Raw genomic sequence first — 57,671 nt, 5'->3', positions numbered from 1 at the left:
ATAGCTACTGCCCGGGCGGCATCTATCACCCGTTCCAGGTCGTGTTCCATGACTTCGCCTTCACGTACAGCGACGATGCCGTGAGAGTTCATACTGTTGATATGGCTGCCGGCAACACCCACAGTGACCGAATGAATTTTACAGCCAGCCATCAACTCAGCCTCTTCCACAGCCCGCTGGATCGAGTGCACTGTAGATTCTATATTAACCACTACACCCCGCTTTAATCCTCGCGATTCATGAGAGCCAATACCAACGATATCGATCGTACCGTCCAGACCTACTTCACCCACCAGACAAACCACTTTAGAAGTGCCTATATCCAGTGCTACGATCATATTATTTCCAGGCTTCATCGCCATATTCACAGTATCAACCTTTCTGTTGTTCTTCGGTGGTCACCTGAGGGCGCCACTTCACGGCAATGCCGTTGTTATAACGAATATCAATCTGTTCAATCCGACCCGCATCTGCTTCAGGCTGTAAACGCTGCTGATAGATTTTCAAAAAGCGCTCGAGCCTCGCAACGACCTGATCCCTGCCTACAACAACACGAATATCGTTATCCAGAATCAGCGTCCACGCCCCCCTGGCCTCGAGCTTTAATTCCATTAATTGCAGCCCCGCGTTTCTCAGCATCTGGTTGAGATCGTGATACTCCGACATCATCATCGCAGTATTTCCCGAAGGGCCTGTCAGCAATGGAAGAGAGCTATATCTCGATAATTGCTCCGGCCAAAAGATATCACCTTCATGATTCAATAAGCCATCTCGTCCCCAGCGAGCCACGGGGACCTCCTCTGCTACCTGCAGATAAAGAGCCGCCGGCCAACGTCGGGTTACACCTATCTGATAAACCCATGGGTTAGCCTGAATCCCCTCCTTTACTGCTTCAAGGTCCGCACTCAGCAATCCGCCATTCATCAAAGCGACTGAGCTGACCGCCAGCTGTTGACGGTCTAAATGCCGCGTCTGACCTTCAAACACAACTTTTTCCACTGGCCTATCCAGCCAGTTGTACATTACGCTGTAGCTGTAATCCGCTAACGCAATAAACACCGCCAGCGAGGTAAGGATTGTCGCCGGCTTAAGCCACCAGTCACCATCAATCCCTTTCCATTTTTGAAGCCAGACGAACGTATCACTCTCTGAATCAGTTTTTTGTTCCGCTGCGGTGCCTTTTTCTGCTCGCTTATATACCGTCGCCGAAGCTCCCCGCTGGGGTTGTTCCGGTTCAGATCGTTCAGACGCAAGCAGTTTTTTCAGCATAGGTCAGAGACTCCCCCGTAAAATTGTCACAACCAATTCCTCAAAGCTTTTCCCTGCCTGCTTTGCCGCCATCGGCACCAGGCTATGATCGGTCATACCAGGAAGGGTATTCACTTCCAGCAACTGAAATCCACGCTGCTCATCCAGCATTACATCGACCCGTCCCCAACCACGGCAACCGATCATTTCAAAAGCCTGTTCAGCCAAACGTTTAAGCTCAGCGTCCTGCTCAGAAGTCAAACCGTGATCAAAATGGTACTGGGTATCGTTCGCCTGATACTTAGCGTCAAAATCGTAAAACTCATGGGGTGTTTCCAAGCGGATAACAGGTAAAGCCACGCCGTCCAGGACAGCAATAGTAAACTCAGGTCCATTAATCCAGCTTTCGACTAACACCGCCCGGTCAAACTGTTGCGCCTCAGTAATCGCCTGAGCTAATTCGGCAGCATCATCAACTTTGCTCATCCCGATACTGGAGCCTTCGTGTGCCGGCTTAACAATCATCGGAAAACCAAGCGTAGCGGCCAACTGATCAAGATCTGCTGCTTCATTCGGAACAGCGTAAACCGGTGTAGGAAAACCAGCGGCAGCCCAAATCTGTTTACACTTCACTTTATCCATTCCCAGCGCTGAGGCCATCACGCCACTACCGGTATAAGGCTTACCCATAATTTCCAGAACACCCTGGATTGTGCCATCTTCTCCGCCACGGCCATGAAGAATCAAAAAAGCCCGGTCAAAATCTGCTTGCTGTAACTGCTGAAGCGGATCTGCTCCATCACCACAAAGATCGAGACCAAAGGCCTCTACATTGGCAGCCTGCAATCCTCTCAGGACTTCGGCCCCACTTTTCAGGGAAATACTGCGCTCAGCTGAGGAACCACCAAACAGGACTGCTACCCGGCCAAACCGGCTGCGCTCCTGATCCGTTATTTTATAAACATTCATCATTCGGCCTCAGATTCCGCAGTCAGATCAAGCTTAGACAGCTCATGTGCCAGGGCTGTAATATTGCCAGCCCCCTGTGTCAGCACTAAATCACCTGGCTTCAGCAAGTTTTTCAGTACCCCAGGAACCTCATCAACTGATTCAACAAACACCGGGTCCACACTACCGCGCTGACGAATACTGCGACACAGACTACGACTATCAGCACCCGCTATCGGCGATTCTCCTGCGGCATAAACCTCCATCAACAGCAAGACATCCGCCTCAGAGAGTACCTGAACAAAATCTTCATACAGATCACGGGTACGGGTATAACGATGCGGTTGATTAATCATGACCAAACGTTTATCCGGCCAGCCTTCTTTTACCGCACGAATAGTTGCCTGAACTTCTGTTGGATGATGACCATAATCGTCCACCAGCATCGCAACCCCACCCTCTACAGGAATGTCACCTAATACCTGGAAGCGTCGACCCACACCCTCAAACTTCTTCAGAGCGGCGCAAATAGCCAGGTCATCAATGCCTTCATCAGTCGCTACCGCAATTGTCGCAAGGGCATTCAGCACGTTATGTCTGCCAGGCATATTCACCGTCACCAACAGGTCTGCTCGACCATCAGGACGTTTAACAGTAAAACTGGTTTCCATGCCTTTCTGAACAATATTCACTGCGCGATAGTCAGCATCCTCATTTACACCATAGGTCACCATCGGGCGGCCAACCTGTGGAATAATCTCCTTAATAACAGGGTCATCGGTACAAAGCACAGCCAGGCCATAGAACGGTAAATTATGCAGAAAATCAACGAAAGTCTGCTTCAATTTGCCAAAGTCACCGCCGTAGGTATCCATATGATCGGCATCAATATTGGTAACGATTGCGACCATAGGCTGTAGATGAAGGAACGATGCATCGCTCTCATCCGCTTCGGCAACCAGATAACGACTACTACCCAGCTTGGCATTAGTTCCAGCGCTGTTTAGTCGGCCGCCAATTACATAAGTAGGGTCAAATTTTGCTTCAGCCATAACCGAAGCCAATAAACTAGTGGTCGTCGTCTTACCATGCGTTCCGGCAACTGCGATACCATGACGATATCGCATTAATTCAGCCAGCATCTCAGCCCGGCGTACGATCGGTATACGCCGTTCCCGGGCAGCACTCACCTCAGGATTCTCATTATTAACCGCTGTAGAAGTCACCACTACATTAGCGGCCGTCACATTATCAGAAGAGTGACCGATAAAAATTTCCGCGCCCATCTTCTGTAGACGATCAGTGGTTGCAGAGGTTCTGATATCTGAACCTGAAATTTGATACCCCTGGTTCAGCAGTACTTCAGCAATACCGCACATTCCAACACCACCAATCCCGACAAAGTGTATTCGGCGGATTCGGCGCATCTCTGGCACGTCATAAATTGCAGTCGTATTTTCAGTCACTATTTCATTACCTCCAGACAGATATCAGCAACACGTCGGCTTGCCTCTGGCTGTCCTAACTGACGGGCTTTTATCGCCATATCAAGAAGTACCTGCCGGTTATTCAACTGCTCTGTCAAAATATTTGTCAGACGATCCTGATCAAGCTCTTTTTGTTGAATCAGGATCGCGGCACCGGCTTCAGCCAGATAGCGAGCGTTGCCTGTCTGATGATCATCTACCGCAAAGGGGAAAGGCACTAACACAGAAGCCACCCCGGCTATGCTTAATTCACTTACCGTCAAAGCACCTGACCGGCATAGCACAAGGTCAGCCCAACCATAAGCCTCATCCATTCTTTCTATAAATGGTACAACACGAAGATTGGCATTCCCCTCAAGCCCTGCATTCCGATAGCAGGTCTGGGTTTCAGCCAAGTTTCGTTTACCTACCTGATGCAGCACTTCCAACTGGGTACCCTCAGGCAGTCCTGCTAACACAACGGGCAACAACTCATTGATCGCTTTTGCCCCAAGACTACCTCCGACAACCAACAGTCGAAGCGCACCCTGACGATCAGTAAACCGTTGCTCTGGCGCGGGCAAATCAAGAATATCCCCGCGTACAGGATTACCGACAACTGTCGTTTCAACTTTACCCTTGAATGCGCCACCAAAAGCTTCAAGTACACGCCGCGCCATACGCGACAGGATTCTATTGGTCATCCCTGCATACGCATTCTGTTCATGAACCACAACAGGCACACCGGTTAACCAAGCAGCCAGCCCGCCAGGCCCCGAAGCAAAGCCTCCCATTCCCAATACCGCATCAGGCTTAATCCGACGCAGCACTTGAAACGCCTGGTACAAAGCATGTACCAGCTTAAAGGGTGCCAGTAGCAGGCTTAACTTGCCCTTACCACGCAGGCCCTTCACATCAATGCAGTGCAATTTAATATCCGCTGCTGGAACCACATCAGCTTCAATACCTGAAGCAGTACCTAACCACTCCACGTTGACACCCTGCTGGCGTAAACAATCCGCTGTCGCCAAGGCTGGAAATACATGGCCACCCGTACCACCAGCCATAACCAGAACGGTAGTTCCAGACATCAAAGAGGCACTACTCATCTGAGTCTCCCGTACGACGCTTTCTTTTTTTATTCGGTTTGACCGGCGTATTCACCGCCTCACTTTGCATTCGCTTTAACTCGTAATCCACGCGCATCACAATCGCCAGCATGACACAGCTGACCACCAAACTACTGCCACCATAACTCACCAGAGGCAGGGTTAGCCCCTTCGTTGGCAGTGCACCTACATTTACACCAATATTAATCAACGCCTGGCCCGCTAGCATGATGGCAAAACCGTAAGAGATATAAGCCATGAAAAACTGTTGTAGCTTCTCCGCTCTTCGGCCGATTCTGAACATACGCACAGCCAACAGACCAAACAAACCAACAACGAACAGCGCAAACACTAACCCCATCTCTTCAGCCAACACTGAGAAAACAAAATCCGTATGCGCTTCAGGCAGGTAGAACAGCTTCTGCACACTATTTCCCAAGCCGGTGCCAAACCAGTCTCCACGACCAAAAGCAATCTGCGCTTGCGCCAACTGATAACCTGAACCAAAAGGATCAGCCCAGGGGTCCAGGAAAGTCTTCAACCGCACCACCCGGTAAGGCTGGAGTATCGCCAGAGAAGGAATAACTACTGCACAGCCGACGACAATCATAGCGAACTGACTAAACTTCATACCGCCCAGAAAAATCATGCCCATAATACTGCCAAGCAGTACAACAGCAGCACCAAAATCTGGCTCTAATATCAACAAAAATAGAAAAAAGGCCAAAGGCAATGCAGGCTTAGCAATACCTTTCCAACTACTCCGTACCTCGGTCAGACGACGAACCAAATAACCCGCCAGATAAATAACCATGGCAAACTTTGCTACCTCGGACGCTTGCAGGTTGATTGGGCCCAAAGAGATCCAACGGACTGAACCATTAATCTCCCGCCCGACTATCAACACCAATATCAGTAACAAAAAACCAATCAGCAACAACCAGGGGCCGCTACGCTGCCAGAAGCTAATGGGAATTTTCAACACAACAATAGCGGCGGCCAATCCAATCAAAATAAAAATACCGTGGCGAATCATGTAAAAAAATGGATTACTGTTACGCACAGCGGCCACCTCAATTGAGGCAGAACTAATCATCACAAAGCCGATTAAAATCAGGCAAATGGTTGCCGCCAGAAACCAGGGATCAAACGGTAAAAGTCGTTTATTCTCCATCACTGGAACAGCGACAACGGTGCTCATAGCTCCGCCACAGATTCAATAAATGCATCACCCCGGGCCGGAAAGCCACTGAACATATCAAAGCTGGCACAAGCCGGTGACAACAGTACGATATCGCCGGGTTTCGCCAAGCTCATTGCACGCTTAACTGCCGACTGCATCGAATCGGCATAAAGCCCATCCAGGCAGTTCACTGCCTGATCAATCTGTATACCGTCCTCGCCTATTAAGACCAGCGCCCTGCCACTGTTTTGCATCGGCTGATTCAGATCGCTGAAATCTGCGCCTTTACCCACACCGCCAGCAATCAATACGATCCGACTGTCTGCAGACAAAGTGGAAGCCAGACCATTTATGGCGGCCACCGTAGCACCGACATTGGTCCCCTTACTGTCATTAAAAAATGCTACGTCATACTTATCAGCTACCCACTGACAGCGATGCTTTAAACCAGCAAACCCTTTCAAGGTTTCCAGCATCGAGTCCAATGGAATATTTACCGCTTCACCCAGCGCCAGGGCAGAAAGCGCATTAACGAGGTTATGCTGTCCCCTAACCTTAAGTTCATTAACTGGTAGTAGTAGCTCATTTCCTTTGGCCAGATAGGTTATCCCCTGCTTTTCCAACAAACCAAACTGGTTCAAATCGGGGCGAGCCTGCCCAAAGCTAGTAACTTTCACGCCGGTACTGACCAGTGGTGACGTCAGCGGGTCATCCCGGTTAATCACAACCCGGCCAGCACCTTTGAAAATTCGGTGCTTGGCCTGATAATAAAGCTGCAGACTGTTGTTATATCTATCAAGGTGATCAGGGCTGACATTCAATACCGTGGCAACCGTCGCTCGCAAGTCATTTACTGTCTCAAGCTGAAAACTCGACAGTTCCAGCACATAAAGCTGCTGCTCACCGGCACTCAACATATCCAGTACGGGCGTCCCCAGGTTGCCGCCAATACCGGTATCAATACCGGCATCCAACGCCATTTGCCCCACCAGTGTCGTGACGGTACTTTTAGCATTAGAACCTGAGATAGCGACAATCGGCGCAGACACTGCCTGACAAAACAGATCAATATCACCACTCAGCTTAACGCCCGCAGTAACGGCTGCTTGTATCGCGGGTTGATCTTTCGCCACGCCGGGACTCAATAAAATCTCAGTAGCCTGACATAACAATGTTTCGTTTAACTCGCCACAATGTAGCTCAGCATTCGGGAATTCTGTTTGAATCTGTTCCAGATTAGGCGGCACTTTACGCGTATCGACCAATATAAACGGCAGATTCCTGCTCGCCAGGTAGCGGGCACAGGAAAGCCCCGTCTGACCCAGACCGATAATGATACGCAGTTGATCTGTCGCTATCAGGCTCACAAAAGCTCCATTAACGTATTTTAAGTGTCGCTAATCCGATCAGAACCAGCACTACAGTAATAATCCAGAACCGAACAATAACGCGGGGCTCTGGCCAGCCCTTCAATTCAAAATGGTGATGCAACGGCGCCATTCTGAAAATTCGACGGCCGGTCAACTTGAATGATGCTACTTGCAGAATCACCGAAACGGTTTCAATCACAAACACGCCACCCATAATCATCAGCACAAATTCCTGACGAACAATCACAGCAATAACGCCCAGCGCAGCGCCTAGCGCCAGCGCGCCAACATCCCCCATAAAGACTTGCGCGGGATACGCGTTAAACCAAAGAAAGCCAAGGCCGGCTCCAACAATCGAACCACAGATGATAATTAACTCACCTGAACCCGCTATATAAGGAATATGCAGATATTCAGCAAAGTTGACGTTACCCCCTAGATAAGCAAAAACACCCAGCGCACCCGCTACCAGTACCGTTGGCAAAATAGCCAGACCGTCCAGACCGTCCGTCAGGTTAACCGCATTGGAGGTTCCAACAATGACAAAGTAAGTAAAGACAATGAAGAAAAGCCCCATTTCCAGGGCTACGTCTTTAAAAATGGGGAGAATCAATTGAGTCTCAGCCGGTGATTGAGCTGTAACATAGAGAACTATCGCAGCTCCCAGCCCTCCCACTGATTGCCAGAAATACTTCCAGCGCGCAGGAAGACCCCGGCTACTCTTTTCAATCACCATTCGGTAATCATCAACCCAGCCAACAGCACCAAAAATAAAGGTCACTCCAAGGACTATCCAGGTATAACGATTTGTCAGGTCGGCCCAAAGCAGACTACTGATCATGATAGCCAGAATAATTAACGCGCCGCCCATGGTTGGCGTGCCCGCTTTACTGAAGTGAGACTCTGGTCCGTCGTTACGAACAGTCTGTTTAATCTGCTTACTTTTCAGCTTACGAATCAGCGCAGGCCCCAACATCAGGGAGATTGCCAATGCTGTTAGCACACCCAGAATTCCGCGCAGAGTCAGATAACTGAATACAGCGAAAAAACTGCTATATTCAGTCAACCATTCGGCCAAAAGCAATAACATCAGTGATCACTCCCATCATTAGAATCGGCAACTACAACTTTCGTTTTCATAAGCTCTGTCACAATTTGATCCATTCCTGCACTTCGAGACCCTTTCACCAACAGATTTCGTTTATGTTTAGGCAACTGACTAAGCATACTCATCACTGCACTTTTATTCGTACAATGCTCAGACTGCTTTCCACCAGCAGCACTATAGCCTTTCACCGTTTCGGCACTCATTACGCCACAGCCATAGAGAGCATCAACCCCTTTAACTGCGGCATATTTCCCCACATCTCTATGTTGCAGCTCTGCGCCTTCGCCCAGTTCGCCCATATCACCCAGTACCAACACCGACTCACCCTGCAACTCAATCAAAGTATCAATCGCAGCTTTCACCGCATCGGGATTAGCGTTATAGCTATCATCAATCAGCAGTGTTTGTTCATCTAACTCTGTCGGACGCATTCGACCCTTCGCACCCTGGCAATGCCCAACACCTTCAGCCGCAACTTGTGGATCACACCCATCGGCCAGTACTGCCGTTATTGCGGCTAAAGCGTTTGCCACATTGTGCCGCCCCATCAATCCAAGACTGACAGGGTACTGAACCCCCTCATAATTCAAGTTAAAGGCGTAACAGCCATTATCCTGCAAACTGAGTTCACTGGCGTAAACAGAAGCCTGTGGATTCACTAATGAAAAGGTCATTACTGGCTGTTGCTGCAGCATCCCCAACCACACCGGGGCATGGGGATCATCCAGATTAATAATGGCCGTGCCTTTATCAGAAAGCCCTTCAAAAATCTCGGCCTTTGCCTGCACTACCCCTTTCAGAGAACCAAACCCTTCCAGGTGCGCACCCATGGCATTATTTAAAATAGCTATATCCGGTTGAGCCAGGTGCGTACTGTAAGCAATCTCATGCGCACCGCTCGCGCCCATCTCAATCACAGCAAACCGGTCACCTTCTGACAACCGAAGTAAAGTCAGCGGCACTCCGATGTCATTATTCAAATTTCCCTGGGTCGCTAATGTCTGGCCACGGAGTTGGTTAATCGACGCTAACATCTCCTTTACCGTAGTCTTGCCGCTACTACCGGTGACAGCAAACAACACACCTTCAAATCGACTGCGGTTAAACGCAGCAATATTACCCAACGCCATGCGAGTATTGGTAACAACTAACTGGGGTACATCGACATCAACTTCACGCTCAACGACTACCGCAACAGCACCATCCATAACCGCCTGAGAAGCGAAATCATGGGCATCGAAATTTTCTCCACGTAACGCAATAAACAGATCTCCCGCGTTAATGTTACGAGTATCCGTACTCACATTTTTCACTTCACAGCTTCCGCCTATTAAGCGGGCGGATAAAGCCGGGGCAAGCTCACTCAGGTTAAACGGACCATTCATTGTACGGCCCCCTTCTCCCCAGACTTCCCAATGGATAAGTCCAGCGCTTTGCGGGCAACCGCCAGATCATCAAACGGCATTTTCACCCCTTGTATATCCTGATAATTCTCATGCCCTTTTCCAGCAATCAGTAAAATGTCTTGCGATTTCAATTCAGTAATCGCTTTCTCAATCGCATTTGCACGATCGGCCTCTTTCACCACCTGATCTGCATCTTTAAAACCACTCATAATCATCGCGATAATCTGCTGCGGATCTTCAGTACGCGGATTATCACTAGTCACCACTACACGATCCGCCAGTTTCTCAGCCACCACTGCCATCTGGGTGCGTTTTCCGGTATCACGATCGCCTCCACAACCAAACACACACCAAAGCTGCCCCTGACAATGAGTCCTAAGCGCTTCCAGCGCTTTTTCCAATGCATCTGGTGTATGGGCATAATCAACAACAACCAAAGGTTGTGATAGAGATACCCGTTGCATACGCCCTGGAACGGCTGTTAATTGTCGTAACGCCGTATCAATTTGGCCAATGGAGCAGCCCAACCGTTCAGCTATAGCAATCGTCAGCAATAGATTACTCAGATTGAATCGGCCGATAAGACCCGCTTCCATCTCAAAGGTTCCCTGCTGCGTCATTATTTGAGCACGAATGCCTGTTGCAGAAAGCGTTACGTCTGTCGCCCTGACATCCACCCCTTCAGACTCACCAAAACTAATGCGCTGCTGCCCATCCTGTAAAGCAAGAATCCGGCTACCATAAGCATCATCAGCATTAACAGCCTGGTGATCGATATCCATGTCACAGAAAAGACGCGCCTTTGCCGCGCCATAGCTTTCCATATCACCATGATAATCCAGGTGATCACGGGACAGATTGGTAAAAGCTGCCGCATCAAAATGAACACCAGATACCCGCTGCTGATCTAGCGCATGACTGGATACTTCCATCACCACGACACTAGCCCCCTGATGCTTTAATTCAGCTAACATTTTATGCAAATGAATAGCATCCGGCGTTGTATGGGTGGCGATGTTTAACTGGCCCAACAGGCCATTACCCACAGTACCGACTAAACCACAGGTTTCTCCGCAGAATTCCAATACCTGGGCAATATAATGAGCACATGAGGTTTTACCGTTAGTACCGGTAACACCCACCACACGCATATTAAGGGAAGGCTCCCCGTAGAAACGTGAAGCAACCCCGCCGATTAAAGCGGCCACATCTGGCACACCAATCAGCGGGATGGTCACGTTAATAGAGTCCGCTGCAGCCAGCGCTACGTCATCAACAATCGCAGCAACTGCCCCTTCTGCTGCAGCGGAGCAAACAAAATCGATTCCTTTATGGCTTACACCATCACGGGCGAAAAACAAATCTCCCGGTTTTACTTTTCGGCTATCCTGACAGATCCCGGAGACCTTCATTCCAGCCAGATCACTTTGGGCTAGCTGGGGTAGCAGCTCAGCCAGAGTAAAACAGCTCACGTTCACTTCATCACCATCTGTGATGAGGCGGGTTGCCAGTTATCCGGCGCTACATTCAACATGCGTAATGCACCACCCACGACACGGGAAAACACCGGCGCTGCAACTTCACCGCCGTAATACTCCTGTCCTTTCGGGTTATCCACCATCACAACCGCGACGATTTCAGGATTATCAACCGGTGCAACACCGGCAAAAATAGAGACATACTGATCATCGGCATAACCACCAGAACCCACCTTATGCACCGTCCCGGTTTTGCCAGCAACCCGATATCCTTCAATCGCAGCACGACGCCCCGTACCACCTGTTTGGGTTACCGTTTCCATCATGCGAAGCACCTGGTTAGCCACTTTTTCAGGCATTACCCTGGTGGAAGGTTCCGGCCGGTCAAGTTTCAACAGAGAAACAGGCCGAACCAGCCCGCCCGAAGCGAAGGGTAAATACGCCTGCGCCAGCTGCAAAGGCGTTACAGCTAAGCCGTAGCCGTATGCCATTGTTGCCCGTTCAACCAGCCTTTTTTTCGGGACAAAGGGCAGCACTCCTGCCTGTTCACCGGGAAAACCCGTACCCGATATCTGCCCCAGACCAACATTCTGAAACACATTTCGCACCGCATCTTCATGCATTGCCAGTGCCAATTTAGTCACGCCGACATTACTCGATTTCGTAATAATCAGGCCTAAATCCAGTTCACCATAGTTACGGTGATCCCGAATTGTTTTACCTTTGACCCTGATATAACCTGGCGAAGTATCAATGACCGTACTCGGTGAATACTTTCCACTCATCAACGCAGCTGCAATCGTCAGAGGCTTCATTGTCGAACCCGGCTCAAAGGTATCGGTTACCCCTCTGTTACGCAGCGATTCCATACCTGCCCCCAGATTACTCCGGTCATTTGGGTTATATGAAGGTTGATTCACCATCGCCAACACTTCGCCCGTATGCGCATCCAGTACAACCATCGCTGCTGAATCCGCCTTATGCGCCTGCACAGCTGCTTTTAGCTCTCTGTATGCCAGGTATTGCAGGCGCAGATCAATGCTCAACTGTAAATCATGGCCTTGTGACATCGGCTCTAACTCACGGATATGCTTAACCGTTCGCCCTAACAGATCTCGCATCACCAGCTTTTTGCCAGGAACCCCTTGCAGCCAATCCTGAAAAGCCAGCTCTATCCCTTCCTGACCTTTTCCATCGACATTGGTAAAACCAACCAGGTGAGTAGCAACTTCTGCTGCGGGATAAAATCGTTTGTATTCTCGATCAACATAAACCCCAGGCATATCCAGCGCCTCAACCTGCGCCGCCTGTATAGGCGTCATTTGACGTTTCAGATAAATAAACTGCTTTTTCTGAAAGCGGGCAACCCGTTTCAGCAATGCCGTTTTGTCGGTACCCAATAATCCAGCCAGTTTAGTGATCGAAGCGTTTTGTCGATCAAACTCTTTTGGGTTCATCCATACGGTCGACACTGGCGCACTCACCGACAAAGGCTGACCATTACGATCACTAATCATTCCTCGGTGAGCAGGTATTACAGCTGTACGCAGAATTCGGGCATCACCCTGACGCTTCAGGAACGCCTGTTCCTGAACATTCAGTGAGAGCATTTTGGCTGCAACGGCACCCGCTATCAGAAACAGCAAGACAAAAACCAGCCATAAGCGCCAGCCTCTGGCCGCTCGAGCTTGTAACACTTGCTCATCGCTCATCTCTGATCACCTCTACCTGCTCAGGAATTCGCATCCCTAAACGCTTAATGGCTACCGACTCTACCCGATTATTGGCAGCCAGCGCCCCTTGTTCCAACAACAACTGCCCCCACTCAACCTGAAGCTCATCCCATTGCTGCACTAACTCTTGTTGCTGATTAAACAACAACCGATACTGATGCGCCGACCAGATAACCATCAATGCGGACAACACCACAAAAACAATTGCGCTCATCAGCGCCAGCCCGGGCCCTACTAACTCAACAGGCTTGATCAGCTTTCCAACCGGCGGTTCTTCTTCGGCCTTCAGCCATCCCGGCAGTGGCACATTCAGCTTCATCGTATTTTTTTCGCTGCCCGCATCACTGCACTCCGGGAGCGCGGGTTATCTGAAACTTCATCACGGCCAGCCTTCACTGCTTTTCCTACTGCCTTCAAACGAATTTTCAACATATCTTGTGTTACCGGAATACCAGGCGGCAGGTGGTCATCACCTTTAACATGCTTACGAATAAACCGCTTAACAATTCGATCTTCCAGAGAATGGAAGCTGATTACCACAAGGTGTCCCCCAGGTTTCAACATATCAAGCGCCTGATCCAGACAATCTTCCAAATCTTCTAATTCACGGTTAATGAAGATTCGAATTCCCTGAAATGCACGAGTAGCCGGATTCTTACCTTTTTCCCATGCCGGATTCGCCTCAGTAACAATCTTCGCCAGACGCCCAGTCGTTACAATCGGCTCGAGCTCACGCTCATTCACAATTGCCCGGGCCATACGTCTGGAGTGACGCTCTTCGCCATAGGTGTACATCACATCAGCGATCTCTTTTTCACTGGCGCGACTTAGCCATTCAGCCGCGCTTTCACCCACGTCTGGGTTCATCCGCATATCCAGCGGTCCGTCAGCCATAAAACTAAAACCACGATTTGGATCATCTAATTGAGGAGACGAGACCCCCAGATCCAACAACACACCATCAACCTGTCCGGCAAGCTCACGTTGACGAACAAACTCTTCCAGCTGTGAAAATGATCCCCGCTCGATACTAAAGCGTGGTTCATCTGCAAAACGCTCTGCTGCACAGGCAATCGCTTCAGGATCTTTATCGATCCCCATCAGACGACCTTGTTCTGCTAAACGACTCAATACTAAAGCCGAGTGACCGCCGCGCCCAAAGGTACCATCGATGTAAAACCCTTCAGGATCATCGACCAGGGTATCCACAGCCTCATTCAGCAATACTGTGATATGTTGTAACTCTGCACTCATGTGCGCTGACCCCTGTCGGTTTATAGTGATAAATTCTGTAATTCGTCTGGCAACTCAGCACCACCATCGGCCTCAGCCAGATACTCTTCACGGGTGGCTAACCAGCGTGCTTCGCTCCATATTTCAAACTTGTTACCCTGCCCCAGCAAAACAACTTCTTTGGTCAATTCCGCGTAATCACGCAACGGCGCAGGCAGTAGCAGTCGACCATTACCATCCATATTCAGATCGGTTGCGTGACCAATTAATAGTCGCTGTATGCGTCGGGCGGCTGGATTAAAGCTGGGTAACGCCTCAATCTTTTCCTGAATCTCTTCCCATTCAGCAAGCGGGTACAACAGCAGGCAGCGTTCCTCGGTATCAATCGTCGCCACTAACTCTCCACAGCAGAGCTCCGTGATCTTGTCACGGTAACGCGCCGGTATGGCCATACGGCCTTTGGCATCAAGATTGATTGGGCTGACCCCTCGAAACACTGAAACAACCTCCCGCTAAACCAATTTAACCCACATTTACCCACATTTACCCACTACTGCACACTATAGAAATTAACCCCCGGCTTTGCAAGGAAGAAAACGTCAGTGAAAGCACCAAAATGGGAAGGAGTATTAGCTCGATAAATACAGAACTAGTAATTAATCTAACGCTGGAGAAAAACCATTGGATTAACAGAGAGTTAAAAAAACTCAAAAATGGCCCTGACAAAAGCAGCCGCAACTAAAGTGAATAAAAAGAAATACACGATATTTAATAAAGCACTATGAACATGTAAAGACACCATGACCTGAATAACTATAAATTCATCATCGCATCAGCACTGCCTAGCGTTTAAATAACATCAACACCCCATCTCTGCAGCAGAGTAGAGAAACCTTAACCTTGAATGCCGGCGATTTTACTAAGATATGCACCAACATCAATAAACACAGCATTAAACTACGGGATAAACATAATCAAGAATACGGCGGGCTCTATACTCTTTCATATCCAGATTCACATCGGGAGCTGCCAAAAAAGACTCAACATCTCTTACCGCTTTTGCAAGAGCGTGCTCACCTTCTATCTCGTATGTTGCAGCAAGAGCCAACATAAAACTGGGGCCACCCTCCAACAAATCTGACAAAGCCACACTTGGCGATACTAAATCCTGACTTGGAGGCGAGAAATAGCTTGGATCACTACTACGGAATACTTGCTCACCTTTGTTGAGGACACCCGCATCTGAGGCCTTCAGAATCACATCTGCATATAACTCCATTAATTCTAACTTACTAGTCGTCATTAAATTTCATCCTCCCAACTCTACCGGCAACCCAAGACTCTTGTGCACTCTTACTTACGATAAAATCTCCAATAACCAACGCATCCATATGCGTATTTAGAAAGCATTTAATTGCATGCCCTGGCGCACAGACAATGGGTTCACCACGGACATTAAAGGAGGTATTCAATAGCATCGGACAACCAGTAGATTCGTGAAACGCCTTAAGAATACGATATACCCGCGATTCACTCTCATTGGTTACTGTTTGCAAGCGAGAACTATAGTCGATATGACTAATAGCATTAAACTCCGTCGTTACTGACCGCTGCAATTCTGCCAACTTATAAACACCTGAGCCTCGAACATCATTTACCTTAGGACCGGTACAAAATCGCTTATTAAGCCTAGAAACCAACAACATATAGGGGCTTTCGGTTATACCTTCAAAAAGCCTTTCAGACTCTTCCAACAAAACTAAAGGAGCAAAGGGCCTCCAGCCTTCTCTAAACTTAATTTTCAAATTCACACGACTCATCATATCTACAGGTCGCGGATCCGCAAGTATTGATCGATTCCCCAAGGCCCTGGGCCCAAATTCCATCCGCCCATCAAAGTGCCCCAGAATCTGACCCTTAGCCAACAAGTCAGCAACAGCGTGGCACAACTGCTCATCCGATTCATACTTAGTATAAACTAGCCGGTTTCTTTGCAGTGCTGACTCGATCTGAACAGGGGAATAGTGCGGACCAAGATATCCACCCTGCATGCCATCTTTATTTTTAATCGCTTTATCGATACTCGGTTTAGGCCTTTCCGAAAGCTGTAGCGCCACATCGAACGCCGCACCCAAAGCACCTCCGGCATCCCCTGCCGCAGGTTGTACCCAAACACCCTCAAGACCTGGCGTATTAAGAAAAATCTTACTATTAGCTACACAATTGAGCGCGACCCCACCAGCAAGGCAAAGGCGATTCATCCCTGTAAGCTCTAGCGCCGAACGGGCCAACGCCTGCATAACCTGATTAATTACTGACTGAACAGAAGCGGCTATATCCATAAAGTGCTGAGAAACAGGACTTTCAGGCAGCCGGGCAGGCTCCCCAAAAAATGAACCAAACAAAGGACTTATTGTGCTTACACCCGTATGAAATTCAAAATACTTTAAGTTTAGCGTGAACGATCCATCCGGTTTTACATCAATCATTTCATCGAGTATTTTCTGTTCATATATCGGATTACCAAATGGAGCAAGCCCCATAAGCTTATATTCACCAGAGTTAACCTTAAAACCACAGTATTGGGTAAAGGCACTATAAAACAGTCCTAATGAATGAGGAAAACGAACCTCTCCCTGCGGAACCAGCTCATTCCTGTCACCCGACCAAATAGAGGTTGTCGACCACTCGCCCACACCATCCACAACCAAGACTGCAGCCTTGCTGAAAGGGGATGGGTAAAAAGCAGAGGCAGCATGCGACCTATGATGAGTCGAAAAAAATAGTTTTTCCGGATCATCCAGAATACCCAATAGCGCCTTGGGCAACTGTCGATTTAACTCATCTACCGCGCGCAGTGCTTGAGCCCATATCGGCGCACCTCTGGGAGCATTTCTTACTGCACTTTTAAAGATACGATCCATTTTTAAACGAGGATTTTCGTAAAATGCCACAGCGTCCAAATCACAACCTTTAGGCAAGTGCCTCAGACAGTATTTAATACTATTAACAGGAAAACTGGCATCTCCCTTCTTACGCGTGAATCGTTCCTCTTGTGCTGCCGCCAGCACCTTATTACCTTTAACGAGTGCTGCAGCTGAATCATGAAAAAGACCAGAAACTCCTAAGACAATTTTTTCACCAGACATCAGATTTTCCGTTCCACAGACTCGCATAAACCTTTGACCGGCACCAACAATCGTTCAGAAAAGAGACGATTAGCGTACGCATTCGGATGTATATCCTTTGGCAGAAACGTATGAGACTTATCCCAGGGAGCAGACACATCGATAGCATTCGAAAAACCACTCAACATAGCAATATTAAACTCTGGATCTAACTGGTCAAGCAGCGCAATTATCACAGGGATACCATGAAGCTCAGAAAACTCCGTTATCGCTTTAAAAACTGAAAAAGTAGCTTGATCTAACATATAGTCATTTGGAAGGAATACATCAAAGTCATGACGCAAAATACTTGGCTGCCAGATAGCTACATAGTCAATCTCCAGTTTGCCATTTCGATCCTGCTTAGCAATAGGAAAATGCTCAACGCCTCGCTCATACCAATCCATTTTCAAAAAATGTCGCATTCTTTGTGGGTGGGCTATATTACGAAACCTGTGGTCACTGATAACACCAAACACCGCAGCTTGAACAACACCTTTTTTAACATCCTGTCGGAACTGCAGGAAACTCTGCACAGTACCATGTCCCCCAACCCCTCGATTTAACACATTTACATTTTTCAATGAATTCTGAAGGAGTGCTGCGAAAGTTTCACTATCAGCCAACCCAGTACCATAGGTAAACGAACAACCATATACCGCAAAATTGAATTCAGCTGCCTCTGTTTGGCCGGGAGTAACACGCCATCCATCAGAACCAATAGTTTGAATAATATTATTACGAAATGGCACCTCAATCTGAGCACCAGGAGCCAAAGACCACCCAAGAACAGGATGAGGTTTAAACACTTGACGAGGTTTGAAAACAATCAAAACTTATAACCATTATCTATGCTACTAGCCAGAAAGCGGGCCGCTTCAGTTGAAACTTCTCCGAAGTAGAGTGGACTTTCATGTCGGATAAATTTAAAAGGCCTATTATGAATTTTTTCGTAATCCCTCATAAAGCTCGGCAAAGGGTGCTCACCAGGCTTTGAGTTTGTCGCAACGCCACCATGAATTTGATGAAACAGCCCCTCACCTAAAATAATGATTGGTGATATTTGAGACTGCTGAGTAATTCGGTTCAGAAAATCGTGATTAACCAACCCTCCTCCGGGTGCCTGGAACCTCGGATCATAGCCCCCCATATACAGATAATGGGAACGCCGCATAGCAAACCAACTACACTCCCCCGGCATTCCCCCTAAAAAACCAGCTTTAGAAGACGGCGCTATAGTAGAAATATCAAAGAGTTTATAACCATTTTTCTGCCAATCAATTGAGTCTAAGAGGAGATCTTCTTCGGATTGATTATAACCCTCTAACATAGATTTTTTTTGCACGTCAGGCCCTAAATGCCAGGCAAGCGCGCAAACAAACGGCTGCTCAACTAATTCGAGTGCTTTTAGGGTTCTACCAATCAAACCTGGCGTAGACATTCTTGCGCCGTCCACAATCACCGCGACAAATTCACCTTCAGCGATGCTTACTCCATAGTTAATTGCATCCACAGGTGAAACTGAATCGGTATCAAAATAATGATATTTTATATTCCGCCCTAATTCCCCCACGCGATCAGGATTTAAAGGGCAAACAGAGCCATTATCAATTGCAATAATCTCATAATCTAGTGCAGACACACCCGACTGATAAGCAGCACTCAGAGAGTACAGTGTACGCTCTGCCTCACGTTGCATTTCATGAAAAATCACAACGACTGAAAGGGATATGTTATTCATTGCTCTCTCTTATTATACTATTCACTTCGCTAACACGACTTATCTAACAACTCTCTATAAATCGCCTGCTCTTCACTTCCTAACTCAAGGTCACTTTCTTTAAATATACTCTGCGTTCTAATATTTTCTTCAAAAAAGCCACCTGACACATTAATGCCCTCAGGCAAACCAAGGTAAGCACTTGCTTGCTCTATAGAATACAGATACTCATCCTGCGGCCTGTCAAAACAGATGAGAGGAAACTCGTAATGTTTTACCGCCTCCAGGAGGCTGCGATTATAAAGAGTCCATAGCTTTAAGGGAGCAACTGACGGAGCCAGACCCGGACGCTTTGTTAGAGAGGCAATAACAGCACTTGGGTGCCTGAATGTTCCGACAAACTTCATATCAGGAAGCGCTTCAAGCCAAAATGGTAGTGTCAAAACCACACGAGGATCTTTAAACCCCCAATGCCTGTTATTTTTTAAGGTATTTATAATATCGTCGCGTCTTTGCCGATGTTCGTCATTCCAAGAAATAAACTCTGGAGGCCTATCCCATGTCCCCCCACTTGACTCAAGTACATCATCATTAAGACGGCGCAGCTCCTTATTTTCCTTATTTCCCTTCTTATTATGTGGCGAAGCATTCACAACGTCTCCAAGAAAAAGACCCCGTTCTTCCAAACAACCAGCAAGACAACTGGTTCCACTACGATGCATCCCTAAAATACATACCTTTGAACTTTCCATACTTCTACTCGTTATATTTAACCGAAACGAACCGTCACTATTATGCAGAAACTCAAAAAACCAACCGCCTCAAATAGAGAACGCAGTACTCACCTGTATAATGCTCTTGCACATGGTAAGCTCCATAACATACACGACATCCCGAAGTTAGCACTCGCAAAAGCATAAATCAAAGCACTTAATTACCCAGGATAACACTAAGGAATTGATTGATATGAATTTCCAACTAAAGCTTCCTCCTGTCGCTATAGGAGGCATCGGGGGTAGTGGGACTCGGTTGATTGCTGACATTATCCAAGCAGCCGGCTTTTTTATTGGCGAAACCCTGAACCACCCACTTGATAATTTATATTTTACTTTACTATTTAAAAGGCCCGACTGGGTCAAACGATTTCCATCAACGGAAGAGATCGACATTGCCATTCATCTGTTTCAAAAAGCAATGACGCAAGGACTCCACGGAAAACTTTCCTCTTCTGAGATTGCTTATCTTGAATATCTGGCAACGCTACACAATGCAGCCAAATCTCCTACTGGTGCCGACCGCTTGATCGCACAAAAGATAATATCGTCAAATGCACCCGACTTTTCTTCACATGTAGGATGGGGATGGAAAGAGCCAAACACACACATATTCTTACCAGAAATAGCCAGAAAAATTAAAAACATTAGATATATTCATGTAGTTAGAAATGGCCTGGATATGGCTTACAGTAAAAACCAGCAGCAGCTACGAAACTGGGGGGAATATATAAACAACGAGCCACCCGCAGTAAACGCTGCTCAAGCATCGCTATCTCTGGATTATTGGATAAAAGCAAACCAGCGCGCGATTCAATTAGGAGACTCATTATTACCTAATCGTTTTTTACTTGTTAACTACGATAAACTTTGCTCTGAACCAACAACTGAAATCCCTCGAATTATTGAATTTCTTGAAGCAAAGCTATCAACCCACACGATACAGGAAATGAACGAAATGGTAGCCCCTATCTCTGTTGGCCGTTACCAGAATCACGATACAACAGTATTCACGCAGCACCAGCTAGATGCAGTAACAGAGCTTGGCTTTGATATCGAAACAAACAGATAACTATTACTCAGAGCGTACCGCTTGATTGTTATATTACAATTTTTAATGCAACCAACGAACACAAAGCCTTTGGTCCTCATTCGACAAAGCTTTAAAAGATAGCTGTTTACAAAAAAAGGCCTGCGGAATAGATAGCGTTACGCCAGCTTAAAAACATCTTTAACAGGCAATTCTTAACCTGTTGAAAGCACAATGAAATCAGTTGTAGAGATCGCCGATAAGCCATGAGCTTTTTATAGAGCTATCGTGGACAATCATTCATATAGGACTTGACACCTTCACCAATCAACCCATTGAAAACATTCAATAAATTAGTTGTAGAGATCGCCGATAAGCCATGAGTTTTTTATAGAGTTGTCGTGGATAATCATTCATATAGGACTTGATACCTTCAACAGGTAGTCCCTTGAAAGCATTTTATAAATTAGTTGTAGAGTCTGTGTGAAGGCCTCTCTTAGCCTCAGTAGGCAACGAAGGACACAACTTTCTGATATGAGTTGGAATGACGTAACGGAAGTAATAAGTATTGCCACGAAGGACAACGAAGGGATGGGAGTTTTGTACCAGTTTATGTACCATAGCGAAAAGACCCTCAACAAGTCATCCGTAACCTGTTGAAAATACTATGGAATTAGTTGTAGAGTTCGCCGATAAGCCGGGTTTTGTCGTGGACAATCATTCATCTAGGACCTGCGTCGCCACAGGCCTCGAGCGACCTACCCGAATCCGATATGAGCCATACCTTCGTGGATTCCTATTTGGTCTTGCTCCAGGTGGGGTTTACCATGCCGTGAAATGTTGCCACTCACGCGGTGCGCTCTTACCGCACCCTTTCACCCTTACCGGCTTTCTGTAAACAGAAAACGTAGGCGGTCTGCTCTCTGCTGCACTTTCCGTAGGCTTACGCCCCCCAGGCATTACCTGGCACCCTGCTCTATGGAGCCCGGACTTTCCTCCCCTCCTTTACAGGAGCGGCGATTGCCTGGCGAACTCTACGGCGCAAAGGATACCAGCACACCCGCCATTAGCAAGCCAAAGATCAAAAGAGCGGATGAATTATTTACGCTCAAGCGCTGCCTGATACAGCACCTTCTTTTTAACACCCGTAATTCTGGCAGCCAGCGCCGAAGCCTGCTTAACCGAGAGCTCTTCCAATAGAATATCCAGGACCTCACTACTGCGCGGATCAAGCAAGGTATCATCTTGCTCCGGCGCCCCTTCTATCATCAAGACGAACTCACCTTTGCGCTGATTAGGGTCCGCCTCTACCTGAGCAAGCACCTCTTCTGCAGTACCTCCAAGAAAGGTTTCAAAAGTCTTGGTTAACTCTCTGGCCAATACAATAGACCGTTCCGACCCAAAGGCACTCACTATATCTTTCAGGCTATCAATGATTCGATGGGGCGACTCATAAAACATCAACGTTCTGGTTTCATTGGCCCGTGCAGTGTAATAATTCAACCGTTGTTGTGACTTAGCTGGGGGAAATCCTTCAAACGCAAAGCGATCAGAAGGCACTCCTGCGGCACAGAGCGCCGCAACCAGAGCACAACAGCCTGGCACTGGTGCAACCTGAAAGCCTGCTGCCCTCACCTCCCTCACAAGAACAAACCCCGGATCTGAAATAAGCGGCGTTCCGGCATCAGAAATAAGCGCTATATCCAATCCCTGCTGCAACTTTTCAATAATTTTTTGCTGTTGCTGGCGTTCATTATGGTCATGAACTGCTATCATCGGCGTTTTGATATTAAAATGTGACAGCAAACGTCCACTGTGACGGGTATCTTCAGCTGCGATTAATGCGACAGACTCCAATATACGGAGCGCACGCGGCGTTATATCTTCCAGATTGCCAATTGGCGTTGCTACTACATACAAAACTGCTTCGGACATCGGTATTCGAGCCATTTATAATTCAGGGTGTGAAAGTATATGACGTTTCCAAGTCGTCTGTCTCTTGTCCTAACCGCAAGCGCGGCACTTTTTCTTGCCGGCTGTAGTATTCAGACAAATAATACAGTTTCTCAAAAGCCTAGCGATCCTATGCAACAGGTCTCCGAACTACTCACAGAGGCAGAAACCGCAGCACCCATCAAAAGCGCTCAACTCAAAGCAGAAGCCGCTCGAACACTGATTCAGCTAGGCCGTAAAGACGAAGCATCCCGCCTTCTGGAAGAGATTAATATTGAATTCCTGACGCCGGGACTGCAGTTTGAAATTGCTGAATTAAAGGCCCGTTCAGCCTTAGAAGAACAAGATGGTCAACGAGCATTACGCTATCTACAACAACTTCCTCAGGAAACAACTAACAGTCTGCCCGCAGAACAGCAGTATCAAATCGGTGAAATGCAAGCCGATGCTTATCGATACCAACAAAATCCTGTGAACGAGCTATTGCAGCTTATTCAACTGAGCAGTTACAACCTGAATGAAAAAACCGAAGCTCTTCACAACCGTATATGGGGCTTGCTTATCAAACTGCCCACCCCGCAGCTTCAACAACTCAGCAGACAACCTAACAACAGTTACTACCAGCAAGGCTGGTATGAACTTGCATTAAGCACCACAACGGCACGCGATCTCAGCCAACAAAACCAACTATTACAGCAATGGGACACCCTGTGGCAGTCCCATCCAGCTCAACAAACTCCACCAGCAGCACTGAAGGCTGTCACAGCGACAGACACCCTGAGCGCAGAACATATCGCACTATACCTGCCCATGAGTGGAAATCTGGAAAAGCCCGCTGAAGCGATCATAACCGGGTTCATGACCGCCCATTATAATGCCGTACGAGCAGGCGACAGTACCGCCAAAGTAACGATGCTCGATTCTAACAAAATACAATCACCCGAGCAGCTCTATCAGGTAGCACAAGAGCGCGGTATTGATCTGATCATCGGGCCATTACAAAAGCAGATGGTTGAAAGCCTGATCAACTTTGGCCCAGCACCTATTCCAACGTTGACGCTAAATACCATTGCCGATCGCCAGCAGGACAATGTATATCAGTTTGGACTCTCGATCGAAGATGAAGCAATTCAGGCAGCAGAGAAAATCTGGCAAGACCAAAAAAGTCAGACACTAATTTATACACCCGACACCGACTGGGGGCAACGCGCAGCCGCTGCATTCAGGCAACGCTTTACACAGCTGGGCGGCACCGTACTGGACAGCTACAGCTATAGCAACAACGCCAACTATTCAGAGCAAATTGCCACCCTACTGGGCACCGAGCAGAGCAATGAACGACGCAAGCAGCTGACACAAATCATTGGTCAGAGACCTGAGTTTGAAGATCGGCGCCGTCAGGATGTCGATGCCATTTTCCTATCCGCCCTGCCCCAGGCTGCACGACAGATTAAACCCACACTGGCGTTCTACTACGCCGGAAAAATTCCAGTTTATGCCACGTCTCACCTATTCAGCGGCAATAAAGCAGCAATCGAGGACCAGGACCTGAATGGCATCCGTTTTGTATCCACCCCCTGGATTAGCAGCGCCCCCTCGACAGCCCACTTACAATTAGCTCAACAGCGGAACAATACTGACAGCCGCTTTGGTCGCCTTTACGCACTAGGCATTGATGCATTCAGCCTATTTCCTTACCTTGCCCAGCTATCGGCATCAACCTCAGCAAAGATTGAGGGCGAAACAGGCGCTTTATCAATCAGTGGTAATAACCAGATAGTACGCACCCTGAACTGGAATATCTTCAAACAGGGATTAGCCACACCAATGCAATAAGAGAACTCATGGACAGACAAAAAATAGGCAAGGATGCCGAACAAAACGCCCTCAACTATTTAACAAAACAGGGTCTCAAACTAATTGAGAAAAATTATCGCTGCAGGTTTGGAGAGATTGATCTCATCATGCGCCACGAAGATCACCTGGTGTTTGTTGAGGTACGTAGCAGGCGTCACCAACAATGGGGCGGAGCCAGCCTTTCAGTTGATTCCCGCAAACAAAAGAAATTAATTAAAACAGCAGGTTACTTCCTCAGCCAGCAAAAAAGCAGTAATCTGCCAATATGCCGGTTTGATGTTGTCGCATTTGAAGCCAATAAGGACAACGGGAGTGGAGATTCCTGCCCTATATGGTATAAAGACGCCTTCAGACCTGAAGCCACTTTCTGACAGGAGCACCGATGGTACTTCAAGACCGAGTAATTAGCCTGTTCCATAACAGCATGGAGGTTAATGCCCAAACCATCGAAGAATACACACCGATGATCTCTCACGCTGGAGAACTGCTCCTCAGCTGCCTTATGTCTGAAAATAAGATTCTCTGTTGTGGCAACGGCGGCAGTGCCGCCTTATCACAACATTTCAGCAGCTTGCTCATGAACCAGTTTCGCCATGAGCGGCCAGGCCTTCCAGCCATCTCTCTAAGTGCTGACGGCTCAGCCCTGACAGGCATCGCACAAGACAGTCAGTTCAATGATGTTTTTTCGAAACAAATTCGTGCACTAGGACAGCCAGGCGATCTGTTATTAATACTCTCCGGCGATGGCCGCACAGCTAACCTGGTTCAAGCGATACAAGCTGCACACGACAGAGATATGCTGGTAATTGCATTAACCGGCGGAACTAATGACAACATTCACTCTCTATTACTGCCAGACGAAGTCGAGTTTTGCATCCCAGCAGACGACCCCGCACTGGTTTTCGGTGCTCAGGCTTTAATTATACACGCGTTGTGTGACCTGATTGATTACCAACTTTTTGGTGGAGAATAATTGATGAAACGGATAATTATCCTAACGATAGCCGGCCTTCTTACCAGCGGCTGCTCTACAATAGTCAGCAGCTTTAAAGAAGAGCCGATTCAAGAAGTTCGCACCGATCGCACCACCGGCAGCTTTGTCGATGATGAGCTGATCGAGATTAAATCTCATGTCAATATAAGCAAAGGCACTGTCGAGCTTAGTAGCAGCCATGTCAACGTCACCAGTTTTAATGGTGTCGTATTAATTACTGGACAAGTAGCCACCGAAGACAGCAGATTGGAAGCTGAGAAAATTGTTAGCCAGGTACGTAAAATTCGCCGTATTCACAATGAATTAACCGTAACCAGCCCAACATCAACCCTCACCCGCGCCAGCGATACCTGGATTACCGCTAAGATTAAAGCCAACATGATTGGCGATAAACAGGTTGATGCCACGCAAGTTAAAATCGTTACAGAGAATGGTGTCGTTTACCTGATGGGGCTAGTAACCCGAATGCAGTCTGACAATGCAGTCAGACTAGTTCGCGGCGTTAATGGTATTCAGAAAATTGTGAAAATATTTGAATACATAGATTAAAAGCAGATATACGAAGCCCTATCGCTATTCTTGTCCGAGCACAGCGATAGGTAGCTTGTCCGCCCTCCTCGCGATTAAAACCCGGACACCTTTGCCCAATCCATCGGCGTGAGGGCACGCCTCCTACACAAAACATCGACGCTTTGCTTTTGAAGCGATCGAACCACAGGCCTTAGCGCTTATTTAACAACCTTCAGCGAAGGACGCGTTTTTTCTTTAGGCTTTTCTGGCGGCTCAGGATCATTATCAGGCCCTTCCTCATACAACGCCTCAACACCTGGCTCTGAGCCAAAACCCATACCCTGCCCATTCTCACGCGCATAGATAGCCAGAACTGACACCATGGGCGCAAAAACATTCATCGGCACACCACCAAAACGCGCACTGAAACTAACAGCGTCATTATCGATCATGACACCCTGCACGGCTGATGGCGCAATATTCAAAACAATTTGCCCATCACTAATAAACTGCTGCGGCACCATTACACCCTGAATTTCAGCATCAATAACCAGATGCGGCGTCCAGCCATTATCCAGAATCCACTCATTGAGCGCCCGAATCAGATATCCACGACTAGATTGCATTATTACACTCCAAAAAAAAGGATGAGTAGATACCCATCCTTTTTAAAATACCACTAACTATCAATCAGTCACGCATTTCGCGCTCTTCTTCTGAAAGACTCAACTGAAACGACTCACGCTCAAACAGACGATCCATATACTTGATCAACTCTTTGCTTTGAGCTTCTGGTAACTCAACACCCAGAATTTCCAGACGCCACAATAACGGAGCGATACAGCAATCAACCAACGTAAACTCTTCACTCATGAAGAAGTCTTTTTCACCGAAAATTGGCGATACAGCCACAAGACTATCGCGCAACGCTTTACGCGCCTCTTCAGCTTCATCTGCATCCTCAGAAGTCAGAATAACGTCTGCCAGATCACACCAATCACGCTGAATGCGATACATATACAAACGGCTTTCAGCACGTGCAACAGGATAGACAGGTAGTAGCGGTGGATGAGGAAAACGCTCATCCAGATACTCCATCATCACATTTGGCTCATACAATACCAACTCACGATCCAGTAGGGTCGGCAGGCTATTGTATGGATTCAGTGAAGCCAGATCCTCAGGCAAATTATTTGGATCGCAGTCGTTAATCTCAACCGCAACACCTTTTTCCGCCAGAACGATACGTACCCGATGGCTGTAATGATCATTACCATCGGAGTAAAAAGTCATAGACGAACGCTTGGCCACTACACCCATTAAATCACCCCGTTTCACATATTCCATAAAAAAAATATACGCGGGCCAATAAAATTGGACCGCGTATTGGTATTACTGACCGACAGACGTTTAGTGAACGTCTTTCCAGTATTCTTTCTTCAGTAAGAAAGCAAATACGAAGAAGATAGCCAGGAAGATCAGTACTTTAAAGCCGATTGCCTGAGACTCAAGCTTAACAGGATTACCCATATAAGACATGAAGTTCACAAGGTCATAAACAGTTTTATCGAACTCTTCAACAGACTGAGAACCTTTCTCAGAAATAGTCAGACATCCACCAATCTGTAAACCAGTCAGAGGATCAATCTCACTCTTCTGATGCGCCAACTCCTCAGGGGAGCAATGGTTCATCTGAACACCCTGCAGACCTTCCAGAACGTTAGGCATACCAACATCCGGGAATACAGTATTGTTCACACCCCATGGGCGCGCAGGATCTTTGTAGAAGCTACGAAGATAAGTATAGATCCAATCTTCACCACGCAGACGCGTTTCAAGCGTCAAATCTGGTGGCGCAGTACCGAACCACTTGGCAGCATCAACCTGAGGCATAGCAATAGTCATCTGCTCGCCCGACTTCTGATCACCAAAGATCAGATTCTCAGCCATCAATTCAACCGGCATACCAATATCATTGGCAGCACGATCAAAGCGCTGGTAGTTAGCCGAGTGACAACCCATACAATGGTTAACAAAGGTCTTCATACCACGCTGCAAAGACGCGTGATTAGTAGGGTCAGCATCCATACTATCAAGATGCACCCCACCAGAGCTCGCACTGGCTACCATAGGTACCAGCACCATAATGATTGCGATAAAAAACTTTTTCATTAGCCTGTCACCCTTTCTGGTACCGGTTTAGTGCTTTCCATTCTGGTGTAGAACGGCATCAGGAAGAAGTACGCAAAGTACAATCCTGTACAGATCTGCGCGACAACCGTACGACCTGGAGTTGATGCAACTACACCTAAATACCCAAGAATCACAAAGCTCACCGCAAAAATAAGCAACCAAACCTTGCTGATCCAGCCTTTGTAACGCATAGATTTAACCGGGCTACGGTCAAGCCATGGCAGAACAAACAGAATAGCAATAGCACCACCCATCACAACCACACCCGGGAACTGAGAACCCAGAATTGGCGGAATCGCACGCAACATCGCGTAGAACGGTGTGAAGTACCAAACCGGCGCAATATGCTCAGGCGTCTTCAATGGGTTAGCTGGTTCAAAGTTAGGCTTCTCAATGAAGTAACCACCCATCTCCGGGAAGAAGAAGATGATCAGACAGAAGACAAACAAGAACACCACAACACCTACAATATCTTTAACAGAATAGTAAGGGTGGAAAGGAATACCGTCTAGCGGGATGCCATTCTCATCTTTCTTATCTTTAATCTCGATACCATCAGGGTTGTTAGAACCTACTTCGTGTAGCGCAATGATGTGCATAACAACCAAGGCCAACAATACGATTGGCAATGCAACAACATGTAAAGAGAAGAAGCGGTTCAGAGTCACGCCAGAAATGACGTAATCACCACGGATCCACTCAGCCAGATCAGGACCAATAACCGGCACAGCAGAGAACAGCGATACGATTACCTGAGCACCCCAATATGACATCTGACCCCATGGCAGCAAGTAGCCCATGAATGCTTCAGCCATCAGCGCTAAATAGATCGCCATACCGAAGATCCACACCAACTCACGAGGCTTGCGGTAAGAACCATACAATACACCACGGAACATATGCAGATAAACGACTGCAAAGAATGCAGATGCACCGGTAGAGTGCATATAACGAAGTAGCCAACCATAATCCACATCACGCATGATATATTCAACAGAAGCAAACGCGCCTTCCGCTGTTGGGTTGTAGCTCATCGTCAACCAGATACCGGTCAGCAGCTGGTTAACAAGAACCAACAGCGCCAGGGAACCAAAGAAATACCAAAAGTTAAAGTTCTTTGGAGCGTAGTATTTTGCCAGATGATCATCCCACATCGCCGTCAGCGGGAAACGATCATCAATCCAGCCCATAACACCTGGATTTCCTTTATTACGTGCGCCAGCCATTATGCAGTCTCCTGATCAACACCAACAACAATCACGTTATCGCTCTCATAGAAATGAGGCGGAACAACCAAGTTAGTAGGCGCTGGTGAATTCTTTACCACACGGCCCGACAGGTCAAAACGCGAACCATGACATGGGCAATAGAAACCGCCAACCCACTGAGGACCGAGGTCTTCAGGAGCAATTTCAGGACGGTAAGTCGGAGAACAACCCAGGTGAGTACAGATACCCACCAGCACAACGATATCTTCACGTATCGCTCGAGCAGGCGTACCCGGCACATATTCAGGCTGTTGCGGTACCACTGACTTTGGATCACTCAGAGTGTCATCCAGTGTCGCCAGACTAGCCAAAGCTTCAGGTCCACGACGAACAACCCATACAGGCTTGCCTCGCCACTGAACGATAGCCTGCTGACCTGGTTCAAGCTTGCTGACATCTACCTTCACCGGTGCACCAGCAGTTTTTGCCTTTGCACTCGGATTCCATGAAGCCACGAACGGAACTGCTGCTCCTACGGCACCTACTGCCCCAACAGCAGAAGTGGCACCGATCAGGAGACGTCGCCGCCCCTTATTCACGCCGTCATTACTCATTAAGATTATCTCCCCTCACTCAACCTTTGAACCCCTGCGCTATTGCAGCGCAGCAATTTTCTGGTTGCTCAGTAATGAATACCGAATTAACGGATTTTTAAAATGGCACAAATAGTAATGAAATTCCCCTCTTCTTACAAGGCCAATTAGGCGTAAAACCCCCTTTTTACGCCTATAGTCGAGGTTGTCTTGACATCACCCTGCAAGAGAAAAAAAGAAACAAAAAAAACGCCCGAACCATTGCTGGTGCGGACGTTTTTTTGTGCGATACAGAAACTGTATCGAAGCGAATTAACGCTTGGAGAACTGTGGCTTCTTACGTGCTTTACGCAGACCCACTTTCTTACGCTCAACTTCACGTGCGTCACGGGTAACAAAACCAGCAGCACGAAGATCTGGACGAAGAGTCTCATCGTATGACATCAGGGCACGTGTAATACCGTGACGGATAGCACCCGCCTGACCAGTACCACCACCGCCTTTAACGGTAATGTAAACATCAAACTTTTCAGCGTTACCAGTTAGCTCCAGAGGCTGACGAACGATCATGCGAGCAGTTTCGCGACCGAAGTAGATATCCAGATCACGCTGGTTAACAGTGATTTTACCTGTACCTGGACGCAAAAATACACGTGCAGTAGAGGACTTACGACGGCCTGTGCCGTAATACTGAGTTGAAGACATATTCACCTGCCCCTTAGACGTTCAGTTCTTGTGGCTGTTGAGCCGCATGCGGATGTTCTGCACCAGCGTACACCTTCATCTTGGTGTACATAGCACGACCCAGGGGACCTTTAGGTAGCATACCTTTAACGGCCAGTTCGATGGTGCGTGTTGGATGAGTTTCAACCATCTTCTCGAAAGAAGTTTCACGCAGACCACCTGGGTAACCAGTGTGACGGTAGTAAGTTTTATCCTTACGCTTGTTACCGGTTACGTTAACTTTCTCAGCGTTAATTACGATGATGTAATCACCGGTATCAACGTGAGGCGTGTATTCTGCTTTATGCTTGCCACGCAGACGACGAGCGATTTCAGTAGCCATACGACCCAGAGTTTTACCCTCAGCGTCGACAACATACCAGTCGCGTTTAACCTCTGCAGGCTTTGCGCTAAATGTAGTCATGATAATTTTACCTATACATCAGTCTAAATACTTTAACTTCAAAGAGTTAAGAGCACTCGACGACCTTATAATTATTGGTTGTAAACCGAGGCCCACAACGTCAAAAATCCCTGGACCAGTCCAAAGGAGCGCGGATTATACTGCAACCGCGTAAAGATGCCAACTAAATTTAGCCGCTAGTCACTAGAACACGGCTTCGCCGCTGCAAGACATAAAGCTTCGCTTTGCTTGCTAGAAAAGAACAAACAGAAAACCAAAACGATAAAAGCGATTTACCACAGAGAACACAAAGGACATTGAGAAGAGCACTCTAAAAGAACCTAACTCCGAAGACCTGGTATTCCAAAACAAAAAAGCCACCAACAGTAGCCTTTCTTTATCTAGCAAGTTGCGAAGCGACGTCTAGCGACTACATTAACCTCATCGGCGTGAGGGCACACCTCCTACAAAACCAGCAAGCTCCAAAGCCCTCGCTCTCCAAAACAAAAAAAGCCACCAATAGGTAACTTTTCCTTTCTAGCAAGTCGCGAAGCGACGTCTAGCGACTACATTAACCTCATCGGCGTGAGGGCACACCTCCTACAAAACCAGCAAGCTCCAAAGCCCTCGCTCTCAAAACAAAAAAGCCACCAATAGGTAACTTTTCCTTTCTAGCAAGTCGCGAAGCGACGTCTATCGACTAGCAAGCGGCGAAGCTGCGTCTGGCGACTATATTAACCTCATCGGCGTGAGGGCACACCTCCTACAAAACCAACAAGCTCCAAAGCCTTGGCTCTCCAAAACAAAAAAAAGCCACCATAGGTGACTTTTCTTTTCTAGCAAGTCGCGAAGCGACGTCTAACCACTAGCAAGCGACGAAGCCGTGTCTGGCAACTACCGCTACGCCCGATGCTCTCTTGCCAGATACTCGTGTGACTGCATCTCTAACAACCGGCTCTGGGTACGCTGAATCTCGAACTCCAACCGTCCTTCGCTATAGATTTCATGGATAGATTTTTCTGCAGAGAGAATCAGCTTCACGCCGCTGTCATAAAACTCATCAACCAGATTCACAAAGCGCCGCGCAGCATCATCATTACTACGACCCAATTGCGGCACGTTACTAATCAGTACCGCATGAAAAATCTTACCCAGCTCTATGTAGTCGTTCTGACTTCGAGGCCCTTCACACAGCTCAGAAAAATCAAACCAGATAACATCTTCACAACAGCGACGAAAATGAATATCGCGGCCATTGATATCCAGCGCATCAGATTCGACCACTTCATCAATATCGGGCGCCAGGCCTTCAAAGCTTTGATTCAGGCTCACATCAGCAGCTGCATCTAACGGAAAGTGATATAACTCAGCCTGCTCCAACGTACGCAAACGATAGTCAACGCCGCTATCAACATTTACCACTTCAGTATACTTATTCAGCATATCGATTGCAGGGAGAAAACGCGCACGCTGCAAACCATTTTCGTACAGACCATCCGGGACAATATTCGAAGTAGCCACCAGAGAGACGCCATTCTTAAACAACTCTTCCAACAAACCACCAAGAATCATCGCATCAGTTATATCGGTAACGAAGAACTCATCAAAACAGATAATCTGAAACTCTTCAGCATATTTCTTTCCGATCGCAACCAACGGGTTGGGCGTACCATCCAGAAGCGTTAGTTCTTTATGAACACGCTGCATGAAACGGTGAAAGTGGGTTCGCTCTTTACGCTCAAATGGCAAGCTATCAAAAAAGGTATCCATCAGATAGGTTTTACCCCGTCCAACCCCACCCCAGAAATAAAGCCCCCTTACCGGCTCCACTTCCTGCTTTTTAAATCGGCTGGATAAGCGACCCACCAACCCCTTCGGCTTAGGTGCAGCGCTCTGCAGAGCAACCAGATCATCAAAAAGACGCTGCAGGTGTTTAACGGCAACTTCCTGAGCCGCATCGTAGGAAAAGTCGTCCCGCTCAAGATCTTTTTTGTAACGCTCTATCGGAGTCATGCCAGAAACCATACCATTCAAACCAAAACAGATAATAAAAGGAGTAAAACAAGGTTCGGCACTCTACTACTCACCCACGTTTTTTGCAATGCAACATAAGCGTTACGTAAGCAGAACTTCATAGCTTCTGCAACAACCCCCTATTACAAAAAATAATAACCACAGAGATCACAGGCACACAGAGGAAAACCAATTATTAAAAGCACTTCTTTTATCATCACCAAAGCACTTCTCTGTACCCTCTGTGGTAAAACCGCTCTTACACAAACATTAAACTCCTGAGAACACAAAATACACCAAGGAAAAGTAAAACCTAATACAAGAACTTATAGCCCTTCTCCGTGAATCTCTGTGCCCTCTGAAGCAAAACCGCCCTTACACAAACATTGAACCACCGAGAACACAAAATACACCAAGGAAAAGTAAAACCTAATATAAGAACCTAAAGCCTTTCTCCGAGGGTCTCTGTGCCCTCTGTGGTAAAACCGCTTATAGAGCAATCAAGGATCACACTATTCCTAACCAACCCCCAACAAAGGAATCAACAGCGGTAACATAAACGCAGTAAAGGCTCCGGTCATGCCCATCGCTAAGCCACCAAACGCACCTGCCATCAATCCATATTCAAAAGCATATGCGGTCCCCATTCCATGAGCAGAAACCCCCAGCGTAAAACCCTTTACAGCTTCATCCGTTATATTCAAAATCCGGTAAATCACCGGTGCCAATACACAACCTATTGCCCCGGTAATAAGAACCAACCCTGACGCAAGTGAAGGATAACCACCTATTTTCTCTGCAATGCCAATCGCGATAGGAGAAGTTACTGATTTCGGTGCAATTGATAACAAGGTCCCCATAGAAGCATCCAGGGCCTGAGCAACAAGCAACGCAGATACAGCAGCTGTCACAGCCCCAGCCATACAGGCAAGCACTAGCGGCAACAGCATCTTTTTTACCCGCTCAAAATGATCAAACAAAGGAACTGCCAGGGCCACTGTCGCCGGCCCTAGCAAGAAATGTATAAACTGCGCCCCTTCAAAGTAAGTTTCGTAAGAAGTGCCGGTCAGAAGCAAAAACACAATAATCAGCGCGAGCGACACCAGCACCGGATGCAGTATAGGCGTACCACCAACTCGCCGATTAAGCCATGATGTTGCTATAAAGGTTGCAATAGTAACGATCAACCACATCAACGGCTTAGCTGTAAAAAACACCCAGAATTCCATTAACTATTTTCCTGGTTAATATTGCGCAACTTCTTCGCAGAAGGGTTAAGAAGTAGCGCCGTCACCACAATCGTCAGCGCAGTACTGACGATGAGTGCCAACAAAATAGCCAGCCAGTCTTGCTTCAGCAAGCCAAAATGCGTCATCAAGCCGACCCCCGCCGGAACAAACAACAATGCCAGGTGCTTGAGCAGCGCTTCGCTCGGGACTCGAAGACTTTCAGGCACCTTACCCTTAATAATCAGCCCAATCAGCAACAGCACCATACCCACTACTGGTCCGGGCACAGGCATTCCAACGGCAATAACAATCAGCTCGCCAGCAAACTGGAAAAGCAGCAGTATCAGAAAACCTATTAGCATATACACTCCAGCATATTCGCCGAATTTGAGTTACGTAAAGTCACACCAACCACTGCAAAGCCTCACCACCTGCATACACACAACGGTGTTTTTTTATCACCAGATTCTGTCAGGCATACTAACTAAAAGAACCGACCAAATGACGTTGTCAATCTATATAAAAGCACACCCCGAAAACAATAAGCCGCTTTTATATAAGAATCTTCTTCCATGACTTAGCTTTTTGCGCTTTCCAACGCTTCGAGCGCCTGCAGGGTATTCAGATTACTCAACTGTTCAGACGCATCACCCGCATCTAGCATCTGCATCGGATGGATTCTCATCCAGCGCTGAACTGCCCGCTGCCCCCCTGCCAACCAGCTTTCCAAGTCACCCGCCAGCGACAAAGGAATCACTGCATGCAAAGGATGGAGCTTATCGCCTTCTGACAGAACAGTAATTCCCTGAGGGCTTTCTTTAGCTGAAACCAGTAAACGCTTAATTAGCGGCAATTCAAGCAACGGGGTATCACAAGGTAGAATTAACACCTGATCTGACTGACAAACCTTGAGCCCGGCATGAATCCCAGCCAAAGGCCCCTGAAACCCCTCTAAAGCATCCTCCACTACCTGATCTGCAAGGTCAGCATATTCAGGCAGATGGCGGTTACAACTGATAACTATCCTGGCGGCTATGGGTCGCACCAACTCAACAGTATGAGCCACCATCGGCTGCGACTGAAATACAACCAGTCCCTTATCCCGCCCTTCCATGCGACGGCCTTCACCGCCAGCAAGAATAATGACATCCAACGTATTCAACCGCCGGTAACGGGGGGAAAGAAAGCAACTTCGTCGCCATCTGAAATAACAACATCTAAAGGAGCAACTTCCTGATTTACCGAGCACAGCAGCGGCCCGTCTAAAGCCTTGCTCCAACCCTCTCCCCGACCTTTCAATACAGTCAAAAGCTCAGCAGCATTAATTGAACCATCCACTTGATGACTTATCTCATCAACTCCCAGCGTCTCACGCAGAGAAGCAAAAAAAAGCACCTTTACCATTCACAACACCTTCACAACAAAACAACCAAAAAACTAACCACTTACCTATAAGTAAGCATATGAACAAAAGCATAGCTAATAACACTGGGGATCGTTCGTATTTTCCTAGTTAAGCACTTCGCTAAACGGAATAAATAGCAGACGGTCTCCGGCCTGAACAACAGTATGAGGCGGCACAACCAGATAACCCGCGGCAGTGACCGATGAACTTAGCACACCAGAGCTCTGACTATGACCCAGCACCGCCTGCCCCTTATTCAGTTCTACCCGAAGATACTCCTGACGACCAATCGATTTTGTGCGGCTAAATCCCGCTTCTACCATAAAGCTATTAGGATGCAGCGAAGCCGCGCCCATTGATTTCAACAAAAACGGCCGCGCAAATATATTAAATGTAACCAATACAGCCGCAGGATTCCCTGGCAGCCCTAAAAAAGGCGTACCATTCACAGACCCAAAAGCCATAGGTTTACCTGGCTTAATAGCAATCCTCCACAACCCCAGATTGCCCAGTGCCTCTACAGCAGCTTTAACATGGTCCTCTTCACCGACAGACACCCCACCACTACTGATAATACAATCAGCTTTCTCAGAAGCAGCCTTCAGTGCTTTTTTAGTCCCGTCGAAAGAATCCTCAACGATACCTAAATCAACAATTTCACACCCCAGACCTTGCAGCAAAGCCCGTAGCGTAAATAAGTTTGAATTATAAATCTGACCTGGCTTAAGTGTATTACCCGGCATAACCAGCTCATCACCGGTAGCCAAAACAGCCACCTTAAGTGGCCGATAGACGGCCACCCTGGCAATACCAACAGACGCCAGCACACCAAGATGCATCGCCTGCAGGCGCGTACCCGCTGCCATAACGACCTGCCCGGCACCGATATCCTGACCCCGCTGACGGATATTATTACCAGCGACTACCGCCTGGTTAATATCCACCCAGCTAACGCCGTCAGTTTCACCCGCCGCAGTATTCTCCTGCATCACGACAGTATCTGCACCCGGGGGTATTTCAGAACCCGTAAAAATACGCGCCGCAGTACCCGGCTTCAACGGCGCCGGTGCTGTGCCAGCAGGAATACGCTGAGAGACTGACAGACGCTGCCCTTCCAGCACATCAACACTGGCAAACGCATATCCATCCATCGCACTGTTATCCTGAGGAGGAACATCCACCGATGACAACTGATCTTCAGCGATGACTCGCCCCAGTGCGCTCGTGATATCCAGCGTTTCAATAGCACTCTTCGGGACAGCTTCTGCAAGTAATCTTTCCAACGCTGCTTCAACAGGCATCAATTTTTGCACAGGCGCATCACAACCCTGATCACCACTATTCATCCACGCGGCCCACAAGCAGTATCAATAAGCTTATTTGTCATAACCATTTCAACAAAATTACATGGCCGATGACGAGAATCTAACTGCTCACGAATAATGCCATTCCAGGCGGTTTTGCAAGCGCCAGTAGAACCCGGCATACAGAAGACAACCGTTCGATTAGCCACCCCTGCGAATGCTCGCGACTGAATAGTCGACGTACCTATCTCATCATACGACAGCTGACGAAATAACTCTCCATAACCCTCTATCGCCTTATCAAACAGCGGCTTAAGCGCTTCAGGGGTTGTGTCGCGCAGTGTAAAACCGGTTCCGCCAGTTACCAAAATAGACTGCACATCTTCATCTGCAATCCACTTAGAGACAACCGCACGCAGCTGATACACATCATCTTTACAGATAACGTGATCCGCCAGAGCATGCCCTGCCTCCGTTAAACCCGATACCAGCGCATCACCTGAAGTATCATTTTCCGGAGTACGAGTATCAGAGACAGTCAATACCGCAATCTTTAAAGGCTGAAAAGGAACATCTTTTTTTGCGTGACCCATAATTATTCCCGACTAAACAGTTTCATGTCATTTCTTTGCAACACACTATAGCGAAAACCCAGTATAACTGAATACAAAATCCACCTGCACAAGCAGATAAACCCACCCAACAGAAATGAAGTGAGAAAAAAATTTCGCAGCGCAGCAAAAAAGGGTAAAATATCTCCGCTGGGCATCGCCCTGAAGTGCTTCTAACTAAGCGCTACCAAAAAAGCTCATGTTATTATTACATTTAGTTAAGTAGCCTACGTTTCATATTTTCCCTCAAGAGCATGGAAAAATAGGAGTTGAAACAAAGAAAGGCTCGTATGGATACACATAAGGATATCAGTCAATGAAAAGCCGAACTCTGGCAAGCATAGTTACTGCGCCAGCACTTTTTCTTTCCTCATCTGCATTTTCTGCTATCGAGCCTGCTTCATACGACATGGGCCCTGTAAGCATCATTCCGACGCTCAGTATTCAGACCGGCTACGATGACAATATTTTCAGTTCCAGTTCATCCGAAGTGGATAGTCAAAAGACGATTATAAGTCCTAAGGTACAAATGATTGCGGAGGATGGTTTCAATGCCTACCGGGTAAGTTACTCTCTCAATCAAGGCATCTATGATAGCAGCGCTGATGATAACTATACCGATCATAATCTGGGTCTCGATGCGCATCTCGAATTTGACGCACGTAACACGCTGGACCTGAATGCTACTTATTCAAAGAACCACGAAGAGCGAGGCACAGGCATCACAGAATCGGGCAGTGTCGGTGCAGGGCTGAGCTCGCCTCTTAAATACGATACTAAGTCTGTCTCCTTTTCCTACACCTACGGTGCAGACAACGCCGCTGGAAAGCTGGTTTTCTCAGGTAAGTATGACGATAAAGAATACCAAAATTTCCGCTCTATAACTGATGAGCGCGACAATGAGCAAACCACGCTAAGCGCTGCTTTCTATTATAAGATTCAACCGAAAACATCACTGCTGTTTGAAATCAGAAACCAGGATCTTAATTATAAAGTAGACCCGACAACAAGCCTGGACAGCGAAACCAGACGCTACTATGTCGGCGCAACCTGGGAAGGCACAGCCAAAACCACCGGCACGATTAAATTAGGCCAGGTCAATAAAGACTTCAGCGCATCCAGCCGATCAGACTTCTCCGGGAGTAGTTGGGAAGCCGCGCTAAAATGGGAACCGCTAACGTACTCAGTATTAGATTTTGCAACCAGCCAGTCTGAAAAAGAATCTTCTGGCGCAGGAGACTTTATTGATTCTAAAGCACTACGCCTGACCTGGTCCCATGACTGGAACGATCAGACTCAAACAGTTCTCAGTTCCGGATACACTAATGACGACTACCAGGGTGCTACAGGCGGCCGTCAGGATGATATCACCGACGCAAGCATCAAGCTGAACTATGACATGCGCCGTTGGCTAAGTTTTGGTATCGGTTACGCTTATCAGAATACCGACTCCAACACGGCTAACATTCCGTTCAGCCGAAATACTTACCAGATTTCAGTCACAGGCTCTCTCTGATCGAAACTAAATGTCTACTTTTGAGAACGAAACATGCAGTATTTAGGTAATTACTTCAGTCTTTCACTAAAAACCATTGGCCTGCTTTTTTTAGCCGCTATGGTGAATATCTGCTGGGCTGATGAATCACAATTTTCAGATTATCCTCTCGGCTCCGGTGATATGGTAAAAATCACCGTCTACGGTGAAGAGGAGCTTAGTATTGAAACCCGCTTGAGCGATGCAGGCACGATCTCTTACCCCTTTCTTGGTGAAATGGAAGTACTAAACCTGACCACCAGCGAGTTAAGTAACAAAATTGCAATCGGCTTAGCCGACGGGTATCTGCTAAGCCCCAACGTTAACGTAGCCGTACTCGAATACCGTGAGTTCTTCATTAATGGCGAAGTCAAAAAACCCGGCAGCTATCCTTTTCAACCCGGGCTAACTTTGCAGAAAGCCGTTGCCATCGCTGGCGGCTTCACTGAACGCGCATCAAAGTCTAAGATTTTTATTCAACATGATGACAACGCTGAAGAGCCAGATATGGTGGAGTTGGGCCAACAAGTCCAGCCAGGTGACATAATCACGATTGAGCAGAGCTTCTTCTAGCCAATCACCTAAACCAAATTATATCCAAGAGAACTGCATCCTTTGCAACTCAAACCTCTTCGATTATTTATTTCATCCTGCCAACACTAGCAGCAGAGAATTTTAAGTATGGATACGACAGCGTCACAGGATAGATTTTCACATCAGATGCAAGATGAAGTCATCGATCTTCGTCAATATTGGATGACTATCAATCGGCATAAATGGGGTATCTTCGGATTTGCTCTTATTGTGTCGATTTTAACAACGCTGGTTGTTTTCTCAATGAAGCCAGCCTACCGAGCCACCGCTACTTTACTCATTGAGTCTCAGCAGGCCAACGTGGTCTCAATTGAAGAAGTCTACGGTCTGGACACCAAAAACAACGAATACTATCTAACACAGTTCGAGATCCTTAAGTCGCGTCAACTCGCAGAGAAAGTTATTCTGAAGCTAAACCTGGTTGAGCACCCTGAATTCAATCCTGAGCCGTCAGCTTTCTCATTCAACTGGCGCGATCTATTGCCAGTTGAGCTCCCTCAGAAAGAGCTGACCGCTGACGAGCTGGCTAAAATCAAGCTTCAACACATAACCAATAGCTTTCTACAGAGGTTATCTGTTGCCCCCGTCCGCAAAACCCAGTTAGTTAAGATCACTTTTGAAGCAAATAGTCCTCTCCTTGCCGCCCAGGTAGCCAATGCTGTGGGTGATGCCTATATTGAGAACAATCTTGATTCACGCCTACAACTGACTTATAAAGCTTCCGAGTGGCTGATGGAGCGCCTTAGCGGTCTGCGTGATCAGGTAAACGCTGCAGAAGATAAACTACAGGAATACCGTAATAGAGAAGGTATCGTCGGCAGTGACGGCGGTGCCGAAATTGCTAACAACGAGCTCTCGCTCATCTCTACCCGGCTTGTCGATGCACGCCGCAAGCGCCTGGAAGCAGAAAGCCTCCACCGTCAAATCAAAGCCGTTGCCTCCCCTGATCTGGAAGCATACGAGAACATCCCTCTTATTCTGAACCATCCGCTGATCAGAGATCTCAAGCGGGCAGAGTTAGAAATCGCACTCAAGAAAGCCGATCTATCCAAACGTTACGGCCCTAAGCATCCACAAATGCAAGCGGCAGAGTCCGAGCTAAAAGATGTTAGAAGCAGCTTATATAATCAAATAAAGAGAATTGTTAGCAGCGTTGAAAATGATTACCGTATCGCCCTGACAAACGAGCGATCACTTAAAGCCGATCAGGAAAAAGCGAAGCAAAGCCTGCAGGCGATCAATAATAAAGACCACCGGCTCAAGTCGCTTGAAAAAGAAGCGGAATCTACCCGGCAGCTATACGACACGTTCTTTAACCGTTTGAATGAAACCAACGCTACCGGCAATTTACAAACCGCCAACGCGCGCATTAGCGACCCTGCTGTTGTTCCGATGAAACCAGCAAAACCAAAGAAGAAACTCATCGTTGTCCTCTCATTCGTCGCCAGTCTGATGTTTGGTGTCGTACTTGCTTTTCTTATGGAAGCGTTAAATAACACCGTTAAAACAGCCGCCGACGTCGAAACAAAACTACAGTCTACTATGCTGGGGCTTTTACCCTTGTTGACCCAGAAAAAAGGTGAAGAGGAGAGCAGCTACAAGGCCTATATAACTGACCCTCAATCCCCCTACGCTGAGTCGGTAAGAACGATCAGAACCGGCGTTGTACTATCAGCACTAGACAATCCTCATAAAATCTTATGCTGTACTTCATCGATACCCGGCGAAGGCAAAACCTCTCTGGCAATCAACCTGGCCACATCACTCGGCCAGATGGAAAAAGTACTGCTGATTGATGCCGACATGCGCAGGCCTTCAATTGCCAAAGCCTTTAGCCTGTCAAATAAATCGCCGGGACTGTCTAATCTTGTCGCTGGCACCTCTAAACTTGAACAGTGCATCCACCGTGCAGACATAAACAACATTGACCTGATGACCGCCGGAACTCTTCCACCAAATCCACTCGATCTGCTGGCATCAAAGCGATTTGCTAAAGTATTGGAAGCTCTTGAGACTCACTACGACCGCATTGTGATTGATACCGCCCCTACACAAGCAGTCAGTGACGCGCTGGTGCTGGCACAACATGTCGGCGCGATGATCTATGTCGTCAAAGCAGACTCAACAAACTATCAACAGGCAAAAGCAGGCTTAAAGCGCCTGAAAGAAGCCAATGCCCCCATTATTGGCGTTGTACTCAATCAGCTTGATACGAAAAAAGCGAGTAAGTACTACGGCAACGATTATGAGGGGTATTACGACAGCTATGGTTATGTCGAACAGGATCCCGCGGTTAAAAGCAGCACCTAATGATTGATCTGCATAATCATATTCTCCCGGGCATTGACGATGGTCCAGCAACGCTGGAGGAGTCGCTTGCTCTGGCAGAAATAGCGGTAAATGACGGTATCTCTCATATCGTTGTCACACCCCACATACACCCGGGCCGATACGACAACCAGATCAGTACCATTCAACCGGCCCTAAGCAGCCTTCAGCAAACCCTTGTAGAAAAAGGCATGCCTTTAACGCTAAGCATGGGTGCTGAGACCCGCATCTCTACAGAGATGCTAACTCTGATTCCTGCTGGGTTAATTCCCTATCTGGGTTCATGGAAGGGAGAACAGGTTTTACTGCTGGAACTACCCCATAGCCATATTCTGCCGGGAACAGATCAGCTGATTCAATGGTTGAAAAGACATAAAATTACGCCAATGATCGCCCACCCAGAGCGCAATAAAGAGATAATGCTTTCACCAGAGAAGCTAGCCCCCTTCATTGATGCAGGATGTCTTTTACAGTTAACAGCTATGTCGATAACAGGCGAGTTTGGAGCAATGGCTAAGCACTGCGCAACCTATATTCTTCAGCAGGAATGGGCAACCGTTCTGGCCACAGATGCTCATAACGCCACCCATCGACCGCCGATTCTAAGTAACGGCCTCAAAGCGGCCGCTGAAATCATAGGCAACCGGGCCGCCATCGAGCTGGTTACAAGTAATCCTGCAACAATTTTAGGGCGCCTGCGTGATTAAATTTACCAGAAAGCTAGCCTTACTCCCTGCGCTGGCTCTGATCGCCCTTTGCATTCCGGTTACCCAATGGGGTCTTGGCGATATAAATGCTTATCCCGTTCGCTACAGTATTAGCAAGTGGCAATCCGAAAATAGGCTGCCAACACACCAGGAACTCAACAAGGCTCAAGTCGCTATAGAAGCCGCATTAAGCTGGGACAGTAATCCTGAATATTATGATTATCAGGGCAGGCTATTTCATTACGAAGCACTTATCTCCGATAGCCCTCTGTTGCAGACCACCGCTTTACATAACGCATTAGCAAGCTATCAACACTCAACCGCGCTAAGGCCCCGATGGGCATACAGCCAGGCCAATTTCGCACTGATTAAAGCTCTCTTAAAAGAGTTTGATGAAGACTATAAAATTGCAATCAAACAAGCAGCTATTAGCGGGCCCTGGGAGAATGGCGTAAACATTGCCTTAGCCGAAGCAGGCCTACTGGGATGGTTAAGCCTGAATCCTCAGGAAAGAAAAATCATCACCGACAATATCCAACGAGGTATTCGTCGAAACATGGAACATATAAAAATCATCATAAACCGATATAATAAGCGTTCTCTGGTCTGTGCCAATTTACAAAGAGACATATATCAAAGAAAACTTTGTGGTTTCTGATGATAACTAACTACTCCGTTTTCTATGGAAAGGAAATATAATGACAACCGTACGTAAAGCAGTAATCCCCGTTGCAGGTCTGGGAACCCGGGTACTTCCGGCCAGTAAAGCGATTCCAAAAGAGATGATGCCGGTTGTGGATAAACCCGTTATCCAACACGTTGTCGAAGAAGCGGTTCAGGCAGGTATTAAAGAGATAATACTGGTGACTCGTAGCGGTAAATCATCAATTGAAGACCACTTCGATAGCCACTATGAACTCGAAGAACAGCTTGAGCGGAAAAACAAAACAGACCTTCTCAATGCTGTACGTAATATTATTCCCAGTGATGTCACTATTCTCTCAGTTCGTCAATCTGAAGCTAAAGGCCTGGGTCACGCAGTACACTGCGCCGCACAAGTGATAAAGGACGAGCCCTTTGTCGTCATCCTGCCTGATGTTCTGGTCAACAACTACCAGCAAAACGAAACTGATCTGCAAAAAATGGTTGCCGCGTTTGATCAACATAGCGCCGCCCAGATTATGGTTGAGGCTGTGCCTGAGGACAAAGTTCATCTCTACGGCATTACTGACTGCAACGGTATTAAACCGGCTGCAGGAGAATCCGCAGCAATCTGCGGAATGGTTGAAAAGCCCAGCGCAGATGAAGCTCCTTCAGATCTGTCGGTTGTCGGCCGCTATGTCCTTCCAGGCAGGGTAATGGAACTGCTTGCTGATACTAAGCCCGGTGCTGGCGGTGAAATTCAGCTGACTGACGCCTTAGACGAGCTGCTTAAAGAACAGACCCTAGAAGCTTACCGTATGACGGGTAAAACATATGACTGCGGCAACAAACTAGGTTTTCTTCAGGCAAATGTTGCTTATGGATTGCAACACCCGGAAACCGCTGCAGATTTTAAGCAGTTCCTGGCGCAACAGGACTGAAACTATGACGGTTAATCACTCTCCTGCATGGCTCGCACTCAACGCACATGCCGACAATGTGCGTAATAAACATCTGACTCAGATGTTTACGGAAGATGCACAGCGCTTTGAAAAGTTTAGTTTCAGTGCCGCTCACTGCCTGACCGATTTTTCTAAGCAACGCATTACCGAAGAGACACTCCAACGGCTAATCGAATTGGCAGAGCAACAACAACTGCCTCAACGAATCGAAGCACTCTTCAACGGAGAGAAGGTTAATCCATCAGAAAACCGCCCTGCTCTGCATACCGCACTCCGTCAGCCTAAAGAACAGGTGCTTCATGTCGATGGCCTCGATATCTCAGAAGAGATCCACGCCTCACTTGAAAGAATGGAAATGTTGGTAGACCAGATTCACAATGGCCAGTGGCGTGGTTTCGACGGCAGCCCTATCAAAAACGTAATCAATATCGGTGTCGGCGGCTCCGACTTAGGCCCGCTAATGACTTGCCGGGCTTTAAGTCAGTTTGCCCCAGCGCATATAAGAGAGATAAACGTCCATTTCGTGTCTTCTATGGATGGTAGCCAGCTCGCCCGACTATTAACCCATATCGACCCTGCCTCGACGCTCTTCATTGTGTCATCCAAGTCATTCTCTACCATCGATACACTGGCAAACGCCAATACCGCCCGAGAGTGGTTGGTTAACGCCAGTCAACTACCGGTAGAGCTAATCAGCCAACATCACTTTATTGGGATAACCGCAAGCCCCGACAAAGCAGCACAGTGGGGAATCCCAAAAAAGAATCAACTACACTTCTGGGACTGGACCGGCGGACGTTACTCTCTATGGTCGGTCATAGGTATGGCAATCGCACTGCAAGCGGGCAATGAAAATTTTCGTTTACTGCTGTCTGGCGCACATCAAATGGATACCCACTTCCGCTCTGCGCCCCTAACTGAAAACCTGCCCGTATTATTAGCGATGATCGGTATCTGGAATATCAATTTCCTCGATATACACGCACATGCCGTTCTTCCATATGATGGGCGCCTGGAACACGTGCCAGCCTATCTCGAGCAATTAGAGATGGAGAGTAACGGCAAGAGCGTTACGCTGCAGGGTGAACAACTCAACTACGCCACCTGCCCCATTCTCTGGGGCGAAGTAGGTCCAAACGCTCAACATGCCTTTTATCAGTTACTGCATCAGGGCACAGAATCCGTTATGTGTGATTTTATCGCCCCGGCTATACGCTATCAGGATCAGGGGGAAGACCTTAAGGCCCAGCACCAGTTAGCGCTGGCCAACTGCCTGGCTCAATCCCGTTTATTAGCACTTGGCGATAGCGTTCTGGATGATGCCAACAATGCTCCGGCACATAAACGCTACCGGGGAAATCAACCCAGCACGACGATTATGCTGGATAAACTCAGCCCTGAAAGCTTTGGCGCACTGATTGCGATGTACGAACACAAGGTATACGTCCAGTCCGTTATTTGGGAGATTAACCCCTTTGACCAATGGGGTGTAGAGCTGGGTAAAACCGTTGCCACTTCACTGTTAGACCAGTTCACAGGCCAGTCCACCATGTCGACAGACAGCTCTACCGAAGGACTTGTTCGATTTGTCCAGCAACAACGTCAGGAGAGCACGCATGAAAGTTAAAGTTTATGGTGCTGACCTGACAGCCTGGGTCGCCGCTGCTTGTCTGGCAAGAGCGGGCAACGGCGTTTTGATAGAAGGTTCTGACAATCTTCTGGAAGAAAACCTGCACGATATTTCAGCGCTGCGTGATGAGCCAGGACTCTTAGATCAGATAGAACTTCAACTTCAGGAAGGCAGGTTAAAACGCACCTGGCCCAAGGGTACCGAAGCCAACATACACTGGCTGGCCCTAGAACATGACGAGTTTGAGACAGCGAAAGAGATCACTCTTCGCCTGGCTAAAAGCATTCCTGACAATCTCTTAATCATCAACCAGGGAAACTTTGGTGTCGGCGCTACCGACAAGTTGCAGGCACTCTTAAATGAAGACCTGAACCAGGTTGTTGTATACGTGCCCAACAACCTTCAAGAAGGTAAAGCACTACAAGGGTTTAGCCAACCAAAGCGTATTACGATTGGTAGCGAAAACAGCTGGGCGATCACAACGACACGCGCACTGATCCGCCCTTTTTTGCAAAACATAGAACACCTGCTATTAATGTCTAGCCGGGAAGCCGAGTTTACCAAGCTGGCCATCACCGGCATGCTGGCGATTCGAATTGGCTATATTAATGAGTTAGCCAATTTAGCTGACCAGATGAATGTCGACATTGATACGATCCGTGAAGGCATGGGTGCAGACCCGCGCATCGGCAACCACTATTTAGCACCGGGTTGCGGTTTTGGCGGCCTTAGCTTCAATCAAAATATCGCCCGTTTCTCTGAAACCTTTGAAAAACGCGGTAAAGATTCACTGCTTAAAACAGTGATATCTGAAAACGAAATACAAAAAGAGCTGCTGTTCAAAAAACTATGGCAGCACTACCAATGCGACCTCTCAGGCAAAACGGTCGCGGTATGGGGAGCCTCATTCAAGCCGGGAACCGCCAGCATCAATAACGCTCCCAGCCTGAAACTCATCGATGCGTTACTGGCACAAGGCGTCCACGTCAAAGTGCATGACCCGGAAGCCCTGGCCAACTTACAAGAACATTATCAAAACGAGCCCGGTATCAGCTTTTGTCCCAACGCCTATGATGCAATAAAAGCGACCGACGCTTTGTTACTTGTAACCGAATGGCCTGAATACTGGTCGCCTGATTATCATCAATTACTCGAAGACATGCAGACACCACTCATTATCGATGGTCGTAACATCTTCGACAGAGAAGCAGTAGAAATGTACGGATTTACCTATATGGGGGTTGGCCGCTAATGCTACGCGGTGTTATTTTCAGCCTCTGTGCGGCAGCCTTACTTTATGGGTTATTCAGAGAGACTCCACCACCAAAATTATTCGACCAATCTGATAAGTTCGGCCACCTGACAGGTTTTGCCGCGATGACATTTATCGCTATCCTGACTCTGTCACGTCGGTATATTCCTTTCTTCATAACAGCACTGCTGGCACTGGCCTGTAGTGCTGAATTCCTTCAGGAATGGCTTCTACCCCATCGACACTTTTCACTGGACGATATGTATGCAAACCTGGCTGGAGTCGCGATAATCCTGCTGCCATGGTTAGCCTGGCGAATTGGTCGCCATTTTTTTTCAGATTCCTCAAAACTCCAACCTTCAGAGAAGCAACAATGAGCAAACTAGCCTGTTTTAAAGCCTATGATATCCGCGGCCAGCTTGGCACTCAGCTGGATGAAGATCTGACCTACCGCATTGGCCGGGCGTACGCTGAGTTTCTAAAACCAAGCACCGTTGTAATCGGCGGCGATATGCGCCTGTCTACAGAATCACTAAAGCAGGCACTTGCAAACGGTCTGCAGGACGCCGGCGTTAATGTTCTGGATATCGGCCTTTGTGGCACTGAAGAGATCTATTTCGCCACCGCTCATCTGAAAACAGATGGAGGCATTGTCGTTACTGCCAGTCACAATCCTGAAGACTACAACGGCATGAAACTGGTGCGGGAGGGCTCTCGACCTATTAGCGGCGACACTGGCCTCAACGATATTGAGCAGCTGGCACGGGAAAATAACTTCGCATCCCCCGAGCCAGACCAGCGTGGACAGTATGAAAAAGTCGACACGATGGCCGCCTATGTAGAGCACCTGGAAGGCTATATAGATCAAACCAGCCTCAAGCCAATGAAGCTGGTTGTGAATGCAGGTAACGGTGTCGCTGGCCACGTTATTGATGCACTGGAAACACAGTTTAAAGCCGCATCGGTACCTGTTGAATTTATCAAAATTCACCACCAGCCAGACGGCACTTTCCCTAACGGAATTCCCAATCCCATTCTGGAAGAAAACAGAGCCGACACTATTGCGGCCGTTTTAGAACATAACGCAGACATGGGCATCGCCTGGGATGGCGACTTCGACCGTTGCTTCCTGTTTGATGAAAAAGGCCGATTTATTGAAGGCTACTATATCGTTGGATTGCTGGCAGAAGCCTTTCTGGCAAAAAATGCCGGCGCCGCCATTATCCACGACCCGCGTTTGACCTGGAACACACTGGATATCGTTGAAACCAGCGGTGGCAAAGCGATTCAATGTAAAACAGGTCACGCCTTTATCAAAGAGAGAATGCGCGAAGAAGATGCAGTTTATGGGGGTGAAATGAGCGCTCATCACTACTTCCGGGATTTCTTCTATTGCGATAGCGGAATGGTACCCTGGTTATTAGTTGCAGAACTGATAAGCAAGAAAGGACAGGCTTTATCTGAACTCGTCGACGACCGCATCTCTAAATACCCGTCCCCGGGTGAGATCAATAGCAAACTTGAAGACCCTAAAGCCTCTATCGATAAAGTACTGGCAACATACCAGGCCGATGCTATGAGCATTGACTATACCGACGGCATCAGCCTCGATATGGGTGAATGGCGCTTTAACCTGCGCTCATCAAACACCGAGCCTGTTGTTCGCCTGAACGTTGAAACCCGTGGCGATGAAACCCTAATGAAAGCTAAAACCGAAGAACTGCTTGCGCTGCTGCGGGGGTAAGAACCAAGGTTCGATCGCTTAGAGAGCCGAAGTCCGATCGCTTCGTTTGTCCGCCTTTTCGGACCTCGAACTTCAGCCCTCATTTAGCGACCATCGATTCGCCGTGAGGGCACAGCTCCTACAAAAATCATAGACCTCTGTAGGAGCGACGCTAGCATGCCCTCTAGGTACCTCGTCGCGATTGAAACTCAGATAATACAGCCGAACCATTCGCCGTGAAGGCACCGCTCCTATAGAAACCATCGACCTCTGTAGGAGCGACGCCCTCGTCGCGATTAAAGCTCAAACAACACAACCGAACCATTCGCCGTGAAGGCACAGCTCCTATAGAAACCACCGACCTCTGTAGGAGCGACGCCCTCGTCACGATTGAAACTCAGATAATACAACCGAACCATTCGCCGTGAAGGCACAGCTCCTATAGAAACCATCGACCTCTGTAGGAGCGACGCCCTCGTCGCGATAAACTTAAAAAAGACACCTCAATGGATCAACAAACAAAAGACTGGTTTGAAGAAGGCCTGTTTAAACGTTTACCCGAAGATGTCAGAGGTAGTTTCTCGCAAGAGCAGCTAGCAGCTCTGAAAGTAGCCTTTGGTGCGCGTAAATGGGGCAAGCACCCCGTAGATATTCGAGGCACCCTGAAGATCTGGACCTGGCGATATTACTTCGTCATTCTATTAGGCCGAAACCGCCGGGAATTAAGCCGCGCAGAGCAAAAAACAGCAGCATTTATGCAAGCTTTTTTCCTGATGCTCTTTTTAACTTTCTCAACCCTATTGGGCCTTCTGGTTTTATACCTAATCAAATCAGCAGCAGGTATCGACCTATTTCCAGGGTTTTCATTGGGAATCTGGGGATGGTTTAAGACTAATATATTGTGATAATCATATCGCCGTGAGGGCACGGCTCCTACAATAACCACAACCCCCTGTAGGAGCGACGCTAGCATGCCCTCTGGGTACCTCGTCGCGATTAAAGCCTCAGCAAGCACTAAACCATTCACCGCGAGGTAACGGTTCCTACAGAAACCACCGACCTCTGTAGGAGCGACGCCCCCGTCGCGATTGAAACTCAAACAACACAACCATTCGCCGTGGGGCACGGCTCCTACAATAACCACAACCCCCTGTAGGAGCGACGCTAGCATGCCCTCTGGATACCTCGTCGCGATTGAAACTCAAACAACACAACCGAACCATTCGCCGTGAGGGCACAACTCCTACAGAAACCACCGACCTCTGTAGGAGCGACGCCCCGTCGCGATTAAAGCCTCAGCAAGCACTAAACCATTCACCGCGAGGTAACGGTTCCTACAGAAACCACCGGCCTCTGTAGGAGCGACGCTAACATGCCCTCTGGGTACCTCGTCGCGATTGAAACTCAAACAACACAACCGAACCATTCGCCGTGAGAGCACAACTCCTACAGAAACCACCGACCTCTGTAGGAGCGACGCCCCCGTCGCGATTAAAGCTCAAAAATCACTACCTATACCCAAACAGCATCCCACAATGAATACTCTCTGACACTTTTCACTAACTCTGCCCGAACCGGATTCATAACAATATATCGCGCCACCCCAGCCAAATTCTCATCCCGTCTAATCGCATGGTCATGAAAACCCTTTTGCCAGACACGCTCTTGCGCTCCCGTTTCTTTCTGTATTTTTCTAGAAGAAACCGATTTTACTGTTTTCACAGTGTCACTTAATGATTTAAATTTTAACTGTACCAACCAATGCACATGATCAGGCATTACGACGAAAGCCAATGTATCGGTAAATTGTGATTCTTTTCGGATAACATCAACTAGCAGTCGCCCTAAATAAAAATCATCAAAAATAGCGTTTCTTTGACAGGTTACAAAAGTAACCAGATAGATACGGCCGGCTTCAGAAAACCGACCTTTTCGCAGAGCAGATGAATTCCCTTTCATCGTAGCCTCCCTTCATAAAACTCTCGGCGTGGGGGCACGCCTCCTACAAAAAAACACCAACCCTGTAGGAGTGACGCCCTCGTCGCGATAAACCTCACAAAAAAACTAAAAACCTAGGCGAAGAGGCACTCCTCAGGTTATCCCCCTTACCGAAACCCTTCAGGATTCTTAGATTGCCAATTCCAGGTATCTCGCATCATATCTTCTAATGAATATTGGGTTTGCCAATCCAGCTCTTTTCCCACCTTATTGGCATCAGCCCAAAAGGCAGGCAGATCCCCGTCGCGACGAGGTGCAAATTGATAAGGAACTGCAACACCGGTTACAGATGTAAAGCTCTTCACCATTTCTAATACAGACAATCCATTACCTGTGCCCAGATTGTATATATGCGTTCCTGGCTGAACTAAACAACTTAAGGCCTTCAAATGGCCTTCTGCAAGGTCCATCACATGCAGATAATCCCTGACACAAGTTCCATCTTCCGTATCGTAATCACTGCCAAAGATAGAGAGTTGATCTCGCTTGCCAACAGCAACCTGACTAATAAATGGCATCAGGTTATTAGGTATGCCCTGAGGATCTTCACCTATCAGCCCAGACGGATGAGCACCAATCGGATTAAAGTATCGCAGCAGCCCGACTGACCAGCCCTCGTCAGAGATACAAAGATCCGTCAACATCTGCTCAACCATCGCCTTCGAGCTACCATAAGGGTTGGAAGTCTTCCCTCGTGGCATAGTCTCAACATAAGGAACCGGTGCATCTTCACCATAGACCGTCGCTGAAGAACTAAATACCAGCTTCTTTACACCAGCAGCGGCCATTGCTTCACAGAGCACAACCGACCCATGTACATTATTTTGATAATACTCAAGTGGGATTCTGGAACTTTCACCCACAGCTTTCAAACCCGCAAAATGGATTACCGATTCGATAGTGTAATCTGCAAACAGTTTATCCAGACACGTGCGGTCACGAATATCGCCTTCAACAAAAGCAGGTCGCTTACCCGTAATAGTCTCTATACGATTAAAAACTTCAGGATGGCTGTTGCATAGGTTATCAAGTGCAACAACCTCATAACCCGCCTCAAGTAGCATTACAACGGTATGAGAACCAATGTACCCAGCACCACCTGTCACCAAAATTGCCATTTATATTTCCCTTATTCCAGGCATGTAGATACACCTTCTACAAAAAACGTACTAACCTCGATTATACCCTGTAGGAGCGACGCCCTCGTCGCGATAATCTCTGCAAAAAATAAAACTCTCGCCGTGAGGGCACAGCTCCTACATAAACATCGAAACATCGCCCTGTAGGAGCAACTCCCTCGTCGCGATAAGCTCTGCAAAAACTGAAACTCTCGCCGTGAGGGCACGCCTCCTACAAAAAAACACCGACCCTGTAGGAGCGACGCCCTCGTCGCGATAAGCTCTGCAAAAACTAAAACTCTCGCCGTGAGGGCGCGCCTCCTACATAAACATCGAAACACCGTCCTTTCAGGAGCGACGCCCTCGTCGCGATAAGCTCTGCAAAAAATAAAACTCTCTGAGTGAGGCGCCTCCTACATAAACATCGAAACACCGACCCTGTAGGAGCGACGCCCTCGTCGCGATAAGCTCTGCAAAAAACTAAACCTCTCGCCGTGAGGGCACAGCTCCTACATAAACATCGAAACACCGTCCTTTCAGAAGCGACCCTCGTCGCGATAAGCTCTGCAAAAACTAAAACTCTCGCCGTGAGGGCACGCCTCCTACATAAACATCGAAACACCGTCCTTTAGATCGGACTTCGGCTTCTAAGCCCAAGCATCCGCTTTGTCAGCACACACAATAAAGAACGGATTTAGCAATGTTTCAGGTCGGGTATTATACAACAGAGGGGTAAGCTCTGGATGTTGTAAGACCTGTCCACCAGCAGCGTTTACAACCGCATGTGCAGCAGCAGTATCCCACTCACTGGTGAGTCCAAGCCGTGGATACAGATCAGCCGCGCCTTCAGCAACGAGGCATAATTTCAGAGAGCTACCCATCGATACGACTTCTGTTTCCGGCAGGCCTTTTACAAAAGCTTTAAACTCATCAGACTGATGCGAACGACTGCCGACTACCCGCCAAACGTCGCCTTCACCTGGAATATCAGACACCTGAATAGGTTTAACCTGTCCTGCCTCTTCCTTAAACGCACCCTCAGAATCACCCCAGTAAGTCACTTCAAGCACCGGCGCGTAGACTACACCGAATACAGCTTTGCCTTGGTCAATTAAGGCAATGTTTACAGTAAACTCACCGTTCTTCTTAATAAATTCTTTAGTGCCATCAAGAGGATCTATCAACCAGTATGTCTGCCATGACATCCGGTCAGTATGCTCATCTGAACCTGACTCTTCAGATAAAACAGGAATCTCTGGGGTCAACTGACTCAGTCCATCAACAATACAGTGATGAGATGCCAGGTCAGCTTCAGTTAACGGACTTTCATCGCTCTTTTCAGAAACAGCAAAATCCCGCTGATAGATTTCCATGATCGCCGCTCCAGCTGTTTTTGCCAGCGCGATAATATCTTCATTATTAAACATGACGTCCTTCTCACTCTAAATTATTAAGTTCTAACACCGCTAGTCGCTCAAAACGACCAGATCTGTGGAATCAAAAACAACGACACTACAGCCACAGTCAGACTCAGCGGAACCCCTAAACGGGCATAATCTGTAAAGCGGTAGCCACCTGGGCCATATACCATCAAGTTAGTCTGGTAACCCAGTGGCGTTATAAAGCTGGCGGAAGCGGCGAACATAACCGCAATAACAAAAGGCATATAACTCACGTCCAACTGTTCAGCTAATGCCATAGCAACCGGAAACATTAACACTGCCGCCGCATTATTGGTGATCAGCTCGGTGAAAATAACCGTTATCAGATACATCAGTATCAACGCCTGCCAGGGGCCTATACCCTCGTAAAACAGCAACCCGTCTGCAATCATCCGAGCATTTCCGGTTTTTACCATGGCGGCACCCAGCGCAAAGGACGAAGCGATAACAATCAACACTGACAAATCAACATTACGGCGGGCTTTAGAAACTGATACACAGCGGCTGGCCAACATGACACCCGCCGCAACAATCGCAGCTTCAAGAATCGACAAAACACCGGCAGCACTGGCAACAACCATCAGAAGTAATGTACCGATCGCATAAGGCGCCTTGGCGAAGTCTGGCGGCGTAGATTCATTCAATGCACTGACCAGTAAAAAGTCCCTTCGGGAGCGATATTGACTCACAAAATCATCGCTAGCTTCCAGTAGCAGAGTGTCGCCGGTCTGCAATTGTATATCACCGATTTTGCCATCTAGCCGGTGACCCTGGCGACAAACAGATAAGATAGCCGCCCGAAACCGACTTCTGAAGCGAGACTCTCTGATAGTCTGATCCAGCCCAAAAAATTCAGGACCAATAACCGCCTCAACCAGACAGCGCTTCTGTAACGCGATATCTAACTTTTCAAGATCATCATCTGGCGGCACCAGCCCCCACACACCCCTGAGTTCATGCGCACTTTCCGCAGCACCGATAAAGACCAGCACATCATCGGCTTCTAAGACGATATCGGGTGAAACCGCCGTTATTAGCTGTTCTCCCCTTTTAATATCAACCAGATAACCATAAGTCAGGTGCCGTAGGCCCGCCTGAGCAACGGTTTTACCCACAATAGGCCCTGAGGGGCTGACAACCAATTCAACAACATATTCCCGCGCCGACTCAAGCTGTTCGACAACACCTTTTCTGTTGGGCAGCAAAACCGGCGCCAGCAAAACAATCAAGCCCCCGCCAATTAACAGAACAGGAACACCGACCCATGCCAGATCAAACATGCCCAAAGCGATTCCCGTCTCCGCCTGCAACAACCCATCAACCACCAGGTTAGTACTAGTACCGATCAACGTGCAGGTTCCACCTAAAATTGCCGCATAGCTCAAAGGCAGTAATAATTTAGACACCGGAATTTTAATCCGTCTCGCCCACTCCTGGACGGCCGGAATAAACATCGCCACAACCGCCGTATTATTCATAAAAGCACTTAATAGCGATGACGGCAAAATCACTCTCAATAATGATTTCCTTTCAGAATCCGGCAAACCAAGCAATAACTGGCCAATCCAACGAACGGCACCCGTCTCTTTAAGACCGGCAGCAATAACATAAAAGGCAGCAATAGTAATAACGCCAGGGTTAGAAAATCCAACCAGCGCTTCGGAAGGGGTCAGTACTTTTGCAATGATTAAAACACCCATCGCAGCCAATAAGACCATATCTGCAGCGAGATGACTGAATACCAGTAGCAAAAGTACCGAAACGAGAATAAAAAGTGTTAATCCGGCTGAAAAATCCATATTTCGACTTATGTAATTGTGTCACTTAGTTTCTATAGATATATACATAAAACCAAGACACTTAATGTTTAACAAAACTAGTTTGTCAGCATACCGCTAATTTTGTATGATAACAATTCTTATACGGGACACTCAAATGAGCGGAAAGAAACTTTCTCCAAACCAGCTGAACAAACTAAGAAGAGAAGCGGTACAGCTACGTCTTAGCGGAGAGACCCTTGCTGCCATTAAACTGAAAACGGGATTATCCAACCCAACTATCATTTCCTCCCATAAACGTTTTATAGCGGGAGGCTGGGAGGCAGTGAATACCGGAAAGCGTGGCCGCCCCAAAGCCTTAGGGTCAGGTCCAGGGTCTCAAAACGACTGTCTCAGCTTTATGCTTTCCAACTTGCCGGACGATAACGGCTTATGGAGTACGTCTCAAGTTCAAGCCTGGTTCAGCACTCATCAGCATGAGGTTTCAACCAAAACGATCAACCGCTATCTGAAAGGCTGGGGCATCACTGCATCGCCAACCCCCAAAAGTATCACCTCAGTAAAAGAATGGCTGATACAGCATCATCCAGAGATTGATGATGAGAGGATAAAGAAATCACTTAAAAGCAGAGTCCTTAAAGCTGGAATAGCCCCCCTATCTACCTCAGTAAAGTTGAAAGACGCTAAAGAAGAAGGTTATTTCATCTATGCGCAAGATTTCAGAGGCACACTATACTGGCTGGCGACTACCGGCATACCCAACAGTAAAAGCATAATCCGCTTTCTGGAACGGCTCAGCCATATGATAAATACTGAGATGGTGATTTCGTTTCATAGCGCACCCTTAGTAAAGCACCTCGATATACAACAATGGCTGGCTAACCAGTCACGAGTCACCCTGTTAACTTATGCAACATCCATACGCGACACCCAGCCGGATCTAACGCCGCAAACGGGTGAAAACGAATCTATTCAGTCATATGTGAGGACCACGATGGCATTAACACATCTAGAGAGACTGGAAGCAGAAAGCATTCAAATAATGCGCGAAGTTGTTTCCAAAGCAGATAACCCGGTTATGCTATATTCAATCGGCAAGGATAGCGCTGTTATGCTGCACCTGGCGATGAAAGCATTTCACCCATCAAAGCCTCCTTTTCCTCTACTACATGTTGATACAGGCTGGAAATTCCGCGAAATGTATACCTTCAGGGATGAGCTGGTTAAGAATCTGGGCGTCGAACTGATCACCTACAAAAACCCGGAAGGCGTTGAGAAAGATATCAACCCGTTTACCCATGGGTCCGCGCTACATACCGACATCATGAAAACAGAAGGCCTGAAACAAGCCCTGAACAAGTACAAATTCGATGTTGCTTTTGGTGGCGCCCGTCGTGATGAAGAAAAATCTCGGGCCAAGGAGCGTATCTTCTCCTTCCGTACCGCTGATCACCGATGGGATCCAAAAAATCAACGCCCGGAGCTGTGGAAAAACTATAACGCCAACAAGCGCCCTGGCGAATCAATTCGCACCTTCCCACTGTCGAACTGGACTGAGCTGGATATCTGGCAATATATCTACCTGGAACAGATCCCCATTGTACCGCTTTACCTGTCTGCAGAGCGCCCCGTTGTCGAACGGGACGGCACACTGATCATGGTTGATGATGAGCGCATGCCGCTCCTGCCGAATGAAGTTCCCATGATGAAAAGTGTACGTTTCAGAACGCTTGGCTGCTACCCATTAACGGGTGCCGTTGAATCTGACGCAGATACACTGCCGGCCATCATACAAGAGATGCTGCTAACGAAAACATCAGAACGCCAGGGACGGATGATCGATCACGATTCCGCCGCATCCATGGAGAAGAAAAAGCAGGAGGGCTACTTCTAATGGCACATTCATCAGACATGATATCCGAAGATATCGTTCAATACCTAAAAGACCATGAACAGAAAAGCCTGCTTCGTTTCATCACCTGCGGTAGCGTTGAT

Annotated in this window: 56 protein-coding genes and 1 other RNA gene (2 of these 57 cut by a window edge); 18 read left to right on the top strand and 39 right to left on the bottom strand. The window is 47.7% G+C overall.

All coding sequences use genetic code 11. The features are described from left to right. From ftsA to AMJAP_RS04670, 19 genes are all read right to left on the bottom strand, one after another. Positions 1-362 carry the 5' portion of a cell division protein FtsA gene (gene ftsA / locus AMJAP_RS04760; RefSeq protein ID WP_019621928.1) on the bottom strand. It extends 880 nt beyond the left edge of the window, so only the first 362 of its 1,242 coding nucleotides appear in the window; it begins with the start codon at positions 360-362; its stop codon lies off the left edge, out of view. 10 nt (positions 363-372) lie between these two features. Beyond that, on the bottom strand, positions 373-1,269 hold the full coding sequence (locus AMJAP_RS04755) for a cell division protein FtsQ/DivIB (RefSeq protein ID WP_019621927.1): 897 nt from the start codon (positions 1,267-1,269) through the stop codon (positions 373-375). A 3-nt stretch (positions 1,270-1,272) separates the two neighbouring features. Continuing rightward, positions 1,273-2,217, bottom strand: coding sequence for a D-alanine--D-alanine ligase (locus AMJAP_RS04750; protein ID WP_019621926.1), 945 nt, complete (start codon positions 2,215-2,217; stop codon positions 1,273-1,275). Then, positions 2,217-3,623: a UDP-N-acetylmuramate--L-alanine ligase gene (gene murC, locus AMJAP_RS04745; protein WP_156815216.1), complete on the bottom strand. Its 1,407-nt coding sequence runs from the start codon at positions 3,621-3,623 to the stop codon at positions 2,217-2,219. Before murC ends, AMJAP_RS04750 begins: the two co-directional genes overlap by 1 nt. 38 nt (positions 3,624-3,661) lie before the next feature. Further along, the gene (murG, locus tag AMJAP_RS04740) at positions 3,662-4,771 is read right to left on the bottom strand and encodes an undecaprenyldiphospho-muramoylpentapeptide beta-N-acetylglucosaminyltransferase (protein WP_019621924.1); all 1,110 of its coding nucleotides are present in this window, start codon (positions 4,769-4,771) and stop codon (positions 3,662-3,664) included. After that, positions 4,764-5,972 carry a putative lipid II flippase FtsW gene (gene ftsW, locus AMJAP_RS04735; protein ID WP_019621923.1) on the bottom strand — a complete coding sequence of 403 codons (1,209 nt, stop codon included), beginning with the start codon at positions 5,970-5,972 and terminating at the stop codon, positions 4,764-4,766. The genes murG and ftsW overlap by 8 nt, the downstream gene beginning before the upstream one ends. Then, complete coding sequence (gene murD, locus AMJAP_RS04730) at positions 5,969-7,321, bottom strand: UDP-N-acetylmuramoyl-L-alanine--D-glutamate ligase (RefSeq protein ID WP_019621922.1); 1,353 nt, start codon at positions 7,319-7,321, stop codon at positions 5,969-5,971. The genes ftsW and murD overlap by 4 nt, the downstream gene beginning before the upstream one ends. Before the next feature lie 10 nt (positions 7,322-7,331). Further along, positions 7,332-8,414: a phospho-N-acetylmuramoyl-pentapeptide-transferase gene (gene mraY / locus AMJAP_RS04725; protein ID WP_019621921.1), complete on the bottom strand. Its 1,083-nt coding sequence runs from the start codon at positions 8,412-8,414 to the stop codon at positions 7,332-7,334. Further along, positions 8,414-9,817 (bottom strand): UDP-N-acetylmuramoyl-tripeptide--D-alanyl-D-alanine ligase, encoded by a 1,404-nt coding sequence (locus tag AMJAP_RS04720; RefSeq protein WP_019621920.1) that lies wholly within the window; start codon positions 9,815-9,817, stop codon positions 8,414-8,416. The genes mraY and AMJAP_RS04720 overlap by 1 nt, the downstream gene beginning before the upstream one ends. Then, positions 9,814-11,310 (bottom strand): UDP-N-acetylmuramoyl-L-alanyl-D-glutamate--2,6-diaminopimelate ligase, encoded by a 1,497-nt coding sequence (locus AMJAP_RS04715; protein ID WP_236588744.1) that lies wholly within the window; start codon positions 11,308-11,310, stop codon positions 9,814-9,816. Before AMJAP_RS04715 ends, AMJAP_RS04720 begins: the two co-directional genes overlap by 4 nt. A 2-nt stretch (positions 11,311-11,312) precedes the next feature. Beyond that, a complete protein-coding gene (locus AMJAP_RS04710; protein ID WP_019621918.1) occupies positions 11,313-13,028 on the bottom strand; it encodes a peptidoglycan D,D-transpeptidase FtsI family protein in 1,716 nt (571 codons plus the stop codon). Continuing rightward, positions 13,018-13,368, bottom strand: coding sequence for a cell division protein FtsL (gene ftsL / locus AMJAP_RS04705; protein ID WP_019621917.1), 351 nt, complete (start codon positions 13,366-13,368; stop codon positions 13,018-13,020). The genes AMJAP_RS04710 and ftsL overlap by 11 nt, the downstream gene beginning before the upstream one ends. After that, entirely contained in the window at positions 13,365-14,303 is a 939-nt protein-coding gene (gene rsmH / locus AMJAP_RS04700; protein WP_019621916.1) for a 16S rRNA (cytosine(1402)-N(4))-methyltransferase RsmH, read from the bottom strand. Before rsmH ends, ftsL begins: the two co-directional genes overlap by 4 nt. A 20-nt stretch (positions 14,304-14,323) precedes the next feature. Beyond that, positions 14,324-14,779 carry a division/cell wall cluster transcriptional repressor MraZ gene (gene mraZ / locus AMJAP_RS04695; RefSeq protein ID WP_019621915.1) on the bottom strand — a complete coding sequence of 152 codons (456 nt, stop codon included), beginning with the start codon at positions 14,777-14,779 and terminating at the stop codon, positions 14,324-14,326. Positions 14,780-15,234: 455 nt separating this feature from the next. Then, a complete protein-coding gene (locus AMJAP_RS04690) occupies positions 15,235-15,585 on the bottom strand; it encodes a hypothetical protein (RefSeq protein ID WP_019621914.1) in 351 nt (116 codons plus the stop codon). Then, positions 15,575-17,431: a carbamoyltransferase family protein gene (locus AMJAP_RS04685; RefSeq protein WP_019621913.1), complete on the bottom strand. Its 1,857-nt coding sequence runs from the start codon at positions 17,429-17,431 to the stop codon at positions 15,575-15,577. The genes AMJAP_RS04690 and AMJAP_RS04685 overlap by 11 nt, the downstream gene beginning before the upstream one ends. Then, positions 17,431-18,282: an SGNH/GDSL hydrolase family protein gene (locus tag AMJAP_RS04680; protein WP_019621912.1), complete on the bottom strand. Its 852-nt coding sequence runs from the start codon at positions 18,280-18,282 to the stop codon at positions 17,431-17,433. Before AMJAP_RS04680 ends, AMJAP_RS04685 begins: the two co-directional genes overlap by 1 nt. Beyond that, positions 18,279-19,190 (bottom strand): glycosyltransferase family 2 protein, encoded by a 912-nt coding sequence (locus tag AMJAP_RS04675; protein ID WP_019621911.1) that lies wholly within the window; start codon positions 19,188-19,190, stop codon positions 18,279-18,281. Before AMJAP_RS04675 ends, AMJAP_RS04680 begins: the two co-directional genes overlap by 4 nt. 29 nt (positions 19,191-19,219) lie before the next feature. Then, a complete protein-coding gene (locus AMJAP_RS04670; RefSeq protein ID WP_083935343.1) occupies positions 19,220-19,921 on the bottom strand; it encodes a sulfotransferase in 702 nt (233 codons plus the stop codon). A 214-nt stretch (positions 19,922-20,135) separates the two neighbouring features. Between AMJAP_RS04670 and AMJAP_RS04665 the strand changes: the two genes are divergently transcribed. After that, complete coding sequence (locus AMJAP_RS04665) at positions 20,136-21,014, top strand: sulfotransferase (protein WP_019621909.1); 879 nt, start codon at positions 20,136-20,138, stop codon at positions 21,012-21,014. A gap of 635 nt (positions 21,015-21,649) precedes the next feature. Here the strand turns inward: AMJAP_RS04665 and rnpB are convergent. Then, positions 21,650-22,008, bottom strand: an RNA gene (rnpB, locus tag AMJAP_RS04660) — RNase P RNA component class A. Positions 22,009-22,070: 62 nt separating this feature from the next. Then, on the bottom strand, positions 22,071-22,907 hold the full coding sequence (rsmI, locus tag AMJAP_RS04655) for a 16S rRNA (cytidine(1402)-2'-O)-methyltransferase (protein WP_019621908.1): 837 nt from the start codon (positions 22,905-22,907) through the stop codon (positions 22,071-22,073). 39 nt (positions 22,908-22,946) lie between these two features. Between rsmI and AMJAP_RS04650 the strand changes: the two genes are divergently transcribed. Genes AMJAP_RS04650 through AMJAP_RS04635 form a run of 4 tightly spaced genes read left to right on the top strand, consistent with a single transcriptional unit; the run spans position 22,947 to position 26,325 of the window. Further along, on the top strand, positions 22,947-24,761 hold the full coding sequence (locus AMJAP_RS04650) for a penicillin-binding protein activator (RefSeq protein ID WP_019621907.1): 1,815 nt from the start codon (positions 22,947-22,949) through the stop codon (positions 24,759-24,761). Positions 24,762-24,769: 8 nt separating this feature from the next. Then, entirely contained in the window at positions 24,770-25,153 is a 384-nt protein-coding gene (locus tag AMJAP_RS04645) for a YraN family protein (RefSeq protein WP_019621906.1), read from the top strand. A gap of 11 nt (positions 25,154-25,164) precedes the next feature. Then, a complete protein-coding gene (locus AMJAP_RS04640) occupies positions 25,165-25,755 on the top strand; it encodes an SIS domain-containing protein (RefSeq protein ID WP_019621905.1) in 591 nt (196 codons plus the stop codon). A gap of 3 nt (positions 25,756-25,758) precedes the next feature. Further along, positions 25,759-26,325: a BON domain-containing protein gene (locus AMJAP_RS04635; RefSeq protein WP_019621904.1), complete on the top strand. Its 567-nt coding sequence runs from the start codon at positions 25,759-25,761 to the stop codon at positions 26,323-26,325. A 179-nt stretch (positions 26,326-26,504) separates the two neighbouring features. On the opposite strand, the gene AMJAP_RS04630 is transcribed toward AMJAP_RS04635, so the two are convergent. From AMJAP_RS04630 to moaB, 14 genes are all read right to left on the bottom strand, one after another. Beyond that, entirely contained in the window at positions 26,505-26,912 is a 408-nt protein-coding gene (locus AMJAP_RS04630) for a ClpXP protease specificity-enhancing factor (RefSeq protein WP_019621903.1), read from the bottom strand. A gap of 64 nt (positions 26,913-26,976) precedes the next feature. Continuing rightward, positions 26,977-27,606 (bottom strand): stringent starvation protein SspA, encoded by a 630-nt coding sequence (sspA, locus tag AMJAP_RS04625; RefSeq protein ID WP_019621902.1) that lies wholly within the window; start codon positions 27,604-27,606, stop codon positions 26,977-26,979. 90 nt (positions 27,607-27,696) lie between these two features. Beyond that, a complete protein-coding gene (locus tag AMJAP_RS04620; protein WP_019621901.1) occupies positions 27,697-28,458 on the bottom strand; it encodes a cytochrome c1 in 762 nt (253 codons plus the stop codon). Then, the gene (locus AMJAP_RS04615; protein ID WP_019621900.1) at positions 28,458-29,705 is read right to left on the bottom strand and encodes a cytochrome b; all 1,248 of its coding nucleotides are present in this window, start codon (positions 29,703-29,705) and stop codon (positions 28,458-28,460) included. The genes AMJAP_RS04620 and AMJAP_RS04615 overlap by 1 nt, the downstream gene beginning before the upstream one ends. Beyond that, positions 29,705-30,301: a ubiquinol-cytochrome c reductase iron-sulfur subunit gene (gene petA / locus AMJAP_RS04610; RefSeq protein WP_019621899.1), complete on the bottom strand. Its 597-nt coding sequence runs from the start codon at positions 30,299-30,301 to the stop codon at positions 29,705-29,707. Before petA ends, AMJAP_RS04615 begins: the two co-directional genes overlap by 1 nt. Positions 30,302-30,592: 291 nt before the next feature. Further along, positions 30,593-30,985, bottom strand: coding sequence for a 30S ribosomal protein S9 (gene rpsI / locus AMJAP_RS04605; RefSeq protein ID WP_019621898.1), 393 nt, complete (start codon positions 30,983-30,985; stop codon positions 30,593-30,595). A 13-nt stretch (positions 30,986-30,998) separates the two neighbouring features. Next, complete coding sequence (rplM, locus tag AMJAP_RS04600) at positions 30,999-31,427, bottom strand: 50S ribosomal protein L13 (RefSeq protein ID WP_019621897.1); 429 nt, start codon at positions 31,425-31,427, stop codon at positions 30,999-31,001. 879 nt (positions 31,428-32,306) lie between these two features. Next, positions 32,307-33,419 (bottom strand): cell division protein ZapE, encoded by a 1,113-nt coding sequence (zapE, locus tag AMJAP_RS04595; protein WP_019621896.1) that lies wholly within the window; start codon positions 33,417-33,419, stop codon positions 32,307-32,309. A 518-nt stretch (positions 33,420-33,937) separates the two neighbouring features. Further along, complete coding sequence (locus AMJAP_RS04590) at positions 33,938-34,648, bottom strand: LrgB family protein (protein ID WP_019621895.1); 711 nt, start codon at positions 34,646-34,648, stop codon at positions 33,938-33,940. Then, on the bottom strand, positions 34,648-35,010 hold the full coding sequence (locus tag AMJAP_RS04585) for a CidA/LrgA family protein (RefSeq protein ID WP_019621894.1): 363 nt from the start codon (positions 35,008-35,010) through the stop codon (positions 34,648-34,650). The genes AMJAP_RS04590 and AMJAP_RS04585 overlap by 1 nt, the downstream gene beginning before the upstream one ends. Positions 35,011-35,225: 215 nt before the next feature. Then, positions 35,226-35,810 carry a molybdenum cofactor guanylyltransferase MobA gene (mobA, locus tag AMJAP_RS04580; RefSeq protein ID WP_026340132.1) on the bottom strand — a complete coding sequence of 195 codons (585 nt, stop codon included), beginning with the start codon at positions 35,808-35,810 and terminating at the stop codon, positions 35,226-35,228. Then, positions 35,807-36,052 carry a MoaD/ThiS family protein gene (locus tag AMJAP_RS04575; protein WP_019621892.1) on the bottom strand — a complete coding sequence of 82 codons (246 nt, stop codon included), beginning with the start codon at positions 36,050-36,052 and terminating at the stop codon, positions 35,807-35,809. Before AMJAP_RS04575 ends, mobA begins: the two co-directional genes overlap by 4 nt. Before the next feature lie 105 nt (positions 36,053-36,157). Next, positions 36,158-37,399: a molybdopterin molybdotransferase MoeA gene (locus AMJAP_RS04570; protein WP_019621891.1), complete on the bottom strand. Its 1,242-nt coding sequence runs from the start codon at positions 37,397-37,399 to the stop codon at positions 36,158-36,160. Beyond that, a complete protein-coding gene (moaB, locus tag AMJAP_RS04565; RefSeq protein ID WP_019621890.1) occupies positions 37,396-37,950 on the bottom strand; it encodes a molybdenum cofactor biosynthesis protein B in 555 nt (184 codons plus the stop codon). Before moaB ends, AMJAP_RS04570 begins: the two co-directional genes overlap by 4 nt. 334 nt (positions 37,951-38,284) lie before the next feature. Between moaB and AMJAP_RS04560 the strand changes: the two genes are divergently transcribed. The 11 genes from AMJAP_RS04560 to AMJAP_RS04510 all read left to right on the top strand — a co-directional run bounded on the left by AMJAP_RS04560 (position 38,285) and on the right by AMJAP_RS04510 (position 50,245). Then, positions 38,285-39,484, top strand: a complete 1,200-nt coding sequence (locus tag AMJAP_RS04560) for an outer membrane beta-barrel protein (RefSeq protein ID WP_019621889.1) — start codon at positions 38,285-38,287, stop codon at positions 39,482-39,484. A gap of 33 nt (positions 39,485-39,517) precedes the next feature. Then, positions 39,518-40,075, top strand: coding sequence for a polysaccharide biosynthesis/export family protein (locus AMJAP_RS04555; protein WP_019621888.1), 558 nt, complete (start codon positions 39,518-39,520; stop codon positions 40,073-40,075). Positions 40,076-40,183: 108 nt separating this feature from the next. Beyond that, on the top strand, positions 40,184-42,406 hold the full coding sequence (locus AMJAP_RS04550) for a GumC family protein (RefSeq protein WP_019621887.1): 2,223 nt from the start codon (positions 40,184-40,186) through the stop codon (positions 42,404-42,406). Next, complete coding sequence (locus AMJAP_RS04545; RefSeq protein WP_019621886.1) at positions 42,406-43,131, top strand: tyrosine-protein phosphatase; 726 nt, start codon at positions 42,406-42,408, stop codon at positions 43,129-43,131. Before AMJAP_RS04550 ends, AMJAP_RS04545 begins: the two co-directional genes overlap by 1 nt. Then, positions 43,124-43,789: a hypothetical protein gene (locus AMJAP_RS04540; RefSeq protein ID WP_019621885.1), complete on the top strand. Its 666-nt coding sequence runs from the start codon at positions 43,124-43,126 to the stop codon at positions 43,787-43,789. Before AMJAP_RS04545 ends, AMJAP_RS04540 begins: the two co-directional genes overlap by 8 nt. Before the next feature lie 40 nt (positions 43,790-43,829). Continuing rightward, on the top strand, positions 43,830-44,714 hold the full coding sequence (gene galU, locus AMJAP_RS04535; protein ID WP_019621884.1) for a UTP--glucose-1-phosphate uridylyltransferase GalU: 885 nt from the start codon (positions 43,830-43,832) through the stop codon (positions 44,712-44,714). A 4-nt stretch (positions 44,715-44,718) separates the two neighbouring features. After that, positions 44,719-46,362, top strand: a complete 1,644-nt coding sequence (pgi, locus tag AMJAP_RS04530) for a glucose-6-phosphate isomerase (RefSeq protein ID WP_019621883.1) — start codon at positions 44,719-44,721, stop codon at positions 46,360-46,362. Next, entirely contained in the window at positions 46,352-47,617 is a 1,266-nt protein-coding gene (locus tag AMJAP_RS04525; RefSeq protein ID WP_019621882.1) for a nucleotide sugar dehydrogenase, read from the top strand. Before pgi ends, AMJAP_RS04525 begins: the two co-directional genes overlap by 11 nt. Then, positions 47,617-47,994 carry a VanZ family protein gene (locus AMJAP_RS04520; protein ID WP_019621881.1) on the top strand — a complete coding sequence of 126 codons (378 nt, stop codon included), beginning with the start codon at positions 47,617-47,619 and terminating at the stop codon, positions 47,992-47,994. Before AMJAP_RS04525 ends, AMJAP_RS04520 begins: the two co-directional genes overlap by 1 nt. Beyond that, positions 47,991-49,361 carry a phosphohexomutase domain-containing protein gene (locus AMJAP_RS04515; RefSeq protein ID WP_019621880.1) on the top strand — a complete coding sequence of 457 codons (1,371 nt, stop codon included), beginning with the start codon at positions 47,991-47,993 and terminating at the stop codon, positions 49,359-49,361. Before AMJAP_RS04520 ends, AMJAP_RS04515 begins: the two co-directional genes overlap by 4 nt. A gap of 485 nt (positions 49,362-49,846) precedes the next feature. Further along, complete coding sequence (locus AMJAP_RS04510) at positions 49,847-50,245, top strand: hypothetical protein (protein WP_019621879.1); 399 nt, start codon at positions 49,847-49,849, stop codon at positions 50,243-50,245. A gap of 607 nt (positions 50,246-50,852) precedes the next feature. On the opposite strand, the gene AMJAP_RS04505 is transcribed toward AMJAP_RS04510, so the two are convergent. From AMJAP_RS04505 to AMJAP_RS04490, 4 genes are all read right to left on the bottom strand, one after another. Next, positions 50,853-51,299 (bottom strand): REP-associated tyrosine transposase, encoded by a 447-nt coding sequence (locus tag AMJAP_RS04505; RefSeq protein WP_019621878.1) that lies wholly within the window; start codon positions 51,297-51,299, stop codon positions 50,853-50,855. Positions 51,300-51,445: 146 nt separating this feature from the next. After that, positions 51,446-52,456: a UDP-glucose 4-epimerase GalE gene (gene galE / locus AMJAP_RS04500; protein ID WP_019621877.1), complete on the bottom strand. Its 1,011-nt coding sequence runs from the start codon at positions 52,454-52,456 to the stop codon at positions 51,446-51,448. 647 nt (positions 52,457-53,103) lie between these two features. After that, complete coding sequence (gene cysQ, locus AMJAP_RS04495) at positions 53,104-53,883, bottom strand: 3'(2'),5'-bisphosphate nucleotidase CysQ (protein WP_019621876.1); 780 nt, start codon at positions 53,881-53,883, stop codon at positions 53,104-53,106. A gap of 47 nt (positions 53,884-53,930) precedes the next feature. After that, positions 53,931-55,697: an SLC13 family permease gene (locus AMJAP_RS04490; RefSeq protein WP_019621875.1), complete on the bottom strand. Its 1,767-nt coding sequence runs from the start codon at positions 55,695-55,697 to the stop codon at positions 53,931-53,933. Between the two features lie 973 nt (positions 55,698-56,670). Here AMJAP_RS04490 and cysD point away from each other — a divergent pair. Both cysD and cysN read left to right on the top strand, forming a co-directional pair. After that, entirely contained in the window at positions 56,671-57,570 is a 900-nt protein-coding gene (gene cysD / locus AMJAP_RS04485) for a sulfate adenylyltransferase subunit CysD (protein WP_026340130.1), read from the top strand. Continuing rightward, positions 57,570-57,671, top strand: partial view of a sulfate adenylyltransferase subunit CysN gene (gene cysN / locus AMJAP_RS04480; RefSeq protein ID WP_019621873.1) — the start only. 1,800 nt of this gene lie beyond the right edge of the window; only the first 102 of its 1,902 coding nucleotides appear in the window; it begins with the start codon at positions 57,570-57,572; its stop codon lies beyond the right edge, outside the window. The genes cysD and cysN overlap by 1 nt, the downstream gene beginning before the upstream one ends.

The organism is Amphritea japonica ATCC BAA-1530 (assembly GCF_016592435.1).
GTDB classification, from domain to species: domain Bacteria; phylum Pseudomonadota; class Gammaproteobacteria; order Pseudomonadales; family Balneatricaceae; genus Amphritea; species Amphritea japonica.
Note: the sequence above shows the minus strand (reverse complement) of the source record. Positions and strands in the feature narration are given on the sequence as shown.

Bases quoted from the DNA above. Each gene is read 5' to 3' on its own strand.
- murG (WP_019621924.1), bottom strand. From the start codon at position 4,771: ATGAGTAGTGCCTCTTTGATGTCTGGAACTACCGTTCTGGTTATGGCT.
- AMJAP_RS04720 (WP_019621920.1), bottom strand. From the start codon at position 9,817: ATGAATGGTCCGTTTAACCTGAGTGAGCTTGCCCCGGCTTTATCCGCC.
- AMJAP_RS04545 (WP_019621886.1), top strand. From the start codon at position 42,406: ATGATTGATCTGCATAATCATATTCTCCCGGGCATTGACGATGGTCCA.
- AMJAP_RS04690 (WP_019621914.1), bottom strand. From the start codon at position 15,585: ATGACGACTAGTAAGTTAGAATTAATGGAGTTATATGCAGATGTGATT.
- AMJAP_RS04515 (WP_019621880.1), top strand. From the start codon at position 47,991: ATGAGCAAACTAGCCTGTTTTAAAGCCTATGATATCCGCGGCCAGCTT.
- moaB (WP_019621890.1), bottom strand. From the start codon at position 37,950: ATGGGTCACGCAAAAAAAGATGTTCCTTTTCAGCCTTTAAAGATTGCG.
- AMJAP_RS04555 (WP_019621888.1), top strand. From the start codon at position 39,518: ATGCAGTATTTAGGTAATTACTTCAGTCTTTCACTAAAAACCATTGGC.
- cysD (WP_026340130.1), top strand. From the start codon at position 56,671: ATGGCATTAACACATCTAGAGAGACTGGAAGCAGAAAGCATTCAAATA.
- AMJAP_RS04510 (WP_019621879.1), top strand. From the start codon at position 49,847: ATGGATCAACAAACAAAAGACTGGTTTGAAGAAGGCCTGTTTAAACGT.
- AMJAP_RS04620 (WP_019621901.1), bottom strand. From the start codon at position 28,458: ATGAAAAAGTTTTTTATCGCAATCATTATGGTGCTGGTACCTATGGTA.
- AMJAP_RS04550 (WP_019621887.1), top strand. From the start codon at position 40,184: ATGGATACGACAGCGTCACAGGATAGATTTTCACATCAGATGCAAGAT.
- AMJAP_RS04650 (WP_019621907.1), top strand. From the start codon at position 22,947: ATGACGTTTCCAAGTCGTCTGTCTCTTGTCCTAACCGCAAGCGCGGCA.
- AMJAP_RS04575 (WP_019621892.1), bottom strand. From the start codon at position 36,052: ATGGTAAAGGTGCTTTTTTTTGCTTCTCTGCGTGAGACGCTGGGAGTT.
- cysQ (WP_019621876.1), bottom strand. From the start codon at position 53,883: ATGTTTAATAATGAAGATATTATCGCGCTGGCAAAAACAGCTGGAGCG.
- AMJAP_RS04490 (WP_019621875.1), bottom strand. From the start codon at position 55,697: ATGGATTTTTCAGCCGGATTAACACTTTTTATTCTCGTTTCGGTACTT.
- rsmI (WP_019621908.1), bottom strand. From the start codon at position 22,907: ATGTCCGAAGCAGTTTTGTATGTAGTAGCAACGCCAATTGGCAATCTG.
- ftsL (WP_019621917.1), bottom strand. From the start codon at position 13,368: ATGAAGCTGAATGTGCCACTGCCGGGATGGCTGAAGGCCGAAGAAGAA.
- rsmH (WP_019621916.1), bottom strand. From the start codon at position 14,303: ATGAGTGCAGAGTTACAACATATCACAGTATTGCTGAATGAGGCTGTG.
- AMJAP_RS04585 (WP_019621894.1), bottom strand. From the start codon at position 35,010: ATGCTAATAGGTTTTCTGATACTGCTGCTTTTCCAGTTTGCTGGCGAG.
- AMJAP_RS04755 (WP_019621927.1), bottom strand. From the start codon at position 1,269: ATGCTGAAAAAACTGCTTGCGTCTGAACGATCTGAACCGGAACAACCC.
- sspA (WP_019621902.1), bottom strand. From the start codon at position 27,606: ATGGGTGTAGTGGCCAAGCGTTCGTCTATGACTTTTTACTCCGATGGT.
- AMJAP_RS04630 (WP_019621903.1), bottom strand. From the start codon at position 26,912: ATGCAATCTAGTCGTGGATATCTGATTCGGGCGCTCAATGAGTGGATT.
- galE (WP_019621877.1), bottom strand. From the start codon at position 52,456: ATGGCAATTTTGGTGACAGGTGGTGCTGGGTACATTGGTTCTCATACC.
- AMJAP_RS04615 (WP_019621900.1), bottom strand. From the start codon at position 29,705: ATGGCTGGCGCACGTAATAAAGGAAATCCAGGTGTTATGGGCTGGATT.
- AMJAP_RS04685 (WP_019621913.1), bottom strand. From the start codon at position 17,431: ATGTCTGGTGAAAAAATTGTCTTAGGAGTTTCTGGTCTTTTTCATGAT.
- murC (WP_156815216.1), bottom strand. From the start codon at position 3,623: ATGCGCCGAATCCGCCGAATACACTTTGTCGGGATTGGTGGTGTTGGA.
- AMJAP_RS04710 (WP_019621918.1), bottom strand. From the start codon at position 13,028: ATGAGCGATGAGCAAGTGTTACAAGCTCGAGCGGCCAGAGGCTGGCGC.
- AMJAP_RS04505 (WP_019621878.1), bottom strand. From the start codon at position 51,299: ATGAAAGGGAATTCATCTGCTCTGCGAAAAGGTCGGTTTTCTGAAGCC.
- AMJAP_RS04750 (WP_019621926.1), bottom strand. From the start codon at position 2,217: ATGAATGTTTATAAAATAACGGATCAGGAGCGCAGCCGGTTTGGCCGG.
- petA (WP_019621899.1), bottom strand. From the start codon at position 30,301: ATGAGTAATGACGGCGTGAATAAGGGGCGGCGACGTCTCCTGATCGGT.
- mraY (WP_019621921.1), bottom strand. From the start codon at position 8,414: ATGTTATTGCTTTTGGCCGAATGGTTGACTGAATATAGCAGTTTTTTC.
- AMJAP_RS04645 (WP_019621906.1), top strand. From the start codon at position 24,770: ATGGACAGACAAAAAATAGGCAAGGATGCCGAACAAAACGCCCTCAAC.
- AMJAP_RS04520 (WP_019621881.1), top strand. From the start codon at position 47,617: ATGCTACGCGGTGTTATTTTCAGCCTCTGTGCGGCAGCCTTACTTTAT.
- pgi (WP_019621883.1), top strand. From the start codon at position 44,719: ATGACGGTTAATCACTCTCCTGCATGGCTCGCACTCAACGCACATGCC.
- zapE (WP_019621896.1), bottom strand. From the start codon at position 33,419: ATGACTCCGATAGAGCGTTACAAAAAAGATCTTGAGCGGGACGACTTT.
- galU (WP_019621884.1), top strand. From the start codon at position 43,830: ATGACAACCGTACGTAAAGCAGTAATCCCCGTTGCAGGTCTGGGAACC.
- AMJAP_RS04525 (WP_019621882.1), top strand. From the start codon at position 46,352: ATGAAAGTTAAAGTTTATGGTGCTGACCTGACAGCCTGGGTCGCCGCT.
- AMJAP_RS04665 (WP_019621909.1), top strand. From the start codon at position 20,136: ATGAATTTCCAACTAAAGCTTCCTCCTGTCGCTATAGGAGGCATCGGG.
- rplM (WP_019621897.1), bottom strand. From the start codon at position 31,427: ATGACTACATTTAGCGCAAAGCCTGCAGAGGTTAAACGCGACTGGTAT.
- AMJAP_RS04590 (WP_019621895.1), bottom strand. From the start codon at position 34,648: ATGGAATTCTGGGTGTTTTTTACAGCTAAGCCGTTGATGTGGTTGATC.
- AMJAP_RS04560 (WP_019621889.1), top strand. From the start codon at position 38,285: ATGAAAAGCCGAACTCTGGCAAGCATAGTTACTGCGCCAGCACTTTTT.
- AMJAP_RS04570 (WP_019621891.1), bottom strand. From the start codon at position 37,399: ATGAATAGTGGTGATCAGGGTTGTGATGCGCCTGTGCAAAAATTGATG.
- rpsI (WP_019621898.1), bottom strand. From the start codon at position 30,985: ATGTCTTCAACTCAGTATTACGGCACAGGCCGTCGTAAGTCCTCTACT.
- AMJAP_RS04675 (WP_019621911.1), bottom strand. From the start codon at position 19,190: ATGAATAACATATCCCTTTCAGTCGTTGTGATTTTTCATGAAATGCAA.
- AMJAP_RS04670 (WP_083935343.1), bottom strand. From the start codon at position 19,921: ATGGAAAGTTCAAAGGTATGTATTTTAGGGATGCATCGTAGTGGAACC.
- AMJAP_RS04635 (WP_019621904.1), top strand. From the start codon at position 25,759: ATGAAACGGATAATTATCCTAACGATAGCCGGCCTTCTTACCAGCGGC.
- AMJAP_RS04640 (WP_019621905.1), top strand. From the start codon at position 25,165: ATGGTACTTCAAGACCGAGTAATTAGCCTGTTCCATAACAGCATGGAG.
- ftsW (WP_019621923.1), bottom strand. From the start codon at position 5,972: ATGAGCACCGTTGTCGCTGTTCCAGTGATGGAGAATAAACGACTTTTA.